Annotated in this window: 57 protein-coding genes and 8 tRNA genes (1 of these 65 running past the window's edge); 32 read left to right on the top strand and 33 right to left on the bottom strand. The window is 55.4% G+C overall.

Annotated features, from left to right (window positions below):
- The 5 genes from KJI95_RS09115 to KJI95_RS09095 form a co-directional block, all read right to left on the bottom strand.
- Positions 1-744, bottom strand: the 5' portion of a protein-coding gene (locus KJI95_RS09115) for a TRAP transporter large permease (RefSeq protein ID WP_214506885.1). 621 nt of this gene lie to the left of the window's left edge; only the first 744 of its 1,365 coding nucleotides appear in the window; its start codon is at positions 742-744; its stop codon lies off the left edge, out of view.
- Positions 744-1,250: a TRAP transporter small permease subunit gene (locus tag KJI95_RS09110; protein ID WP_214506884.1), complete on the bottom strand. Its 507-nt coding sequence runs from the start codon at positions 1,248-1,250 to the stop codon at positions 744-746. Before KJI95_RS09110 ends, KJI95_RS09115 begins: the two co-directional genes overlap by 1 nt.
- Before the next feature lie 254 nt (positions 1,251-1,504).
- On the bottom strand, positions 1,505-1,816 hold the full coding sequence (locus KJI95_RS09105) for a BolA family protein (RefSeq protein WP_214506883.1): 312 nt from the start codon (positions 1,814-1,816) through the stop codon (positions 1,505-1,507).
- 147 nt (positions 1,817-1,963) lie between these two features.
- Positions 1,964-2,497, bottom strand: coding sequence for a glycine cleavage system transcriptional repressor (locus KJI95_RS09100; RefSeq protein ID WP_214506882.1), 534 nt, complete (start codon positions 2,495-2,497; stop codon positions 1,964-1,966).
- Between the two features lie 116 nt (positions 2,498-2,613).
- Positions 2,614-3,303: an alpha-ketoglutarate-dependent dioxygenase AlkB family protein gene (locus KJI95_RS09095; RefSeq protein WP_214506881.1), complete on the bottom strand. Its 690-nt coding sequence runs from the start codon at positions 3,301-3,303 to the stop codon at positions 2,614-2,616.
- Positions 3,304-3,439: 136 nt separating this feature from the next.
- On the opposite strand from KJI95_RS09095, the gene KJI95_RS09090 reads away from it, so the two are divergent.
- Entirely contained in the window at positions 3,440-4,588 is a 1,149-nt protein-coding gene (locus KJI95_RS09090; RefSeq protein WP_214506880.1) for a methyltransferase, read from the top strand.
- A 92-nt stretch (positions 4,589-4,680) separates the two neighbouring features.
- Here KJI95_RS09090 and KJI95_RS09085 read toward each other — a convergent pair whose 3' ends face one another.
- The 4 genes from KJI95_RS09085 to KJI95_RS09070 form a co-directional block, all read right to left on the bottom strand.
- Positions 4,681-4,998: a hypothetical protein gene (locus KJI95_RS09085; protein ID WP_214506879.1), complete on the bottom strand. Its 318-nt coding sequence runs from the start codon at positions 4,996-4,998 to the stop codon at positions 4,681-4,683.
- Positions 4,999-5,168: 170 nt separating this feature from the next.
- The gene (gene grxB / locus KJI95_RS09080) at positions 5,169-5,819 is read right to left on the bottom strand and encodes a glutaredoxin 2 (protein WP_214506878.1); all 651 of its coding nucleotides are present in this window, start codon (positions 5,817-5,819) and stop codon (positions 5,169-5,171) included.
- Between the two features lie 61 nt (positions 5,820-5,880).
- Complete coding sequence (locus tag KJI95_RS09075) at positions 5,881-6,744, bottom strand: sterol desaturase family protein (RefSeq protein ID WP_214506877.1); 864 nt, start codon at positions 6,742-6,744, stop codon at positions 5,881-5,883.
- Positions 6,745-6,883: 139 nt separating this feature from the next.
- Positions 6,884-7,867 (bottom strand): DUF2804 domain-containing protein, encoded by a 984-nt coding sequence (locus KJI95_RS09070; protein ID WP_214507221.1) that lies wholly within the window; start codon positions 7,865-7,867, stop codon positions 6,884-6,886.
- A gap of 441 nt (positions 7,868-8,308) precedes the next feature.
- On the opposite strand from KJI95_RS09070, the gene KJI95_RS09065 reads away from it, so the two are divergent.
- The 4 genes from KJI95_RS09065 (at position 8,309) to KJI95_RS09050 (ending at position 11,533) form a co-directional block, all read left to right on the top strand.
- On the top strand, positions 8,309-8,869 hold the full coding sequence (locus KJI95_RS09065; protein WP_214506876.1) for a YajG family lipoprotein: 561 nt from the start codon (positions 8,309-8,311) through the stop codon (positions 8,867-8,869).
- A gap of 9 nt (positions 8,870-8,878) precedes the next feature.
- Complete coding sequence (locus KJI95_RS09060; RefSeq protein ID WP_214506875.1) at positions 8,879-9,466, top strand: peptidylprolyl isomerase; 588 nt, start codon at positions 8,879-8,881, stop codon at positions 9,464-9,466.
- Positions 9,467-9,533: 67 nt separating this feature from the next.
- Entirely contained in the window at positions 9,534-9,860 is a 327-nt protein-coding gene (locus KJI95_RS09055; RefSeq protein ID WP_214506874.1) for a hypothetical protein, read from the top strand.
- Positions 9,861-10,120: 260 nt separating this feature from the next.
- Positions 10,121-11,533 (top strand): AmpG family muropeptide MFS transporter, encoded by a 1,413-nt coding sequence (locus KJI95_RS09050; RefSeq protein ID WP_214506873.1) that lies wholly within the window; start codon positions 10,121-10,123, stop codon positions 11,531-11,533.
- A gap of 69 nt (positions 11,534-11,602) precedes the next feature.
- On the opposite strand, the gene KJI95_RS09045 is transcribed toward KJI95_RS09050, so the two are convergent.
- Positions 11,603-12,088, bottom strand: a complete 486-nt coding sequence (locus KJI95_RS09045; protein WP_214506872.1) for a YajQ family cyclic di-GMP-binding protein — start codon at positions 12,086-12,088, stop codon at positions 11,603-11,605.
- A gap of 334 nt (positions 12,089-12,422) precedes the next feature.
- Here KJI95_RS09045 and KJI95_RS09040 point away from each other — a divergent pair, with 334 nt between their 5' ends.
- Positions 12,423-12,785: a VanZ family protein gene (locus KJI95_RS09040; protein ID WP_214506871.1), complete on the top strand. Its 363-nt coding sequence runs from the start codon at positions 12,423-12,425 to the stop codon at positions 12,783-12,785.
- Positions 12,782-13,711, top strand: a complete 930-nt coding sequence (locus tag KJI95_RS09035; RefSeq protein ID WP_214506870.1) for a ketopantoate reductase family protein — start codon at positions 12,782-12,784, stop codon at positions 13,709-13,711. The genes KJI95_RS09040 and KJI95_RS09035 overlap by 4 nt, the downstream gene beginning before the upstream one ends.
- 70 nt (positions 13,712-13,781) lie before the next feature.
- On the opposite strand, the gene KJI95_RS09030 is transcribed toward KJI95_RS09035, so the two are convergent.
- The 8 genes from KJI95_RS09030 to hemA form a co-directional block, all read right to left on the bottom strand.
- Positions 13,782-14,660 (bottom strand): DMT family transporter, encoded by an 879-nt coding sequence (locus KJI95_RS09030; RefSeq protein ID WP_214506869.1) that lies wholly within the window; start codon positions 14,658-14,660, stop codon positions 13,782-13,784.
- 84 nt (positions 14,661-14,744) lie between these two features.
- Positions 14,745-15,593: a 3-deoxy-8-phosphooctulonate synthase gene (gene kdsA, locus KJI95_RS09025; protein ID WP_214507220.1), complete on the bottom strand. Its 849-nt coding sequence runs from the start codon at positions 15,591-15,593 to the stop codon at positions 14,745-14,747.
- 45 nt (positions 15,594-15,638) lie between these two features.
- Positions 15,639-16,877 (bottom strand): DUF819 family protein, encoded by a 1,239-nt coding sequence (locus tag KJI95_RS09020; protein ID WP_214506868.1) that lies wholly within the window; start codon positions 16,875-16,877, stop codon positions 15,639-15,641.
- 46 nt (positions 16,878-16,923) lie between these two features.
- Positions 16,924-17,712, bottom strand: coding sequence for a transglutaminase family protein (locus tag KJI95_RS09015; RefSeq protein WP_214506867.1), 789 nt, complete (start codon positions 17,710-17,712; stop codon positions 16,924-16,926).
- Positions 17,709-18,107, bottom strand: coding sequence for a SirB2 family protein (locus tag KJI95_RS09010; protein WP_214506866.1), 399 nt, complete (start codon positions 18,105-18,107; stop codon positions 17,709-17,711). The genes KJI95_RS09015 and KJI95_RS09010 overlap by 4 nt, the downstream gene beginning before the upstream one ends.
- Before the next feature lie 146 nt (positions 18,108-18,253).
- Positions 18,254-19,102 (bottom strand): peptide chain release factor N(5)-glutamine methyltransferase, encoded by an 849-nt coding sequence (prmC, locus tag KJI95_RS09005; protein ID WP_214506865.1) that lies wholly within the window; start codon positions 19,100-19,102, stop codon positions 18,254-18,256.
- 3 nt (positions 19,103-19,105) lie between these two features.
- The gene (gene prfA, locus KJI95_RS09000; protein WP_214506864.1) at positions 19,106-20,197 is read right to left on the bottom strand and encodes a peptide chain release factor 1; all 1,092 of its coding nucleotides are present in this window, start codon (positions 20,195-20,197) and stop codon (positions 19,106-19,108) included.
- A 16-nt stretch (positions 20,198-20,213) separates the two neighbouring features.
- Positions 20,214-21,464, bottom strand: a complete 1,251-nt coding sequence (gene hemA, locus KJI95_RS08995; protein ID WP_214506863.1) for a glutamyl-tRNA reductase — start codon at positions 21,462-21,464, stop codon at positions 20,214-20,216.
- A 229-nt stretch (positions 21,465-21,693) separates the two neighbouring features.
- Between hemA and lolB the strand changes: the two genes are divergently transcribed.
- From lolB to KJI95_RS08980, 3 genes are all read left to right on the top strand, one after another.
- Complete coding sequence (gene lolB / locus KJI95_RS08990) at positions 21,694-22,347, top strand: lipoprotein insertase outer membrane protein LolB (RefSeq protein ID WP_214506862.1); 654 nt, start codon at positions 21,694-21,696, stop codon at positions 22,345-22,347.
- The gene (gene ispE, locus KJI95_RS08985) at positions 22,344-23,192 is read left to right on the top strand and encodes a 4-(cytidine 5'-diphospho)-2-C-methyl-D-erythritol kinase (RefSeq protein WP_214506861.1); all 849 of its coding nucleotides are present in this window, start codon (positions 22,344-22,346) and stop codon (positions 23,190-23,192) included. Before lolB ends, ispE begins: the two co-directional genes overlap by 4 nt.
- Positions 23,193-23,271: 79 nt before the next feature.
- On the top strand, positions 23,272-24,219 hold the full coding sequence (locus KJI95_RS08980) for a ribose-phosphate pyrophosphokinase (RefSeq protein WP_214506860.1): 948 nt from the start codon (positions 23,272-23,274) through the stop codon (positions 24,217-24,219).
- A gap of 279 nt (positions 24,220-24,498) precedes the next feature.
- Here KJI95_RS08980 and KJI95_RS08975 read toward each other — a convergent pair whose 3' ends face one another.
- The 10 genes from KJI95_RS08975 to KJI95_RS08930 form a co-directional block, all read right to left on the bottom strand.
- On the bottom strand, positions 24,499-26,298 hold the full coding sequence (locus tag KJI95_RS08975; protein ID WP_214506859.1) for a putative bifunctional diguanylate cyclase/phosphodiesterase: 1,800 nt from the start codon (positions 26,296-26,298) through the stop codon (positions 24,499-24,501).
- Positions 26,299-26,398: 100 nt separating this feature from the next.
- Positions 26,399-26,473: transfer RNA gene (locus KJI95_RS08970), tRNA-Gln, on the bottom strand.
- Between the two features lie 42 nt (positions 26,474-26,515).
- A tRNA-Met gene (locus KJI95_RS08965) sits at positions 26,516-26,592 on the bottom strand.
- Between the two features lies 1 nt (position 26,593).
- Positions 26,594-26,668: transfer RNA gene (locus tag KJI95_RS08960), tRNA-Gln, on the bottom strand.
- 18 nt (positions 26,669-26,686) lie between these two features.
- Positions 26,687-26,761, bottom strand: a tRNA-Gln gene (locus KJI95_RS08955).
- A gap of 39 nt (positions 26,762-26,800) precedes the next feature.
- Positions 26,801-26,885, bottom strand: a tRNA-Leu gene (locus KJI95_RS08950).
- A 30-nt stretch (positions 26,886-26,915) separates the two neighbouring features.
- Positions 26,916-26,992 (bottom strand) — tRNA-Met (locus KJI95_RS08945).
- A 196-nt stretch (positions 26,993-27,188) separates the two neighbouring features.
- Positions 27,189-28,280, bottom strand: a complete 1,092-nt coding sequence (gene ychF, locus KJI95_RS08940; RefSeq protein WP_214506858.1) for a redox-regulated ATPase YchF — start codon at positions 28,278-28,280, stop codon at positions 27,189-27,191.
- 42 nt (positions 28,281-28,322) lie between these two features.
- Positions 28,323-28,910 carry an aminoacyl-tRNA hydrolase gene (gene pth, locus KJI95_RS08935; RefSeq protein ID WP_214506857.1) on the bottom strand — a complete coding sequence of 196 codons (588 nt, stop codon included), beginning with the start codon at positions 28,908-28,910 and terminating at the stop codon, positions 28,323-28,325.
- Positions 28,911-29,130: 220 nt separating this feature from the next.
- Entirely contained in the window at positions 29,131-30,312 is a 1,182-nt protein-coding gene (locus tag KJI95_RS08930) for an FAD-dependent oxidoreductase (protein ID WP_214507219.1), read from the bottom strand.
- Positions 30,313-30,505: 193 nt separating this feature from the next.
- On the opposite strand from KJI95_RS08930, the gene KJI95_RS08925 reads away from it, so the two are divergent.
- From KJI95_RS08925 to KJI95_RS08895, 7 genes are all read left to right on the top strand, one after another.
- Positions 30,506-30,790 carry a hypothetical protein gene (locus tag KJI95_RS08925; protein WP_214506856.1) on the top strand — a complete coding sequence of 95 codons (285 nt, stop codon included), beginning with the start codon at positions 30,506-30,508 and terminating at the stop codon, positions 30,788-30,790.
- A gap of 454 nt (positions 30,791-31,244) precedes the next feature.
- Positions 31,245-32,669: a tRNA (N6-isopentenyl adenosine(37)-C2)-methylthiotransferase MiaB gene (gene miaB / locus KJI95_RS08920; RefSeq protein WP_214506855.1), complete on the top strand. Its 1,425-nt coding sequence runs from the start codon at positions 31,245-31,247 to the stop codon at positions 32,667-32,669.
- A gap of 259 nt (positions 32,670-32,928) precedes the next feature.
- Positions 32,929-34,059, top strand: coding sequence for a PhoH family protein (locus KJI95_RS08915; RefSeq protein WP_250885739.1), 1,131 nt, complete (start codon positions 32,929-32,931; stop codon positions 34,057-34,059).
- Positions 34,049-34,510 (top strand): rRNA maturation RNase YbeY, encoded by a 462-nt coding sequence (ybeY, locus tag KJI95_RS08910; protein ID WP_214506854.1) that lies wholly within the window; start codon positions 34,049-34,051, stop codon positions 34,508-34,510. The genes KJI95_RS08915 and ybeY overlap by 11 nt, the downstream gene beginning before the upstream one ends.
- 27 nt (positions 34,511-34,537) lie before the next feature.
- Entirely contained in the window at positions 34,538-35,416 is an 879-nt protein-coding gene (gene corC / locus KJI95_RS08905) for a CNNM family magnesium/cobalt transport protein CorC (RefSeq protein ID WP_214506853.1), read from the top strand.
- A gap of 82 nt (positions 35,417-35,498) precedes the next feature.
- The gene (gene lnt / locus KJI95_RS08900) at positions 35,499-37,043 is read left to right on the top strand and encodes an apolipoprotein N-acyltransferase (protein WP_214506852.1); all 1,545 of its coding nucleotides are present in this window, start codon (positions 35,499-35,501) and stop codon (positions 37,041-37,043) included.
- Between the two features lie 147 nt (positions 37,044-37,190).
- Entirely contained in the window at positions 37,191-38,414 is a 1,224-nt protein-coding gene (locus KJI95_RS08895; RefSeq protein ID WP_214506851.1) for an EAL domain-containing response regulator, read from the top strand.
- A gap of 71 nt (positions 38,415-38,485) precedes the next feature.
- On the opposite strand, the gene KJI95_RS08890 is transcribed toward KJI95_RS08895, so the two are convergent.
- Positions 38,486-38,986, bottom strand: a complete 501-nt coding sequence (locus KJI95_RS08890; protein WP_214506850.1) for a zinc ribbon-containing protein — start codon at positions 38,984-38,986, stop codon at positions 38,486-38,488.
- Positions 38,987-39,105: 119 nt separating this feature from the next.
- On the opposite strand from KJI95_RS08890, the gene leuS reads away from it, so the two are divergent.
- From leuS to lipA, 14 genes are all read left to right on the top strand, one after another.
- Positions 39,106-41,685: a leucine--tRNA ligase gene (leuS, locus tag KJI95_RS08885; protein ID WP_214506849.1), complete on the top strand. Its 2,580-nt coding sequence runs from the start codon at positions 39,106-39,108 to the stop codon at positions 41,683-41,685.
- A gap of 235 nt (positions 41,686-41,920) precedes the next feature.
- Positions 41,921-42,415 carry an LPS-assembly lipoprotein LptE gene (locus tag KJI95_RS08880; RefSeq protein WP_214506848.1) on the top strand — a complete coding sequence of 165 codons (495 nt, stop codon included), beginning with the start codon at positions 41,921-41,923 and terminating at the stop codon, positions 42,413-42,415.
- Complete coding sequence (gene holA, locus KJI95_RS08875; RefSeq protein ID WP_214506847.1) at positions 42,415-43,443, top strand: DNA polymerase III subunit delta; 1,029 nt, start codon at positions 42,415-42,417, stop codon at positions 43,441-43,443. Before KJI95_RS08880 ends, holA begins: the two co-directional genes overlap by 1 nt.
- Complete coding sequence (gene nadD / locus KJI95_RS08870; RefSeq protein ID WP_214506846.1) at positions 43,444-44,325, top strand: nicotinate (nicotinamide) nucleotide adenylyltransferase; 882 nt, start codon at positions 43,444-43,446, stop codon at positions 44,323-44,325.
- A gap of 243 nt (positions 44,326-44,568) precedes the next feature.
- Complete coding sequence (gene rsfS, locus KJI95_RS08865; protein ID WP_214506845.1) at positions 44,569-44,895, top strand: ribosome silencing factor; 327 nt, start codon at positions 44,569-44,571, stop codon at positions 44,893-44,895.
- Positions 44,895-45,365, top strand: coding sequence for a 23S rRNA (pseudouridine(1915)-N(3))-methyltransferase RlmH (gene rlmH, locus KJI95_RS08860; protein WP_214506844.1), 471 nt, complete (start codon positions 44,895-44,897; stop codon positions 45,363-45,365). The genes rsfS and rlmH overlap by 1 nt, the downstream gene beginning before the upstream one ends.
- A gap of 36 nt (positions 45,366-45,401) precedes the next feature.
- A complete protein-coding gene (gene mrdA / locus KJI95_RS08855) occupies positions 45,402-47,258 on the top strand; it encodes a penicillin-binding protein 2 (RefSeq protein WP_214506843.1) in 1,857 nt (618 codons plus the stop codon).
- Positions 47,255-48,361, top strand: coding sequence for a rod shape-determining protein RodA (gene rodA / locus KJI95_RS08850; RefSeq protein WP_214506842.1), 1,107 nt, complete (start codon positions 47,255-47,257; stop codon positions 48,359-48,361). Before mrdA ends, rodA begins: the two co-directional genes overlap by 4 nt.
- Before the next feature lie 9 nt (positions 48,362-48,370).
- Positions 48,371-49,369 carry a lytic murein transglycosylase B gene (gene mltB, locus KJI95_RS08845; protein ID WP_214506841.1) on the top strand — a complete coding sequence of 333 codons (999 nt, stop codon included), beginning with the start codon at positions 48,371-48,373 and terminating at the stop codon, positions 49,367-49,369.
- Positions 49,356-50,198 carry a septal ring lytic transglycosylase RlpA family protein gene (locus KJI95_RS08840; RefSeq protein ID WP_349356719.1) on the top strand — a complete coding sequence of 281 codons (843 nt, stop codon included), beginning with the start codon at positions 49,356-49,358 and terminating at the stop codon, positions 50,196-50,198. The genes mltB and KJI95_RS08840 overlap by 14 nt, the downstream gene beginning before the upstream one ends.
- 131 nt (positions 50,199-50,329) lie before the next feature.
- Complete coding sequence (locus tag KJI95_RS08835; RefSeq protein ID WP_432653796.1) at positions 50,330-51,472, top strand: serine hydrolase; 1,143 nt, start codon at positions 50,330-50,332, stop codon at positions 51,470-51,472.
- A 126-nt stretch (positions 51,473-51,598) separates the two neighbouring features.
- On the top strand, positions 51,599-51,865 hold the full coding sequence (gene ybeD, locus KJI95_RS08830) for a DUF493 family protein YbeD (protein WP_214506839.1): 267 nt from the start codon (positions 51,599-51,601) through the stop codon (positions 51,863-51,865).
- A 96-nt stretch (positions 51,866-51,961) separates the two neighbouring features.
- The gene (lipB, locus tag KJI95_RS08825) at positions 51,962-52,612 is read left to right on the top strand and encodes a lipoyl(octanoyl) transferase LipB (RefSeq protein WP_214506838.1); all 651 of its coding nucleotides are present in this window, start codon (positions 51,962-51,964) and stop codon (positions 52,610-52,612) included.
- A gap of 1 nt (position 52,613) precedes the next feature.
- Positions 52,614-53,579: a lipoyl synthase gene (gene lipA, locus KJI95_RS08820; RefSeq protein WP_214506837.1), complete on the top strand. Its 966-nt coding sequence runs from the start codon at positions 52,614-52,616 to the stop codon at positions 53,577-53,579.
- Positions 53,580-53,775: 196 nt separating this feature from the next.
- Here the strand turns inward: lipA and rimI are convergent, their stop codons facing one another.
- Together rimI and KJI95_RS08810 are read right to left on the bottom strand one after the other, a co-directional pair.
- Positions 53,776-54,222, bottom strand: coding sequence for a ribosomal protein S18-alanine N-acetyltransferase (gene rimI, locus KJI95_RS08815; protein WP_214506836.1), 447 nt, complete (start codon positions 54,220-54,222; stop codon positions 53,776-53,778).
- Positions 54,222-54,668: a hypothetical protein gene (locus KJI95_RS08810; protein WP_214506835.1), complete on the bottom strand. Its 447-nt coding sequence runs from the start codon at positions 54,666-54,668 to the stop codon at positions 54,222-54,224. The genes rimI and KJI95_RS08810 overlap by 1 nt, the downstream gene beginning before the upstream one ends.
- Positions 54,669-54,804: 136 nt before the next feature.
- Here KJI95_RS08810 and KJI95_RS08805 point away from each other — a divergent pair, with 136 nt between their 5' ends.
- On the top strand, positions 54,805-55,272 hold the full coding sequence (locus KJI95_RS08805; protein ID WP_214506834.1) for a Dps family protein: 468 nt from the start codon (positions 54,805-54,807) through the stop codon (positions 55,270-55,272).
- 72 nt (positions 55,273-55,344) lie between these two features.
- On the opposite strand, the gene KJI95_RS08800 is transcribed toward KJI95_RS08805, so the two are convergent.
- Together KJI95_RS08800 and KJI95_RS08795 are read right to left on the bottom strand one after the other, a co-directional pair.
- Positions 55,345-55,421: transfer RNA gene (locus KJI95_RS08800), tRNA-Trp, on the bottom strand.
- Positions 55,422-56,357: 936 nt separating this feature from the next.
- Positions 56,358-56,434: transfer RNA gene (locus KJI95_RS08795), tRNA-Asp, on the bottom strand.
- Positions 56,435-56,438 lie beyond the last annotated feature (4 nt).

The following is a 56,438-nucleotide window of genomic DNA, read 5'->3' as shown; positions in this document are numbered from 1 at the left end:
AAGCACAAGCGGTGGCAACAGCGCCGACAACAACGCAGGCAAGGCAATCGGCGCCTCATCTTCCTGTAACACATCACCGAAATCTGCCGGAGTGCGCCACAGCCGGTACAGGGTGTAAAGCATATAAAGGGCAACCAACATCAGCCCCGGGATCAGGGCGCCGGCAAACAAATCGCCCACAGATACCGATTTGGGATTGAATACTCCCATGGACAACTGCGCCTGCTGATACGCGTTGGAAAGCACATCCCCAAGCAGCACCAGTGCAATGGAAGGCGGAATAATTTGCCCGAGGGTACCTGTAGCGCAAATGGCGCCGGCACTGAACTCCGGGCTATAGCCACGTTTAAGCAGAGTTGGCAGACTCATCAGCCCCATGGTCACCACAGTTGCGCCCACAATGCCGGTGGATGCAGCAAGCAACATGCCCACCAAAAACACGCTGAAAATCAACCCGCCGCGCAGCCTGCCAAAGAGCCCTGCCATCGCTCCGAGCAGCTGCTCGGCGATATGGGACTTTTCCAGCACCACGCCCATAAACACAAACAGCGGCACCGCCATCAGAATATCGTTATCAAGGATGCCGTAAATGCGGTTTGGCAGCAGCATAAAGAGGCTAAGGTCAAAAGCGCCAAAGGCACTGGCAATCAGCGCAAACAAAAAGGCCACGCCGCCAAGGGTCAGCGCAACCGGGTAGCCCAGCATCAGCACCAGACAAATCACTAAAAACAGCAGCAGTGCCATCAGCGGGCCTCCCTGCCCCACAGCGCTTTGCCGTGGCGGTAGAGTTCGGCTATTCCCTGCATCATCAAGGTGATGCAAAGCGCAAGCAGCAAGGATTTTTGAAGGTACACCAGCGCAAGTCCACCCGCTTCAGCCGAGCGTTCAACGATGCGCCACGACAGCAGCACGTAATTGAGGCAGTAAATAAAGAGGGCGATTGACAGCGGGAACAAAAAAATCAGGGTACCGATAAAATCCACCCAGTGGCGGCTGCGCTCAGAAAATTGCCGGTAGAACACATCGACCCGAACGTGAGCGTCGCGCTTAAGGGTATAACCTGCCGCCAGGGTAAACACGGCGCCGTGCAGGTAGAGTGCGGTTTCCTGCAGCGCAGTGGCGCCTATGCCAAAAGCATATCTCAGCACCACCACCGCCAGGGTCAAGAGCACCATTGCCAGGGTAAACCAGCCCACCAGCCGGCCAAGAAACTCCCCGGCTCCTTCGAGAATTTGAATTATTTTTGCCATAGTGCTGTTTTTGTTAAGGGTTTTAAAGTTGCTAGCGCAACCTATTGATAACAGAAAAAACACAAACTGAAAACCGGCAATTGGTTTGCTGACCTATGAAAAAACACCCGCAGCCAGTGCGGGTGTTGAATTGGATCTTTTATCGGGAAGGATTAATCATCAGCGCCCTGAGCCGTCGGGGATGAAGACTCAGGCTGCGGCTCCTTCAGTGCCCTTAAACGCGGCTGCTGTGCATTTAGCATTAATAAGCGGTTTCAGTGCTTGGAGCCGCCCATGCAGTTAGGCGAGTCAGGCACGGCGCCAAGCGCACTCCATTCCTCAGGGGTGTAGGTATGCATAGACAGCGCATGCACGCTACCGGCAAGTTCATCGGCCAGCAGCTGATTTACCGCGCGGTGACGACCTATCAGGCGCTGACCTTCAAAGGCGCGGCTTACCAGCACCAACTTGAAATGACTCTCGGAGCCTTTGGGCACATTGTGCATGTGGCTTTCGTTTATCACCTCTAGGTGCAACGGTGCCAGGGCTTCAGTAAGTTTGGCATGAATAATATCGGCGACAGTCATTATGATTCCCGGCAAAAAACGATTGAAAAGGTTTGAAAGACACACTGGCCATCAACACAGGCTGCTGGCAGTGGCGGCTTGCAGCGGCTGCAAGCCGTAATAAGGGCGAAGAGTACCGCCGGGCACAACAAAGATCAAACCCGCAGGCTACTGGGGGTGTACCCGGGCATTGGGTTCCACCGCCTCGAGCGCCGCGCTCAGGCTTGCCACATCCAGCTGCGGCGGCAACACCAGCGTCAGGTTGGCGTTAAATACGGTGCGGCCAAGACTTGCCACCTGCATCCGGTGACTTTCAAGCTGAGTGACCGACACCCCAAGGTTTGCCAGGGTTTCGTTAATATCACGGGTAAGCCCGGGTCTGTCGTTGCAATCGAGCGCCAGCTGCACAGTAACTACATCTGGGGCTGCACCTGCCACGGAATCGTGTCTCTCTTGCACAGCCTGCTGCACCGGCGCATACACAAACCCAAGCTCTGGAAACGCCTGTGCCAGTCGCTCGCGCAGCATCGCCTCGGCCGAATCCTCAATGCTGACTTTAAAGATGGCGGCAAACTGGCCATCAAGGCGGATAAGTTTGCTTGATAACCACTCGGCGCCGCACTCACGGCTAAGGCTTGCCAGTCTGCCGAGCACATCCGGTCCAAGCGGCCCCACTACGGTGGAAATAAACTGAATTTTCATACGCATCTCCGCTCAATCAAGCCCATCAAGTCACTTATAAAGTCACTTACCGACTTAACTGACTGTATCGCTGCAGCGCCTCTGGGTCTGTGGCACAAAGCACATAAACGCCAATCTCAGTCATCCGCAGGCCTGTGATAAAAAGGCAAGATGGCGCGAAAAGTAAAGCTGACCCGCTCATCAAGTGCGCGGCGTGATTTGGGAATGGCGTGTTGCCATAAGGATTGCATCGGCGGGTGCATCAGCAATAAATCCCCCGCTTGCAGCAGCAATCGGTATTTAAGCCCATCACGGTTTCGGCGAAACAGCATAGGCCGGCTCTGGCCAAGGCTAACGATAGCCACCATGGCATCACTGACAAGCTCAGGCTCGTCATCTGCATGAAACCCCATGGCATCGCTGCCATGGCGGTATCGATTAACAAGACAGCCGTTGAACTCCCGCCCGGGCGCAGGGCCAAGTTCCCGATTGAGCTGATTAAGCAGCCTTCCTGCGTAGTGCGGCCAGGGCATCGGTGCCATCAACAGCCCCGAGTAGCGGTACTCGCAGCCCGCATCGGCAAACCACACCTGCTGGCGCGGAATGGGGTGACTTTTGCCAAACACGGTCACGGCAGGAGAGCTGAACGGGTAAGATGCGCACTCACCAAGCAGCAATTGCTGCTGGCGCGAAGTCAGATAATGCCGAATATGGCTGATTGGCGGCCGGTCGGGATCGTCACTTTGCGGTGTGAAAACCAAGCGCTCAGACCTTGGCAAAGACGCTGAAACATCATCAAACAAGCCGAACTGGCACTCGGTTTTCATCAATATCCCGCCACCAAAAGATTGCCACAAGGCGCCAAGGCTAAGGGGCAATTACAGAGAAGTTTTGCCAAAACGTCGCACGCGACGCCGGATTTTGCGATAATCCCGCCCCCAACGTCAGAGATTACTGTGCCATATGACAAGCCGATTTTCAGCCGGTGCGGATGATAACCGCATTGAGCTAAGCCTTCATCGTTATCCCGATACCAGCGATGCCAACTTGCAGGCCTGGGATGCAGCCGACGAGCATCTGCTTAAACATCTTATGGAACAAGGCCTTGGTAACCACAGCCATATAGTGCTGGTGAACGACAGCTTTGGCGCCCTCACCTGCGCGCTGCGTGCGCTTTATCCAGCGCTTAAGCTCACCTTTGCCGCCGACAGCCGCACATCGCACCTTGGCTGCAAGGCCAATCTCGACGCCAACGCGCTGAATGCCGATAACATTGAATTTAAAGACTGCAGCAACCTCGCCTCAGTGGCCACCGGCGCGCTGGTGCTGATGAAGCTGCCAAAGAGCCTGACCTTCTTCGCCGACACCTTATGCCAGTTAAGCCAGGCAGAAGGCGAAACCCTGCTGATTGGCGCCAAAGCCAAAAACATCAACCAGTCGCTGCTGAGCCTGATTGGCAAACATTTCGGCAATGCCAGTGCCAGCCTTGCCTGGAAAAAGACCCGGGTGATCAGCGCCATCAGCGATGGCAAAGCGCGCAGCGCCATCAAGCCAATCCAGTGGCAAGTACCGGAGTTTCAGCTCAGCATCAGCAACTTAAGCAATGTGTTTGGCGCCGCCAAGCTGGACATTGGCGCGCGACTCATGCTCTCGCACCTGCCAGAGGGCAGCTTCAGTGAAGTGATTGATCTTGGCTGCGGTAACGGCGTGCTTGGCCTGCGAGCAGCCCAGATGTATCCCACAGCTCGGGTGCATTTTGTCGATGAATCGGCAATGGCAGTAGCAAGCGCCGCGCAAAACTGGCAGCAAAATGGCTTTGATGCCACCCGCGCTGACTTTCACTGGGATGATTGCCTAAGCCACCTGAGCGCAGACATCAGCGCCGATCTGATTTTGTGTAACCCGCCGTTTCATCAGGGCGAAGCCATTACCGACCATATTGCCTGGCAAATGTTCAACGACGCCAAACGACGCCTGCAATACGGCGGGCTGCTGCACGTGGTTGGCAATCGCCACCTTGGCTATCATGTTAAACTCAAGCGCCTGTTCGGCAACTGCCAAACCATTTCCAGCAATGGCAAATTTGTGATCCTGCAGGCGAAAAAGCAATAGGCTTTCCTTAGGAATATGGCAATAAAAAAGGGCGCTCTGCGCCCGTTTTTGTTTTGCGGTTTTGTTTGCGATTCTGTTTGCGACAGTTCAGCTCAGCTGCTTTTTTGAAACGACAGATTAAGTGACACCACATTGTCGAAGATTTCCTTTTCGTAGTCCTGGCGGATAAGCTCGCGCCAGGAGCGATCGTGCACCTTCACCATATAAAAATGTTCACGGGACGTGTCTGTTACAAACGCAATGCCATGCCGCATCAACTCGTAATGAATATCGTGGACAAAGCCCAGCGAAAACTGCTGCCGTCCGGTAAGGTTGTTGATATCTTCACGGGTTAGGCTGACACCGGGACCGACCGACTCGAAATGCCGATACAACCAATCCGCAAACTCTTTTGCACTGACAATTGCCATGTTAGCTCTCCTGCGAGGCTCCCCCGCCCCACCTTCCGTAATGGCGCGGAATCAGGCACCTGAATTAGGTGCCAAGGGTCCGACAGTACACAGCATAATGCAAGGCGCCGAGCCACACTATCGGGCGGAAGTTGAACCCTTGAGCTAATTTTAGCTCTAATTCTGGCTATTTAAATGGCAAGATCACCGAAAAGTCTTATACCGGTCAGCGCAGTCACCTCGGCAATGTAGCGCTCAAGCCTGGCGCCAAACTGCACCCCTTTGACGGCAGTGAGATTTCGAAGCGGCGGGTAGAGGAGAATGTCATCCAGCGAAAGTCGATTGCCCCGCTCCGACGGCAGCGGCACAAATTCCAGCGCCGCGAAGGTGGCGTTAAGGCCTGCAAGCCAGGTTGGAGTGGCCGCCATCGCCTCATCAAAGCTCATCCCGATGGCCGCGCTTTTTTTGTCTGTGTACCAGGCAATCGCCTCGGCTGAGCCGTATTCTTTGAGGCCCAGTTTCACGTTGCGAGGATGCAGCAGCCGCGCTGAAAAATACCCGGCCTCGTCAAGCCAGGCCTTAATAGCGCTTTCATGGCGAGGGGGTTCGAGCAAAGGGTTGCCGTCGAGCCCATCAAGATACGCCACGATATCAAGACTCTCGCCCATAAAGCTGCCATCCGGCTTTTGCAAAATGGGCACCATGTTGGCACCCACCATGCGAATGCGGCTGTCCACATCGTGGTTTTGCAACACCTCAAAGGGCACATCCAGCTTTTTATAGCCCACTATCATCATGGCGCGAACGCAGTAAGGACAATGTTCAAAAACAAAGAGTTTCATAAAGAATTCCTGACGACGGGAGACGCCCAAGCATACCCTCAGGCGCCCCGTAAACGAAATATCATTCGGCAGATTTTGTATTGCCGGGCGGCGCAAACAGCTGCCTGAAGCGCTCGGAAAATGTCAGCCCCGGCGCAAGTGCATCGGCAAACATGTCGCGCCACTCGCTAAAGGTGACAACAAACGGATTCATGCTGTTGACCGGCTTGGTAATGCCGTAGCGTACTGTTTCCTGCTCTTCAACATAGGTGCCAAACAGCCTGTCCCAGATGATGAGCACGCCGGCGTAATTTTTATCTATGTACTGGGGGTTGGAGCCATGGTGCACCCTGTGGTGGCTGGGAGTATTGAAAATCCACTCAAGCCAGCCAAGCTTACCCACCAGCTGGGTGTGGACAAAAAACTGAAATCCAAGGCTTGCCAGCACCGAAAACACGACCCAGGATGGCTCAAATCCCAGGATTACCAGCGGGATCCAGAATAGCCACATCCCGGCAAGCGGGTACATCATGCTTTGGCGAAACGCGGTAGAAAAATTCATGTTTTCAGAGCTGTGATGCGCCACGTGTGCTGCCCACATCCAGCGGCAGCGATGGCTAGCGCGGTGAAACCAGTAGTAGCAAAAATCCTGCGCCAAAAGCAGCAGCACAAAATTAAGCGCATTCATCTCGATATCAAACAAGCGCCAGCCAAAGAGCCACAGATAAAGCTTGGCGACCAAAAAACCTGTCATTAAATCAGCCAGTTGATGCATACCCGCCAGGCTTAGGTTACACACAAGCTCTGGCAGCCGGTAGCGCGCAGTGTCCGGCAATGCGCCGCGCCGGTTTGCCACCCGCCACTCCAGCAGCATGCAGATAAAAAACACCGGCGCCAGCGCAATCAGCAGAAGCTCCGGATGTTGGCTTAGTTGGTCAATACTCATTTACTGTCCCTGTTATTGTTGTTTTGTCGGATATTTTGCCCTGCTCCGCAGCGCAGCGTGGAATCGCTAGGGCTTGCTTGCATGGGCTGGCTTGCAGGCATGAACTGAGTCAGCCGCGTTAAATTTGCCACGTTGCAAACTACCACTTGGCAAAGTGATCCTCAGTCAGCCCCCACACCGCCTCAAGGCGCAATTGGCTGCCGTCAAGCTCGCGCACCCAGCCACTGAAATGGCCAAGATACTGGCGAAAATTACTCTTCAGCAACCAAAGGTTAAGTTTTTCGCTGCGACAGCCCCGTGGCGTAAAGGTTAAATCCAGTTCACCGCGCTCTGACCAAATCCGCCAGCTGCCGCCATTGGCAGCGCTGCGGTTAAAGTCAAAGTGCACCGGCCCCAAATGTCGGCGCACGCCATCAAGCCAGAGCACGTTTTCGCTGCTGCCGGTCTCATTGACGCCGGCCGCAAGATTCATCCCAAGCCGCCGCCCATCCACCATGGCGTTTATCGATGCCCAGCGCCAGCTGGTTTCCCGGCGCATAAATCCTGCCGAAAAATCGTATCCGGCCAGCGCCCTTGAAAGCGGCTGCGGCTCGTGATTGACGCAAAGCGTCCCTTTTACACTGAGGGCGTTGTGCTTTTGGGTGTAGGTCCAGCCGCTGTAACCCGTCGGCGAGCACATGGCCATCGGCAGCGACAGCGGCAAGGCTTCGAGCGTGATATCGGCCACCAGCGGCAGGCCATCGAGCAGCAGATTAAGCGCCACAGCCCAGCCACCATCATGGCGATGAATACGAACGCCAGCCATCTCGCTGGTCGCAGAAACGGGCGACGGCCCAAGGGCATAGCTGCCGGGCGGTCTTAACCAATGCGTTTCATGGAGCCGGTTGCGGCCCTTGTCGAAGACATAACAAAAGCCGCTGCCAAGGTAGCGGATGTCGGCAAGCGCTATGCCTATCAGATAAGCGGGAGTGTGGATGGCAATAAACTCAAACTGTTTGTAGCCAAAGTAGCGGTGAGGCCAGGAAGCGGGCTTATCCATGTCGGTGGTGGCGCTGAAGCTATCAAGCCCAAGCGATGCAACCGGGCCATCAAATTGGCCAAACAAGGGCTTGCCGCCAATCATCAGGCATTCGGGCGTGCCGAGGGTTTCAAGTGCCATCGCCGCATAGGGGCTCGTCACCGATTGGCCGGCGGCATGTGGCGCGCCCGCAGAATGAGAGCCCTGAGTTTGAGAGCCCTGAGTTTGAGAGCCCTCGGGTTGGGAACTCTGAGTCTGAGAGCCCGGAAACTGAGTGTTAGGTCTGTTGAAATCGGTCATCTTGTTATTTTTATCAGCTGCGGCTGCCTGCTTTTGGTTTTTTACTCTAACGTCAAATCGGCGGGGGTGAAAGAGCCGCTTGCAACCTTTTTATAACAGCAGCGCCTTACGCAAAGCCGCAGCGGAGCGTGGCATCGATGTTGATGAAAACAGAATAAAATGCGGTATCAGGCGAGCCGCCGCAGGCTGGCGATGAAGGCCAAATCTGGTATTCTGATGCGACTTTTGTTCCAAGCAGGAAAAACGATGAAAAAAACTCTGATAATGCTGAGCGCAATCGCGATGCTTGGCGGCTGTGCCGGTCGTCCTTCCAATTATCTGGTACTGAGCCCAGACACTCCGGCAGTATCGGCGAGCGCCCATGGCAGCCTGGCCCTGCGAACCGATGATGCCCGTAACAATCAAACTGCGGTGCTTATCACCACCAACGACGATGCCAAGAAAACCTACACCATGGGTGAGCCACCGGCCGAGGTGTTGGGCGAGGTGTTTCGTAAAGCGTTCAGCCGCGCCGGCTACGATTTGGACCCGGGTGCCAGCAACAGCCTCGAAATTAAAATCGAGCGCCTGCAGTCAAACATCAAAGAATCCATGCTCGGCTATGAAGCCAGCAACGAAATCGTTATCAGCACCTATGCCCGCAACCAGCAGCAGATTTTTACCAAGCGCTACAACATCCGCGGCACCATGAAGGGCCCGATGAGTCTGGATTTGGCCACGCTGGAGCTTGAGCTGAATAAGCTTTTAACCAAACTCGCCGGTGACATAGTCAACGACGGCGAATTACATCAATTTCTGTCGCGCTAAGGATTTGCCATGAAACGGATACTCTCTGCACTCTTGTTGCTTGTCGGCGCCCACGCCAGCGCCGCAGCCCCCGATATTCAGAAAGACAATCTCTACCCCAAGGTGGAAATGCAAACCAGCATGGGCACCATTGTGGTTGAGCTCGACCGCACCCGCGCCCCCATCACAGTAGATAACTTTTTGAACTACGTGGTGAAAGGCGAATACGACAACACGATTTTCCATCGGGTTATTGCCGGTTTTGTGGTGCAGGGCGGCGGTGTCGGCCCCAAAATGGATATGAAAAAAGACGGCAAGACCATAGTCAATGAGTCAGGCAATGGCCTGTCAAACGCCGTGGGCACCATCGCCATGGCGCGGGAAGGCGACCCGCACTCAGCCACCCGCCAGTTTTACTTTAACGTGGCCGACAACACCAAGCTCGACCCGTCGCCACGGCGCTGGGGCTATGCGGTATTTGGCAATATCGTAGAGGGGCTTGACGTGGTGCAGGCCATGTCAGAAGTGGCAACAGGCCACAACGCCACTCTCAATTGGCAGGACGTGCCAATGGCGCCCATCATACTCAAGACCGCAAAATTGTTGCCGGTAAAATAAACACTGTTTTTGAGCCGTTACTCAAAAGCTGGCTATACTGAAACGGTAACAACAAGGAGGCGAACCGATGACACCTTCGGATTTCATCGATACCAAAGCGCCCCAACTGGCTCAGTATGGAAGAGCATTTTTGAGTAACGAGCTCGATTATCGCGAAATCCAACTGTATTTGTGGGATACCCTGGAGGAGTGGCAACAGCTCCAGCCACAGGGTGAAGCGCAATCTGATACGGAAAAGGTTTTCTGGCACCTGATACACTGCTTTGATCGCTGGCCCGTTTGGGTTCTTCGCGGCAATCAGTTTCTGCGAAAGCAGCTGCACGATTGCTGTGACTTCCTGAGCATAGGCGGCGAGTTACCCGGCGGCTGTGTTGGTGTAAGGCCAGCGTCCTGAACCCGGCACCCCGTTAAGCCCCACCCCACTGGGTGGGGCTTTCTATTTAAAGCCCAGAATGACCAGCCTGTTATCAAAACATCGCCAAACCTTTCACAGCGACAGCCTGCTGTTTTCCGTTTTCCGTGAGCCTTCAATTGAGTCTCTCAAGGCGAGCGCGTCAACTATCGATGCATAAAGCAGCGCCTTGGCTGTACAGGCTTGACCCAGGCTCGGTGAACTGGGGTATGCTAGGGCACCCCCACTTCTTTGTGGCTTTTATGTCTTTTATTGCCAACGCCTTAAGTAAAACCTGGGATTTGCTCGCCGTGTACCGCCATCGCCGGGTACTGGTGATGTTGCTGCTGGGATTCTCCGCTGGTTTGCCGCTGATGCTGGTGTTTTCCACCCTATCCTTTTGGCTGCGTGAAGCGGGGGTCGACCGCGCCGCTATCGGCTATTTCAGCTGGATTGCCATTCTGTACGCATTCAAATGGCTCTGGTCACCCTTGGTGGACAGGATGCCGCTGCCGATTTTCTCCCGGCTGTTTGGCCGTCGCCGCGGCTGGATGCTGTTTGCCCAGTTACTGCTAATCGGCGCCATACTTGGGATGGCCGGCAGCGACCCAATGGAAAACCTCACTCACCTTGCGCTGTGCGCCCTGTTGGTGGCCTTTGCCTCGGCAACCCAGGATATCGTCATCGATGCGTTTCGGATTGATTCGGCGCCGGAAGAAATGCAGGCAGCCATGGCAGCCGCCTACCAGATTGGCTATCGCAGCGCCATGATAGTCTCGACCGCCGGTGCTTTGACTATCGCCGCCTGGGTCGCCCCCGAAAGCACAGGCTACAACCTCGCGGCCTGGCAGACGGCCTACAGCGTGATGGCCGGCCTGATGCTGATTGGCATTATCACCACCCTGTTTGCCAAAGAGCCCACCGTGGATGCAGGCAAGGCCAACGAAGATGAAGCGCTGATGCGCGAAAAGCTTAAAGCCCGCCACAGCCCGCGGGTGGCCGCCGCGCTGTCGTGGGTTTACAGCGCCGTGGTCGCACCCTTTATCGACTTTTTCAAACGCTACGGCAAAAGCGCGTTTCTTATTCTGGCGCTGATTTCATGCTACCGGATTTCCGACATAGTCATGGGCATCATGGCCAACGTGTTTTACGTGGACATGGGCTTTTCCAAGGAAGAAATCGCGTTTTTAAGTAAGGTTTACGGCCTTATTATGACCCTGGTGGGCGCGGCCTTTGGCGGGATTTTACTGGCGCGTTATGGCACCATGAAAATCCTGTTTTTGGGTGCGCTGCTGGTCGCTACCACCAATCTGCTGTTTGCCTGGCAGGCGATGGTCGGCTACGACATGACGCTTCTTACCGTCGCCATCTCGATTGATAACTTCAGCGGCGGCATTGCCACAGCGGCCTTTATCGCCTATCTCTCGGGGCTGACGAGCTCTGGCTACAGCGCCACCCAGTATGCGCTGCTCTCGTCCATCATGCTGCTGTTCCCCAAGTTTATCGCCGGCTTCTCCGGCGCCTGGGTCGATGCCTATGGTTATGTGAATTTCTTTGTCAGCGCGAGTTTAATCGGCCTGCCGGTGCTTATTCTGGTGTGGCTGGTCAACAAAACCGTGCCACATAAGCCCCTTTCGAGAGCCTCTGAGGAACAACCTCAGGAAGAGACACGCTGAGAGCCTGGCGCAAACAAAAAACGGCAGTCACTCGGTGACTGCCGTTTTCGTTTGGCGACAAGCCCTGGTTTAATCGCGGAAGTTATTGAACTGAAAGGGCTGACCAAGCTCGCTGGTACGCGCAAGCTGCATAATCGCCTGCAAATCGTCGCGCTTCTTGCCGGTCACCCGCACCGAATCGCCCTGAATTTGCGCCTGCACCTTCACCTTGCTGTCTTTAATCAGCTTCACCAGCTTTTTGGCCACGTCCTGCTCTATGCCCTGCTTGAACTTCACAGTTTGCGCAAAGGTTTTGCCGGTGTGCACCACCTTGGGATCCAGTTCCATGGCCTTGGCATCCACATTACGCTTGGCAAGCTGACCACGCAAAATGTCGACCATCTGACCACACTGGAAATCGGTTTCGGCGCGCAGTGTGACGACAAAATCTTTAAAATCCACGCTGTACTCAACGCCACGAAAATCAAAACGGGTGTCCATCTCACGGCGGGTGTTTTCGACGGCGTTTTTAAGCTCTACCGCATCCACTTCTGACACTATATCGAACGAAGGCATAGTGATTAAACCTTAGCTATTACTGACAGCTGAAACAAAATATGCCGTTAGTTTAACGGCTGCGGCAGCCAAGTTGAAGCCTCTACGCGATAACAGCCGCCAATCGGCACTATCACAGTAGGCAATATTACAGCAGGTGCTATCACAGCAGACAGTAGGCTCGCCGGCACCATGTCGCTGCATAGTTGCGTTAATGTCGGTGTACCGTCGGTGACACAGAGTTTTACAGCCGTGCTGATGACTTTGGCACAGCAATTCCCTATCATGGGCGCTTTGCAGCCCTATTACCTAACTTGGGCGTTGCGCCCCTGTGACCATCCTGTGTGGAACCCCTGTGATGAACCGGCAGTTGTTGTTCAAGATTTTTCTGCTTATTGCGCTGGTCGTCACCAGCTATCTGGTGTTTTCCAAGCCTAACTATCCCCAGACCATTCCCAACCTCGACAAGGTAGGACATTTCGGTTCTTTCTTTGGTCTGGCATGGCTGACCCAGCTTGCCTTCCGGCCGCGTTGGTACACCATGCTAGGCGCGCTGGCACTTTACGCCGGACTGATTGAGGTGGTGCAGTCACGCCTGCCCTACCGCTCAGCGTCATGGGGCGATATCGTTGCCGATCTCGCTGGCGTTGCTGGCTTTTTTATCACCTACTGGCTGTATCGCAAATATGTTCGCGCCGCGAGGCTTGAAGGCGTATGACCATCGCCATACTCGGCGCGGGTGCCGTCGGCCAGCTGATTGCTCATCAACTGGCAAGCACATCTGAGCGCGCCGATTGGCCAATGCTGCTTGGCAGAGATGCCAAGGCGCTCACCGCCGAGTTTTGTTTTACCCCACTCTCAACTCAAACGGTGGCTGAAGTGCAGCGCCGCCGCTTTGCCGAGGCGAAGCTGAATACCGTTGACCTCATTATCGTCACCGTCAAAGCCTATCAGGTAGAAGATGCGCTGCTGCCACTGCTGCCGATGCTTAACGCCGATTGCCATATTTTGCTGCTGCATAACGGCCTTGGCCCCCACGAAGCGATAGCACCTAAGCTCGCTGGCCGCGGCTTAAGTTTGGGTACCACTAGTCAGGGAGCGCTTCGCGTTGGCAGCCAGGGCGCGCTTCGCAATAGCCCGACAGAGCTTAAGCAAACCGGCACCGGCCTGACCCAGTTTGGTCATTTCAGTGGCCCGGCGCTGAGTGAGTCTCTGAAACAGCGCCTGCTTCAGGCCATCCCCGGCAGCGAGTGGGTGGACGATATTCTCACCGCCCTGTGGCAAAAACTCGCAGTTAATGCCTGCATTAATCCACTGACGGCCCGAGACCGTGTTGAGAATGGTGCGCTTGACTCACCTCAGTATCAAAGCACCATTGATGCTGTGATTGATGAGCTGCTGGCAATTGCCGCCAAAGAAGGGATACGGCTTGATAGAGCCGCACTTAAAGCGCGGGTGATGACGGTAATCAAGCTTACCGCGGCCAATCGCTCATCGATGCGCCAGGACGTGGAGCATGGCCGCAAGACCGAAATCGATGCCATTAATGGCTATCTGGTCAGGCTGGGTGAGCGCCATGGCATAGACACCCCAGCCAATCGCGCCCTGTTTGATGCCATCAAGGCTATTGAAGCCGCTGCGTAGCTAAAACCACTGAAGCCTGAAGCCAATTAAACGCCAAGCTGGCTCCAATGACCACCAAAACGACAACAGCTCATACGCTTGGCCACATCACCATCACCGCAGCAAGACCAATCAGCACCAGCGCGGCCATGTCTTTTACCTTTATGGACTGCTTAAGATAAATCGCCGACACCAGCATCATAAAAAAGATCTCCACCTGGCCTAAGGTTTTCACATAGGGCACGGCGGTGAGCGACATGGCCGAAAACCAACCGATGGAGCCTAAGCAACTGCTGACACTCACCGCAAGCGTAAGCTTTGGGCGGCGAAGCAGTGCATCGAGCTCACTGCGATTTTTAATAAGAAGATAGCCAAGCAGCAGAATGGTTTGCAGCACAATCACCAGCAGCAACACCCAGGCGGCGCGGTGAGGAAACGGCAGCATCAGGTTAAGGCTCGCTTCCCGCACCCAAAGAGAGGTGAGCGCAAAGGCGCTGCCACTGCCAAGTCCGAGCAGCACAGTTTTGAGCGACAAGCCGCCCACGCCGCCCTTGGTTGACAGCATAAACACCGCCACAGTGCCCAGCAGCACCCCGCCCCAGCCAAGCAAACTCAAACTGGTGCCGAAAAACAGCACGCCGAGAATAGCCGCCACCAGCGCCTCACTCTTGGCAAGACCAGCGCCCACCGCAAAGTTTTGCAGTTTGAACAGCCGCACCATGAGAGCTGTCGCGAGAATTTGCATCAGCGCCGCGCCGACAATAAAGCCCGCCGCCTTGAGATTGAAGCTTGGCAGCGGCGCATCCTGCCACAGGTACAGGCCCGCCAGATAAAGTGCCGCCAAAGGCCCGGCGTAGATAAAGCGCGCCAGCGTCACCCCGAGCACGCCCACATCGCGACTGAGCTCGCTTTGAAAGGCATTGCGCCAGGCCTGCATAAAAGCCGCCATCAGGGTGAACAAGACCCACATCGTTGTATGCTCCCGAAAACTCAGACAAAAACGCCCGGCACAGGCCGGGCGTTTGAGCATATCACAGGCAAAATGCCAAATGGCTTACTTGCTGGTGTCCAGTGCAGGAAAAGATTTCACCAGATCATCGACCGCCTTCATCTGCTTGAGGTAACCCTCGAGCTGATGCAGTGGCAGCGCGCACGGACCGTCGCACTTGGCGTTGTCCGGATCCGGATGCGCCTCAATAAAGAGACCGGCCAGACCCAGCGCCATGCCACTGCGGGCAAGCTCGGTCGCCTGAGCACGACGACCACCTGCACTGTCTTCACGGCCGCCCGGGCGCTGCAGCGCGTGGGTAGCATCGAAAATCACCGGATAACCGCTCTGCTTCATCTCGTCCATGCCGAGCATGTCCACTACCAGGTTGTTGTAACCAAAGCAGCTGCCGCGCTCACACAGGATGATGTTGTCGTTACCGGCCTCGTTGAATTTCTTCACGATATGGCGCATCTCGTGGGGTGCGAGAAACTGCGGCTTTTTCACGTTGATGATGGCGCCGGTCTTGGCCATGGCAATCACCAAATCGGTCTGGCGGGCGAGAAACGCCGGCAGCTGGATGATGTCCACCACCTCGGCCACCGGGGCACACTGATAAGTCTCGTGCACGTCGGTGATGAGCGGCAGTTTGAAGGTGTCTTTGATTTCCTGGAAAATCTTCAGGCCTTCTTCCATGCCCGGGCCACGGTAAGAGTTGATGGATGAGCGGTTGGCCTTGTCGAAAGAAGCCTTAAATACATAAGGAACGCCCAGCTTCTGGGTCACTTCGGCATAGGTCTCGGCAATTTTCATCGCCAGATCGCGCGACTCAAGCACGTTCATGCCGCCAAACAGCACAAAGGGTGCATCGTTGGCGATACGGATATCACCCAGGGTAATGGTTTTGGTACTCATCATTTCCTCTCCTGTGGGCCAGCCGTCGACAGGCAAGACCCGCTGTTAACCAACAATCTGCAGCAACTGGCCGCACAGCCACGCCATGTAGGTGCCAAGCACATAGCCAAACACCGCCAGCAGTACCCCAACCGGAGCCAGCGCCGGATGGAAGGCTGAGGCCACCACAGGCGCCGATGCCGCGCCGCCCACGTTGGCCTGGCTGCCCACCGCCATATAAAACAGCGGCGCTCTAATCAATTTGGCCACCAGCAGCATAAAGCCGCCGTGCACCACCATCCAGGTGATCCCCACCAGGAAGTAAATGGGCGTATCCATCACTTTAGATACGTCCATATGTAAACCTATGGTCGCCACCAGCACGTACAAAAATGCGGTCGCTACCTTGGAGGCACCGGCCGCCTCGAGATGACGGGCCGGACTGAAGGACATCGCCAGACCCAGGGTGGTTGCCAGCACCACCAGCCAGAAGAACTTGCTGGTCAGGCTGTACTGGGCGGTCCAGGGATAGTTGGCCTCAAACCAGGGTGCGAGAAAATCGGCCACCGCATGGGACAAACCTGTGACGCCAAAGCCCACCGCCACCAGCAGCATCAGATCGCGCAGGCTGGGATTACGGGAATTTTCGGCATGGTATTTCTCAACCTTGGCCTTGAGCGTCTCAATGGCCGTGGTGTCGGCACCGGTTTTGGCGTCGATTTCTTTATGACGGGACGCCATGTAAAGCAGCACCGCCATCCAGATGTTAGCCACAATCACATCCACGGTCACCATCACCGAGAAAATGTTGCCGCCTACTTCATAAATCTCTTTCATTGCCGCCTGGTTGGCACTGCCGCCAATCCAGCTGCCGGCGAGCGTGGTCATGCCGCGCCATACCGCATCCGGGCCCTGATTGGCGGTCAGCGACGGGTCAATGGCCGATACCACCAACAGCGCAATCGGCCCGCCAATCACAATACCCACGGTACCGGTCAAAAACATGATAACGGCCTTGGGTCCGAGCCCCATAATGGCCTTGATATCCACCGACAGAATCAGCAGCACCAGACAGGCCGGCAGTAAATAGCGAGAGGCAACCGGATACAGCTGTGACGTCTTGCCATCCACAATGCCAAAGGTATTGAGCAGTGACGGCAGGAAGTAGCACAGCAGCAAGGCTGGCACGAATTTATAAAACTTCTGCCATGCGGGATGGCCCTGGGTGTAAAACACAAAGCCCAGGATCATGGCCAGCAGGCCTAGCGCCGTGGCGTCGTTGGTGACCAAGGGTGCTGCGGTCATCTTTCTGTCCTCTCGATATTGTTATTATGGGGTGTAACGGGATAACTCAGTGCAGGGTCTCATGGTGCTGCGAAAGCTCCTTGAGCTGCATCTTGACCAGCTCAATCACAGGATCGTGCGGGCTTAGTTCGATAAACTGACGCAAATCCGCCTCTGCCTGACGGTTGGCGCCGAGTTGCTGGGCGATAAAGGCACGCTCACGGATGAGCAGGGTATCGTCCGGATGCCAGTCAATCAGCATATTGCAGCACTCCAGTGCCACATCAAATCGCTGAGCGACAATCGCACCGGCCTTAAGCTCCTGCAGCATGCGGCTGACCAGCGCCTTGACTGACACGGGTTTGACATAGGCGACTTTCATCGGCGCCGCATTGCCAAGCTCGCCGCGCACCAGGGCATGCACCCTTTTACGGTCGATAAACTCGCCGCTAAGCGGGTCAAGCAACAGCTTTTGCTTGCCTTGTTTCCAGCAAAGCAGGGTTTGGCCCGGCAGCAAAATCGGCTCCAGCGTCAAGTCCAGCTGTTTGGCGAGCAACATAATAACCGTAGCCAGCACTGTGCTGTTGCCCTGACGGTAAAGCAAACCATGGGCAAGACTTGCCGCTTCGAGGCTGAAATACTGCTCGCGGGGACTAAAACCGAGGTCGCGGTAAAACCAGCTCAGCATGGCATCGAGCCGCGCACGCTGATCCACCAGATAATGACTGAGCACACCACCGGCTATCTCATACCAGGCCCACTCAGCCTGCTCGCGGGACATGAGCCCCAGGTGCTCAATAATCGAAAGCGGCGTCTCGGGTACCGAGATGCCGCCCTGCAACGAAAAATCACTCATGATGCGAGGATAATCGCCTGTTTAAACATGGCAATTTTTGCCGCATACACGACCCAGGCGATGGCGCCGAGGAACGCAAACACGCGGAAGAAAATGTTGCGATTGGACTTCATCGCCATCACACCAAGCAGAATGTAAGCCACCACAGCGAGCACTTTCTCAGTGAGCCATGGGTCGACAAAAGGATACTGCTTGATGATAAAGGCCAGCGCCAGACCCGACAGCAACAGCAGGGTGTCGACAATGTGCGGCGCAATGCGCATCACTTTTTTGTCAAGCACAGCCGAGCCTTTGAGTTTGAGGATAAAACGCACGGTAAAAAACAGCACACTGACGGCAATCAGTGTCAGATGAAGATGCTTTACAACAGGATACAGGCTATTGATGGTTTCCATGACTGGCGAATGTCCCCGAAAATGAAAGGCGCTAGTGTAACTGAATCACAGCGCCGTTACCATGGCACGGCGCGCCAAAGCACGCCTTGAACTGCGGCCATTTTCGGGGAAATTGTCAGGGGGTGTAACGGGGCGGCAAACGCGGCCTAGCCGCGCCAGTAACCCAGGGTACAGCGCTCGTTAGAGCCAAAATCACGCACGGTCGCTACGCGCTGATAACCAAGACCATTTAAGGTCTCGCGCATCCGCAATGCCTGAGCATACCCGTGCTCAAGCAGCAGATAGCCGCCCGGCAGCAGATGCTCGCGGGCGTGCATGGCGATGTGATTGAGGTCAGCATAGCCCTCATCGGCGGCGGTAAGCGCGCTCAGTGGCTCAAAGCGCACATCGCCCATGCCAAGGTGTTCATCGGTCTCATCGATATAGGGCGGGTTTGACACTATCAGATGAAAATCAGTGTCTTTCACCGCACTGAACCAATCACTTTGCAGCACCTCAACCTGAGTAAACCCCAGATTATCGCGGTTGGCCTTGGCAAGGTTTACCGCATCCACCACCTTATCCAGCGCTGTGATACGCCAGTTTGGCCGCTCGCTTGCCAGCGCCAGCGCAATCGCGCCGGTGCCGGTACCCAAATCCAGCACATGGGCATTGTCCGGCAGTGGCAGATTAAGCGCGGTTTCCACCAGAATTTCGGTGTCCGGCCGTGGAATAAGGGTGGTTTCGTTCACCATAAAGCGCAGCGACCAAAACTCCCGCTCGCCGATGATGTGCGCTACCGGCACGCCACTGGCGCGCCTTGCAATCATCTGCTCAAAGCGTTTCCACTGCTCACTGGTCAGTTGCCGCTCGGGCCAGGTGTACAGAAAAGTGCGGTTTTTACCCAGGCTATGCTGCAGCAGGATTTCGGCATCGAGATTGGCCGATTCACTGCTGCCCGCCAGTGCGCTAAAGGCCCATTGCAGGGCCTCGCCGATAGTGGAATGTGCCGCCACTGCTTAGCCCTGCTCGTCCGCCAGCGCCGCCAACAGATCGGCCTGGTGTTCCTGCAAAATCGGGTCGATAAGCGCGTTCAAATCCCCTTCCATCACCTCGTTAAGGCGATAGAGCGTCAGGTTGATGCGATGGTCGCTCACCCGGCCCTGGGGGAAGTTGTAGGTACGAATGCGCTCGGAGCGATCGCCGCTACCTACCAGATTGCGGCGGGTCGTGGCTTCGGCGGCGCGGCGCTTTTCATCCTCGGCCGCCTGCAAGCGGGCAAGCAGCACCGACATGGCGCGGGCCTTGTTTTTGTGCTGCGAACGTTCGTCCTGACACTCCACCACCAGCCCAGTAGGCAAGTGGGTGATACGGATGGCCGAGTCGGTCTTGTTCACGTGCTGACCACCGGCGCCGGAGGAGCGGAAGGTATCGATACGAAGCTCGGATGGGTTGATTTCCACCGCTTCGGCTTCAGGCACTTCGTGCAGCACAGCCACAGTACAGGCCGAGGTATGTACCCGCCCCTGGGATTCGGTTTCAGGCACCCGCTGTACCCGGTGACCACCGGATTCAAACTTGAGTTTGCCGTACACGCCCTCGCCGCTGAAGCGGGCAATCACTTCTTTATAGCCGCCATGCTCGCCATCGTTGCAGCTGACGATTTCCACCTGCCAGCGCTGGGCCTCGGCAAAGCGGCTGTACATACGGAACAGATCGCCGGCGAAAATCGCCGCTTCGTCACCACCGGCGCCGGCGCGGATTTCCACGAAGGCGTTGGCATCGTCGTTGGGATCTTTGGGCAGCAGCAGAATTTGCAGTTCGCCCTCGAGACGCTCAAGCTCAGCCTTGGCGGATTTCATCTCGTCCTGGGCCATTTCGCGGATCTCGGGGTCGTCTTCTTCGAGCATTTCTTTGGCAGTTTCGAGGTCAGCCACAGCCTGCTGATAGGCCTTGAAGCCTTTGACCACGTCTTCCAGTTGGGCATATTCCTTGGACAGGGCGCGGAAGCGGTCCTGATCGGCAATCACGCCGGCGTCGCTAAGCAGCGCCAGCACTTCTTCGTTGCGCTCGAGCAAGCCTTCCAGCTTGCGGATGACGGATTCCTTCATGTGGGTCTCAAAAATCTCAGTGTTTATCCAGGCCGAGCGCGGTCCGAAGTTGCCCCAGTGTATTGAGGTCACCCTGACGGCTTGCCGCCGTGAGGGCCTGAGTAGGTGCGTGGATCAAGCGGTTGGTGAGTTTGTTGGCCAGCTCCAGAATAACCTGTTCGCTGTCCGCCCCCTGCGCCAGTTTGTTGAGGGCACGCTCTACCAATTCGTCTTTGACTGTCATGCTGGCAGTCCGGTATTCGCGGATACTGTCCACCGACTCCAGTGAGCGGATCCAATCCATAAACAGGAAAGATTGCTCCTGGGCTATCACCTCGGCTTGCTCGGCCGCCTCCTTGCGGGAGGCCATATTTTGTTCGACTATGCTCTGCAGGTCGTCCACCGTGTACAGGAAGGCATCGTCGAGTTCGCCGACTTCAGCTTCGATATCACGGGGAACAGCGATATCAACCAATAACATAGGTTGATGGCGCCGCTGCTTGAGAGCCTTTTCTACCATGCCCTTGCCAAGGATTGGCAGCGGGCTGGCGGTAGAGGATATCACGATATCGGCCTTGGGGAGATACTCTGGAATTTGCGACAGGGTAATGGCGGTGGCGCCAAACTCTTCGCACATGGCTTCGGCCCGCTCCACGGTGCGGTTTGCCACCACCATGGCGTTCACGCCATTTTCTTTTAAATGACGCGCCACCAGCTCAATGGTTTCACCGGCGCCAATCAGCAATACCTTGGTTGAGGCCAGTGACGAGAAGATATGTTTGGCCATGCTGACCGCTGCAAACGCCACAGACACAGCGGCGCTGCCGATTTCGGTCTCGGTGCGTACTTTTTTGGCCACAGAGAAGGTGCTCTGGAACAATCGGTCCAGGGTCAGCGCCACAGTGCCAGCTTCCTTCGCCTTGGCAAAAGACTGCTTAACCTGCCCCAAAATCTGCGGCTCGCCCAGCACCAAAGAATCAAGCCCCGAGGCCACGCGCATCAGATGGCGCACCGCCTCCTGGCCTTCATGATGATAGACACAGGGCATCAGCTCTTCATGGGACAGGCCGTGATAGCTCTCGAGCCAATGGATCACGTCCTCGGCTTTGGCGTTATTGCAATACAGCTCGGTACGGTTGCAGGTAGAAACGATCACAGCCTCGTTGGACGAGGTGTTACAGGCGAGGCTTCGCATCGCATCATGGATCTTGTCCGGGGAAAAGGCGACTTTCTCGCGCAGGTCGACCGTGGCCGTTTTATGGTTTATCCCGATTGCTACAAGGCTCATCTGACTCTTTCTGGATCCTGTGCGGCGCTTGAGTTATTGGCGCCATTCTACTGAATTGGGCTGACTAAAAACAGAATAGGCTTAACAAAACCGAACAAAGAACTCTGTCGTTATCCACTTTTTCCATCAATTGCCGGGTAAATGTGGCAAGCGGCGAAAAAGCAGCCAAGGCCATTGGTATAATTTTTGAAGCCCTCGTATCATAAGGACTTATTTAATTCAGTCATAGATGATTAACTTGCGCCGACTCACAAAATTCACTCTTGCCGCCCTGTTTGGCCTGTCGATGCTCAGTGGCTGTACCAGCACGCCCGCACCCACGCTTTATCCGGCCGTGGTGCAATCCGCCGCCGAAGCGAGCGCCTGGGAGCTTAAGGGTAAGCTGCTTATTCACAGCGGTGATGACAAGCTCACCGCCAATTTGTACTGGCTAAAATCGCCTGACTATCAGGAATTAAGACTCAGCAGCATGCTTGGCACCACAGTGCTGCTGCTTATCGAAACCCCCAAGGGCGCGACGCTGGAGCTTGATGGCAACAGCTATCAGGACAGCAGCGCCCAGGCACTGCTTGACGCCATGAGCACCTTCCCGCTGCCGCTTAAATCGCTGCCGCTCTGGATAACCGGCCAGACCATGGCAGATGACAGAGTTGAATGGGACTCAGAGGGCCGCCCGGCGCATATTTACAGTCACGATGGCCTGTGGCACATCCGCATCGCCAGTTGGCAGCAGCAAAGCGGCGCTCTGGTGCCCAAATTACTTGAGCTTATCCATCCCAAGGCGCGGCTTAAGCTGCAAACCCATCAATGGCAGGCGCTGACCAATACAGGCGCCAGCAAGTCCAGCAGCAATCTCGGCGCCACCACAGGAGTGCAGCCATGAGCGTCTCTCTCGCCTGGCCGGCACCGGCCAAACTGAACCTGTTTTTGCACGTTAACGGCCGCCGCGCCGATGGTTATCATGAGCTGCAGACCCTGTTTCAATTTATCGACCAATGCGACTGGCTCGATTTTCGGGTGACCGATTCACCCGCCCTGCTGCTGCATTCCAATCTGGGCAAACTTGTCCCCGACAGCGATAACTTAATTCTCAAAGCCGCAAAATCATTGCAGGCAGCCACAGGCTGCACCATGGGCGCAGAAATCTGGCTCGACAAGCGTTTACCTATGGGCGGCGGCCTTGGCGGCGGCTCTTCTGATGCGGCCACGACCCTGGTGGCGCTCAATGCCCTGTGGCAACTGGGGCTTACAAAATCGCAACTGATGGAAATTGGCTTGAAGCTTGGCGCTGATGTCCCTGTTTTTATTAACGGAATCGCGGCATTTGCCGAAGGCGTAGGCGAAAAATTCCAGCCTGTTGACGTACCTGAGCCCTGGTACCTGGTGCTGGTGCCGGACGCCCATGTTTCGACCGCTGAAGTGTTCCAGCACCCTGATTTACCACGAAATACTCCCAAACTCGATATGGCATCCCTTGGCAGTGAACACTGGTCCAACGATTGCCAGGCGCTGGTCTGTGCCAAATACCCTCAAGTTGCCAATGCGTTAAGCTGGCTGGTAGAATATGCGCCGTCCAGAATGACCGGAACCGGTGCATGCGTGTTCGGGGAGTTTGATTCGCAACAAGCCGCGCTGGATGCGCTGGCGCAAAAGCCAGCAGACACTCAGGGCTTTGTCGCGAAAGGACTGAATCGTTCGCCGTTGGAGTTGAGACTCGCTCAACTTTAACCATCGCCTGCGCTGCGCGTCAGGGAACGCACCGCAGCGACTACACTAAAATATCAAGCAAACGCCTGAGGTTCATACAGTGCCCGACATCAAGCTCTTTGCTGGGAATGCCACCCCCAGTCTCGCGAAAAAGATTGCCGACCGTTTATTTTGCAAACTGGGAGACGCTGAGGTAGGCCGTTTCAGTGACGGTGAAATCAGTGTCCAGATCAACGAAAATGTACGTGGTGCTGATGTCTTCATCATTCAATCCACCTGCGCGCCGACCAATGATAACCTGATGGAACTCATTGTAATGGTGGATGCACTGCGCCGCGCCTCAGCCGGCCGTATCACCGCCGTTATTCCTTACTTTGGTTATGCCCGTCAGGATCGCCGCGTGCGTTCTGCCCGTGTGCCTATCACTGCCAAAGTGGTTGCCGACTTCCTCTCCAGCGTAGGTGTTGACCGCGTTCTGACCTGTGATCTGCACGCCGAGCAGATCCAGGGCTTCTTCGACGTGCCGGTAGACAACGTATTCGGAAGCCCCGTGCTGCTCGAAGACATGCTGGCCAAGAAGCTGGATAACCCGGTTGTGGTATCGCCAGACATCGGAGGTGTAGTTCGTGCCCGCGCCGTAGCCAAGCTGCTGAATGATTCCGATCTCGCCATCATCGACAAGCGTCGCCCACAGGCCAACGTGGCTCAGGTAATGCACATCATCGGTGATGTGGAAGGCCGTGATTGCATCATAGTTGACGACATGATTGATACCGGCGGTACCCTGTGCAAAGCAGCCGAAGCGCTGAAACAGCACGGCGCCAACCGCGTATTCGCCTACGCCACTCACCCGGTATTCTCTGGCAAAGCCGCCGAGAACATCCGTAACTCGGTGATTGACGAAGTGATCGTGACCGACACTGTGCCTTTGTCTGAAGAAATGACCCAGGTAGATAAAGTGACTCAGCTGACCATGTCAGCCCTGCTCGCCGAAGCCATTCGCCGCGTGAGCAACGAAGAGTCTATTTCTGCCATGTTCCAGCACTGATATTTGCGGTACTGATGATTGCCGCTTAGATAGTTAGTCTGCCGGCCCATACCGGCATCTAAGCTGGTATCCAAGCTGGCATCCAAGCTGGCATCCAAGCTGGCACCCAAATAGAAAACGCACCCACGAGGTGCGTTTTTTGTTGGCGCTTTTTGTTGGATTTAAACTGACCTAATATGATGCCACCCAAGCTGCTCAAGGCCCAAAACTGCCTGCTGCACTGGGCTATCCGCCGCGCACGGCTGCTTCCATAGAAGGCATCCGCGCTTACGCAAACTGCTATGCCTTCACTTGCAGGCTTTTATCCAGCAATGCCTCGATTTTCGATGCCGCCACCGGGCGGGAAAAGAGATACCCCTGATAGCGATCCACGCCTTCTGCTTCAAGCACCTTACGCTGCTCCTCGGTTTCAACCCCTTCAGCCACAGTTACCATGCCCAGATTAGCGGCCAGCTGCACTATGGTGCGGATGATAAGCCGGTCGGGGCGTGATTCAAGGCAGCGATCCACAAAGGATTTATCCACCTTGAGTGTATCCACCGGCAACCTTGCCAGATACGCAAGCGATGAATAAGCAACACCAAAGTCATCCAGCGCCAGCCTGAGCCCTCGGGACTTAAGCGCCTTAAGCATGGTGATGTACTCTTCAGGCGATGCCATCACCGCAGTTTCGGTCAGCTCAAGCTCAAGCCAGCCCGGCTCTATGCCTGAAATTGCAATGGCATCGTCCACCAGCGCGAGCAAATCGTCACGCTGAACCTGTACCATGGAGATATTGACCGACAGGAAAAAACCCGGGTAGCGCTGCTGCCAGCGCTTTAGCTGGGCACAGGCTTCAAACATCACCCAGCGGCCTATCTCTACTATCGAGCCGTTGGCTTCGGCAAGGGGAATAAACTGCGCCGGAGACACCAGCCCAAGCACGTCACTGCGCCAGCGCAGCAGCGCCTCAACGCCTTTGATTTCGCCGGATTGAAGGCAAACCTTGGGTTGATACTCCAGGAAAAACTCTTTGCCCTCAATGGCAGACTGGAGGTGACGCTCGATTTCATAACCCCGGATAGCATCCTGATGCAAACCATCATCGAAAAAGGCGATGCCATTACCGAGCTGCCTTTTGGCAGAATACAGCGCCAGATCCGCATGGCGGCACAGTGACTCAGGATCGATACAATCCCAGGGCACTATGGCAATCCCAAGCGATGCTTTGATATTCAGTAAATGATTGAAAATGCGATAAGGCTGCTCGAGCGCTTCCTGCAGGATTTCCGCCTCGGTGCGGGCCTCGCCCGCCATGCCAGACGCAGAAAGCTCAAGCAGCAGCGCAAATTCATCGCCGCCAATCCGAAAGGCGCGGGTGGCGTGGTTTTCGGCCCTCGACAGGCGCTGTGCCAGCTCCCTGAGCAGCTGATCGCCGCCGCTGTGCCCATACTGATCGTTAATTCGCTTAAACCCATCCACATCGAGCATGATTAACGCAAATCCGGCCAAATCTTTGGATTTATGGCGGGAAAACAGCGTTGTCATTTGCTCACGGAATGCCTTGCGATTCCCTAATTGGGTTAAGTCATCGGTTCGGCTTAGAGCCGAAAAGTGATCTATCTGCGCTTTACTCTTGGCATGAAAGTAGCTCATCACGCAGGCAAAACTGCCGATGGTCAAAAGCTCCATCGCGTCTTCAAACCACTGTTCAACCGTGCTTAAGCCGGTAGCCGGCAGATACGTCAGCAGCAGCAGCGGCGCCACCGCCAATGGCCACAGGCTGCTTGGAAACAGCATCACAAACTGCAGCGGCACCAGCAAAAAGGCTTCTTCTATCAGCTCCATATCGAGCGGAAAGCTTAAACAGATAAAGAGCAGCAGCACCAGAGCGCCAAGGGTACTGAAAAGCCTGGTTAAGTCTTTGCTGAACCAGGCGATGGACATCAGCAGCCCATACAGCAGGCACAGCAACTGAATATGGATCTCGGTGTATTCAACAAAAATAGCCGCGGTGACAACGATCACCATGGTGAAAAAAATCAGGGAAAAGACTAACCGCCGTGAAGCCAAGCCCTTGAGCTGACTAACAATCGTCATACAAGTTGCCGTAGGTTGTATCAATAACCTTATACTAACTGTTGATTTCACTTTGACAAGCAAAACAAAAAGGCCCGTCCAGTGGACGGGCCTTCTTATATGGCTGGGGTGCTAGGATTCGAACCTAGGTATGCCGGGATCAAAACCCGGTGCCTTACCGCTTGGCGACACCCCAAACTGGGTTAAAAAAATCCGTAATCCGGACTTTTTCAGAATATGGTAGCTACGGCGGGACTTGAACCTGCGACCCCAGCATTATGAGTGCTGTGCTCTAACCAACTGAGCTACGTAGCCATGGCTGGGGTGCTAGGATTCGAACCTAGGTATGCCGGGATCAAAACCCGGTGCCTTACCGCTTGGCGACACCCCAATTTTTTGAGGAAGGAGATGGCTGGGGTGCTAGGATTCGAACCTAGGTATGCCGGGATCAAAACCCGGTGCCTTACCGCTTGGCGACACCCCAACAGCACTTACTTCTCCGACTAAGCGAAAGCTTAGTTCATGGTACGGGAGGAGAGACTTGAACTCTCACACCTTGCGGCACCAGAACCTAAATCTGGCGTGTCTACCAATTTCACCACTCCCGCTCGCATCTCAATTTTACATCCTGAGAAAGATGGTAGCTATGGCGGGACTTGAACCTGCGACCCCAGCATTATGAGTGCTGTGCTCTAACCAGCTGAGCTACATAGCCACTACAATTTCCTACACCTCTTGGCGAGGAACGGGGCGTATTATGCTGATTCACCGAAGACAGGTCAACAGCTTTTTTAGCACAATTCCGCCGTTTCGCGCCGTTCGCCTAATCCTTCATCAAAGCGGGCAACGGATAAACAAAATTTGCCGTTGCCCGTGAGTCCAATGACTTAGGGAAGGTGCGAATACGTCCCTTAGACGTTGAACAGGAAGTGCATTACATCGCCGTCTTTAACGATGTATGTTTTACCTTCAACGCGCATCTTACCGGCTTCCTTAGCACCCTGCTCGCCCTTGAAGGCGATAAAGTCGTCAAAGGAAATCACCTGGGCACGGATAAAGCCGCGCTCAAAGTCGGTGTGGATTTTACCGGCGGCCTGCGGAGCACTGGCGCCTACTGGCACAGTCCAGGCGCGCACTTCTTTAACGCCGGCGGTGAAGTAGGTTTGCAGGTTCAAAAGCTCGTAACCGGCGCGGATAACGCGATCCAGACCCGGCTCGGTCAGGCCCATATCGGCCATAAACTCGTCACGGTCTTCGGCTTCCATCTCGGCCAGCTCTGACTCGATGGCGGCGCACACTGGCACTACCACGGCGTTTTCTTTGGCGGCAATCGCACGCACCGCATCCAGATGCGGGTTGTTCTCAAAACCGTCTTCAGACACGTTGGCGATGTACATGGTGGGCTTCAGGGTCAGCAGGTTCAGGTAACCCACGGCGGCCAGCTCCTCCTTGGACAGTTCCATGGAGCGCAGCATCTTGCCTTCGTCCAGCACAGGGCGCATTTTTTCCAGCACGTCCACTTCAAACTTGGCGTCTTTGTCGCCGCCCTTGGCGCGTTTTTGCTGACGCACGATGGCGCGCTCAACGCTGTCAAGGTCAGCCAGCGCCAGCTCAGTGTTGATGACTTCAATGTCACCGGCCGGGTCAACGCGGTTGGCCACGTGAACGATGTTGTCGTTCTCGAAGCAGCGCACTACGTGGCCTATAGCCTCGGTTTCACGGATGTTGGCGAGGAACTTGTTACCCAGACCTTCACCTTTGGAGGCGCCGGCAACCAGACCGGCGATGTCCACAAACTCCATGGAGGTTGGGATCACGCGCTCTGGGTTGACGATAGCCGCCAGTTGGTCCAGACGCGGGTCTGGCATCGGCACCACACCTGTGTTTGGCTCAATGGTACAAAACGGAAAGTTTGCCGCTTCGATACCAGCCTTGGTCAGTGCGTTGAACAGCGTTGATTTACCAACGTTGGGCAGACCAACGATCCCGCATTTAAAACCCATAACATTAACCCTTTTAACATGGGGCCACGCCCCAGAATGAAATTACTCGGCCTTGAAGCTGTGCAACCTGTGCATCGCTTTGGTCATATCTTCTTTAAACAGGACTTCGGTACTGCGCACCGCCTCATCAATGGCGGCGTTGATCCGGCTCTGTTCGGTCGCGGGGGCTTTACCCAGCACATAACCGCTGACCTTGTTCTTGTCGCCCGGATGGCCAATGCCAATCCGCAGACGATAGAAATTCTTGTTGTTACCCATCTTGTCGATGATGTCTTTAAGGCCATTGTGGCCGCCATGACCGCCGCCCTGCTTGAACTTGGCAACCCCGGGCTCCATGTCGAGCTCATCGTGAGCCACCAGAATTTGTTCGGGCTCGATGCGGAAAAAATTCGCCAGCGCCGCCACGGATTTGCCGCTCAAATTCATAAAGGTGGATGGAATGAGCAAACGCACATCCTTGCCACACAGCAGCGCCCGCGCCTGCAAGCCAAAATACTTGGGATCCGGCGTCAGGCTGACATTGGCGATGCGGGCGAGCTCCTCAACATACCAGGCTCCGGCGTTATGGCGGGTCTGGGCGTATTCGGCGCCGGGATTGGCAAGGCCAACAATCAGTTTAATATCGCTCATGGAAAACAGCACTCTCGTCCCGTGCCGGCGCGCCGATTGCGCCCTGGCACAGCGCCAACAGGCGCGAAGGTGGTAAAAAACGGCGCATTTTAACACCCATTTAGGCGCTGCAACAAATAAAAGGGCAACTATATCTGACCGCGCAGCGTTGATGCGCCAAAAAAGTCAAAGGCGCCCTCAGGCGCCTTTGTCACAGGAGTGAGATTCAACGCTACCTGCGCTATTTAAGCCCCATGGCGTACTTGAGCACCTCGCGCTTGATAAAACCGCCCTGATTGGCAAGTTTCAGCGCGGCGTTGCGAATAAGCTTAAGCGGCAGCAAGTCGTTACTGAAGGCCGCGTAAAACGCATCCATGGTGGTCATCATCAGCTGATTGTCTTTCCAGCGCCTGTCCTGATAACGCTTAAGCACACGGCCGTCATACCAACACTCGCCGCCGCTTAAGGCGCGGGTGATTTCTTCAAGCAGTACGGTCACATCTTTAAAACCAAGATTCACGCCCTGCCCCGCCAGCGGATTGATGGTGTGGGCCGCATCACCAACCAGCACCAGATTGGGCTCAAAATACCGCTGTGCATGGCGGCGGGTAAGTTTAAAGTGGCCCTTACTCAGCACCTCAAAGCGGCCATCAAGCCTTGATGGGAAATTGGCGCGAATGGCCTCGGCAAGCTCGCCATTATTAAGCTTGGCAAGGCGATTGATGGTATGGACATCGTCATACCACACCAGCGAGGCATGTTTTCCCGGCAGCGGCAACAGCGAGCGCGGACCCTCGGGGGTAAATTGCTGCCAGGTGACATCCTGCTCGTCGCACTCGGTGGCGATATTAATCAGCATGGCCGACTGGGCGTAATCCCAGCCTGTTACACCAATATTGGCAAAACTGCGCACCATGGAGTTGGCACCATCGGCCCCTACCAAGAGCCGCGTATGGAGCACTTCACCACTGTCCAGCATCACCCTGATGCCGTCGGTATCGACACTTCGCTCAAAACCGCTGACCGCCGCCGGCGCCTTGATGGTCACCTTTGGCAGAGCCTTCAGCGCATCCCACAGCGCCAGCTGCACTATGCGGTTTTCAACTATGTGACCAAGATGCGACGCGCCGATTTGCCTGGCGTGAAACTCAGTAATGCAGCCGTCCATCTCCCAGGTTTCAAGCCCAAGATAGGTGACTGCGCGGCGCGCCATTACCCCTTGCCAGGCATTGAGGCTTGCCAGTAACTTTTCGCTCGCCACACTGAGCGCCGACACCCGCACGTCGAGTGGCTGCGCCATGTCAAACTCAGCAGGTGTCTGGCTTTCAATCACAGTAACCGAAAGCCCTTTATCGGCAAGCCCTGCCGCCAGCGCCGCACCGACCATGCCGCCGCCAATCACCACCACATCCTGTTCAATCATTGCCGTCAAAAACCCGCTTCCTCTTATCGATTAATGCGTGTGCGCAAATAAAGTTTGTCCATGTGTTTCTCCAGCGCCATATAGCCATACCTGCTTACAAATCGCAGCAGATTGACACAGGGGGCAGGACTAAACTTGAGAAGTGAAAAATACCTGCATGCCCGTTGACGAGACCAGTTTAATGAGGTGAACGATGAAAGCTCTACTCCTGACCACCGCGCTATTAAGTGTTGGCGCAGCCGCAGCCCCCATGGAAGTCATCACTGTAATCTACAGAACTCCGGTGGATTATGCCTTATATCAACAAAAGGCGGAAATTCATGGTTATTTCCAGGCAGAGCTGAACGCCGCCATCCGTGACGATGCCCGCAGCCAGATAGACAACATGCGCTCCGACTTCGGTGACACCAAGCCTTTGGCCGCCGTCACCCTGCAAAGGCAGTCGCTCGCCATTGAAAGCATAAGCGCGCCTAACTGACAGACCTGCAAACCTGAAAGCCAAATTAATGCTCCAAGCCGGCAGCTGAGTGCGCCAGCAGCGCTGGCCTCATGTTGATATAACTCGTGTCGATGCAACTCATGTTGAAGCAACTCATGTTGATGCAACTCATGTTGATGCAAGATGAGCAGCTATCGTAAAAGGCCGTAGCCGGAAATGGCTTTAGCCACAAATGGCTTTGGTTGGAAATGGCTCTGGTTGGAAAAGGCAAAGCAAGCCAACCAAAAGCACTGCCAAGCAAGTGCTTAGGGCAGCGACACAGCGCCCAATCCCTTGCCAATAAAGCCCTTGAAGAAATCAGGGGCTTGTTTATTTGTACGCACCACGCCCAAAAAATACCCCGATAATTCGCCCATCGCCCTAGCCACAGGGGGTATCAATGGGTAAAATGTCGCGCTATTTTTTAATGTGGTTCCAAGAGCGACGCAAACTGATGAGTAAAAAACTCCATATCAAAACCTGGGGCTGTCAGATGAATGAGTATGACTCATCCAAGATGGCTGATTTGCTGGGTGAATATCAGGGCTACACCTTGACCGAAGAGGCCGAGGAGGCAGACATTCTGCTGCTCAACACCTGCTCCATCCGCGAAAAAGCGCAGGAGAAGGTGTTCCATCAGTTGGGTCGCTGGAAAACCCTGAAAGACAAGAATCCCGATCTTATTATCGGCGTGGGCGGCTGCGTGGCCTCCCAGGAAGGCAAGGCCATCAAAGACCGCGCCCAGTGCGTGGACATCATCTTTGGTCCGCAGACCCTGCATCGCCTGCCGGAAATGATTGAACAGATCCGCGCCGGCGAAAAAGCGGTGATTGACGTGTCCTTCCCGGAAATCGAGAAGTTTGACCGTCTGCCCGAGCCGCGCGCCGAAGGCCCGACTGCCTTTGTCTCCATCATGGAAGGCTGCAGCAAATACTGCTCGTTCTGCGTGGTGCCTTACACCCGCGGCGAAGAAGTGAGCCGCCCGATGGACGACGTTATCCTCGAAATCGCTCAGCTCGCCGATCAGGGCGTGCGTGAAGTAAACCTGCTGGGTCAGAACGTTAACGCCTACCGCGGCGCCAAGCATGATGGTGAAATCTGCACCTTTGCCGAACTGCTGCGTTACGTGGCCGCCATTGACGGTATCGACCGCCTGCGCTTCACCACCAGCCACCCGATTGAATTTACTCAGGATATCATCGATGTATACGAAGATACCCCTGAGCTTGTGAGCTTCCTGCACCTGCCGGTGCAGTCGGGCTCCGACCGCATTCTCACCGCCATGAAGCGCGGCCATATGGCGATTGAATATAAGTCCATCATCCGTCGTCTGCGTAAGGCCCGGCCGGACATTCAAATCAGCTCCGACTTTATCGTGGGCTTCCCCGGCGAAACCGCCGAGGACTTCCAGGACACCATGAAGCTGATTGAAGATGTGAACTTCGATATGAGCTTCAGCTTTATCTACAGTGCCCGCCCGGGTACTCCGGCCGCCGATCTGCCGGATGACGTGGATATGGAAGAGAAAAAGCAGCGTCTGGCTGACTTGCAGGACCTTATCAACCAGCAGGCCATGCGCTACAGCCGTCAGATGATGGGCACAGTGCAGCGCATTCTGGTAGAAGGCCCGTCGGTTAAAAACCCGATGGAACTGCGCGGCCGCACCGAAAACAACCGGGTGGTGAACTTCGAAGGCCTGCACAAGCACATCGGCACCTTCGTGGATGTGGAGATTGTGGACGTGTTCCCCAACTCACTGCGCGGCAAGTTTATCCGCGGTGAAGATGAGATGGATCTGCGCCGCAGCCTGCGCCCCGAGGATATTCTCGCCAAGCATCAGAAGTCAGACGACTTGGGCGTGACCAAGTTCCAGCCCTGATACAGTGGCTCGGTTTTTTGAGCATAAACAAAGGCGACATCTGTCGCCTTTGTTGTTTACAGCGCCTTTGTTGGCTACAGCCCATTAGTCATTTACAACACCCGGGCCGCCCCGCAACTGCGCAAGCTTTCGCCGAAGCGGCAGCGGCGGTTTTGCATCCCATGGGCGAAACACAGTATATTCTAGCAATATCACCGGGCACGGCAGCCAGCAAGGCGCCCCCTGCCCGTTCAATGGATGAATAGCGCCGGAGACTTGATTGGCCAGCAAACTTACCACCATGAACCTGTATCTGGAGCCCGCAGAAAGCCGCCGTCTGGCATCCCTCTGTGGCCCCTTCGATGACAACATCAAGCAGCTTGAGCGCCGCATCGGTGTTGAAATCAGCTACCGCAACAACCACTTCCAGATTGTCGGCGCGCCGCGTAACTGCCTGACCGCCAACAATCTGCTCAAATCCCTGTACGTCGAAACCGCGCCGGTAAAAGGCCGCACGCCGGATCTTGAGCCGGACAAGGTGCATATCGCCATTCAGGAAGCCATTGCGCTTGAAGCCGAAGATGGCCATGAAGAGCACAAAGAGCACTTTATCAAGACCCGCCGCGGCGTGATTAAGCCCCGTAACCCCAACCAGAGCCAGTACGTGGTCAACATAGTGCGCCACGACATCACCTTTGGTATTGGCCCGGCCGGTACGGGTAAAACCTATCTCGCAGTCGCCGCCGCCGTGGATGCGCTGGAGCGCCAGGAAATCCGCCGCATTCTGCTGACCCGCCCGGCGGTGGAAGCCGGTGAAAAGTTAGGTTTCTTGCCCGGGGATTTGAGTCAGAAAGTAGACCCGTATCTGCGCCCGCTGTACGACGCCCTGTTCGAAATGCTCGGCTTTGAAAAGGTAGAGCGACTGATTGAACGCAGCGTGATTGAAATCGCGCCGCTCGCTTACATGCGTGGCCGAACCCTTAATGACGCCTTTATTATTCTCGATGAAAGCCAGAACACCACGGTCGAGCAGATGAAGATGTTCCTCACTCGCATCGGTTTTAACTCCAAGGCGGTGATCACCGGCGACATTACCCAGATTGACCTGCCCAAGCATCAAAAATCCGGCCTGCGCCACGCCATCGAGGTGCTCGGCGATGTGGATGAAATCAGCTTTAACTTCTTCCAGTCCAAGGACGTGGTGCGCCATCCGGTGGTGGCCCGCATCGTTGAAGCCTACGAAGAGTGGGAGTCAAAATCCCAGGCAGCTCAAGGCCGGCGCGACAGTCACTACCGTCTTGCAGGCGAAGCGCCAGCGGCTCAGGAAGTCAGCGATAACGCCAGTGCCTCCAGTTCGGACACTACTGCTACTGCCGATGAAGCGGCTCAAAGAGAACCCCATGACGCCTGATATTATGCTCGATTTACAAATCGCCGCCGAGGGTCACGAGCTGCCCTCGGAGCAAGAGTTTGTCAGCTGGGTGCGCGCCGCCCTTGGCAACACCATGGCCGAAGCCGAGCTGACTATCCGCATTGTGGACAGCAGCGAGAGCCAGCAGCTTAACCGCGACTACCGCGGCAAAGACAAACCCACCAACGTGCTGTCGTTTCCCTTTGAGGCACCTCCCGGGATTGAACTGCCGCTGCTGGGAGATCTTGTCATTTGCGCCTCGGTCGTTGAAAATGAGGCGCTTGAGCAGCACAAGCCGTTGATGGCCCACTGGGCTCACATGGTTGTACATGGTTGCCTGCATCTGCTAGGTTATGACCATATTGATGATGCCGAGGCCGACGAAATGGAGTCATTGGAGACTGTCATTTTGCACGACCTTGGTTACCCTGACCCCTATAAGGAGCAATAACCGGTTCTTCTGAGCCGTGAAAGCACTATGAGTGACGACATACCCCCGAGTAGCAACGCCCAAAAGAAAGGCTGGTTTGAACGCGTAAGCCAGTTATTCCAGGGCGAACCTCAAAATCGTGACGATCTGGTGGAAGTGATCCACGATGCCGAACAACGCGACCTGATCACAGAAGATACCCGGGAGATGATCCAGGGTGTGCTCGAAGTCTCGGACCTGCGGGTTCGCGACATCATGATCCCCCGCGCCCAGATCGTGGCCGTCAAAATCGACAGCAGCGTGGAAGACTTGCTCTCCACCGTGATTGGCTCAGCCCACTCCCGCTTCCCCGTGGTTAACGAAGACAAAGACCACATCGAAGGCATTTTGCTGGCCAAGGATCTGCTCAAGTACGGTTTTAACAACAGCGATGAACCCTTCTCGCTGGAAAGAGTCATCCGCCCCGCCGTGGTTGTCCCGGAAAGTAAACGGGTGGATGTGCTGCTCAAAGAATTCCGCTCCCAGCGCTACCACATGGCAATTGTCGTCGATGAATACGGCGGCGTGTCGGGTTTGGTGACCATCGAGGACATCCTCGAAGAAATCGTCGGTGAAATCGAAGACGAATTCGACCACGAAACCTTGGAAGATACCGAAATCCGCAAGGTCAACAACACCGTGTATATGGTGAAGGCGCTGACCGCCATCGAAGACTTCAACGAAGAATTCGGCACCGACTTCTCCGATGAGGAATTTGATACCGTTGGCGGCCTGGTGGCCCACGCCTTTGGTCACCTGCCCGAACGTAACGAGCAAATCATGATTGGTGGCATCGAGTTTAAGGTCATCAGTGCCGACACCCGTCGCCTTATTCAGCTCAGGGTTAAATTCCCCGATGCCGATGAGCCGCTGACCGTCGAAAGCTGATCTGCCAAGGCTTGAACCACCAGCACAAGGCGCGCCGCAAAGCGCGCCTTTTTCACTGACTAATCTGATAAACGAGCCCGAATTGGACTGGATAAACACCCTTGCCAGCAAAACCTGGCTGAGACTCTCGCTGGTATTTACCGCCGGTGCCGCTACCGCGCTGGCTTTCGCCCCCTATGAAATCTGGCCTGTGTATCCACTTGCCATCGCCGTAACCCTGCTGCTTGGGCAAGCTCTCGCGCCCCGCGCTGCCTTCCTGCACTGGTTTGCGTTTGGTTTCGGTGCCTTTGTGGTTGGCATCAGCTGGGTGCATGTGAGTATCGACCGTTTCGGCGGTTTGCCGCTGCCGGTGTCACTCTCGCTGATGGGGCTGCTGGCACTGTATCTTGCGCTTTATCCGGCGCTGGCGGGTCTGCTGTTTGCCAAACTCAAAAGTGGCTGCGATAAGTTCAATTGGCTGGCGCTGTTTCCGGCGCTGTGGATAGCCACTGAATGGGCCCGTGGCTGGGTTATGACCGGCTTCCCCTGGCTGTGGGCAGGATACAGCCAGACCGAAGGACCGCTGTTGCCACTAGCGTCTGTCATTGGGGTGCAGGGTCTGGGTTTTGCCATTGTGATGCTCGCCGGCGCCCTGGCGCTGCTGTTGCAAAAGCGCTGGCAGCCTCTGGCCGTTATTGTGCCAGCGCTGGCGCTGTCGGTGTTCAGTGCATCGCATTTCAGCCCCATCAGCCGCAGCGGCGAAAACGTCAAAGTGCTGCTGGTGCAGGGCAACATTCCCCAAAGCATGAAGTGGGCCGAGGAGCAGCTGTGGCCAACTCTGCTTAAATACATGGATTTAACCCGACCGCACCTCGACGCCGACATAGTAATTTGGCCGGAGGCCGCCATTCCCGGCCCTATGCTGCGCCAGGACATCGCCGACTTTTTGGGTAATGCCAATCAGGTGGCCAACCTTAACCACAGCGCCATCATCACCGGCATTCCAACCTTTGATGGCCATAACTGGTTTAACTCGCTCATTGTGCTTGGCAATCACAATGCCAAAGAGCAGCCCGCCCCCGACAGTTTTGGCAATGGTGTAAACGAATTTAAAAAGCACCACCTGCTGCCCATCGGTGAGTTTGTTCCCTTTGAAACCCTGCTGCGACCACTGGCGCCCTTTTTCAATCTGCCGATGTCATCCTTCAGCCGCGGTGATTATCGCCAGCCAAACCTCAATGCCGTGGGATATCAGCTGGCGCCGGCCATCTGCTACGAGATTGCCTTTCCGGAGCAGCTTCGCGCCAACCTGACCGACGACACCGACATGCTGCTGACAGTGTCCAACGATGCCTGGTTTGGTGAGTCAAACGGCCCGTTGCAGCACATGGAAATAGCCCGGATGCGCGCGGTGGAACTTGGCCGCCCGCTGCTGCGTGGCACCAACAACGGCGTCACTGCTGTGGTGGATGAGTTCGGTGACTTTACCGCCATCGCACCGCAGTTTGAAACCGCCGTGCTGCGCGCCGACGTGGCACTGACCCAAGGCACCACATTGTTTGCGCGTTTCGGCCACTGGCCTGTGTATCTCGTTTGTTTACTGGCGCTGCTCGGCGCACTGGTACTGAGGCGCCGCAAGCCTGCCTGAGGCGCCGCCCCAAGAAAAAGGAGCCCTGCTCCGAAAATTTTCAGACAAAAGCTGCTTCCTCCGGGCAGCTTTTTTACTGCCCGGCTTGGCGTTTTCCCTCACAGTTTCTAGGCTTAAAGCATGTCTGGGCCGCGGGAGAGCCCCTATATGTTTACGGACAAACACATACTGATAATCGATGACTCAGAGGCCATCTTAATGGTGGTCAAAACCATGCTGAGTCGCATGGGGTTTGAACGCCTCACCACCATGACATCAGCGCAAAAGGCGCTGCAGCTGGTGAGCCGGGCGCCGGACGATATCTATATGGTGTTGACTGACCTACGGATGCCCGGTTTCGATGGATTGGATGTGCTGCGCAGGCTTGGTGAAATCAAATTCGCCGGCGCCGTGGCCATTATTTCTGAAATGGATAAACGCATTATCAATCTCGCGGCAGACATCGCCAAAAACCACCAGCTGCACCTGATTGGCTGTATCAGCAAACCCATTCAGCAGGATGATTTGGCAGCGCTGGTGCAAAAGGCCGGTGAAATGCTTAGCCAGAAGTGGGATGAAAGCAGCCTGCTAAGTGAAGAGACAATATTGCAGGCGCTGGAAAACAACTGGGTGGTGCCCTATTTTCAGCCAAAAGTGAATTTCACCACCATGCGGGTGGAGAGTGTCGAAGCACTGGCGCGCATTGTATTACCGGGTGAAGTAAACGCCGTGCGGCCATGCCGCTTTTTGCCGACAGTGATGAAAGCCGGGCTGATTGACAGCCTGACAGGCCGCATCCTCGATGTCGCGGCGAAGGAATTTTCCACCATCAAAGGGATGCTCGGAGACGATGTCAAACTCGGCCTTAACTTAAGCCCGGATGAACTTGAAAACCTGTCGCTTGCCGGCATCATTGAAGCGGTTTGGCAGCAACATGGCCATCGAAACAGTGAACTTATCCTTGAACTGACCGAAGAAGAAGCCATTCAGAATAACCGCCAGCTTGAATGCCTGAACCGGCTTCGCCTCAAAGACTTTGGTCTGTCGCTGGATGATTTCGGCACCGGCTTTACCAATATCAATCAGCTCAGAAACCTGCCCTACACCGAGGTCAAAATCGACCGTTCTCTCATCATCAATATCCATCGCGACAGCTTTTGTCAGGCCATAGTCACCAGCCTCGCTGACATTGCCTCACAGCTTAATATAACTTTGGTGGCAGAAGGGATTGAGCATATCAGCGAGCTTAACTTTCTGGTTCAGAAATACCCGAATCTGGTGTTGCAGGGATATCTCATCAGTATGCCAAGACCGACAGCAACCCTGGCGGCCTGGTATCGCAGCTGGCAGCGCCAGTTTGGCGCCACCAGCGATTCGATGCCACAGGATTAACGCATTGGTGGCGAAGCTGCCGCTAAACTGACCCAACGCCAATATAGACGGCAGTGCTTCGGCGTTGCCGGCTAAGGCGCCAGCGCCTCGCGGATAAACTCATCGTTATCACACTCGGGACAATCGGGAATGGTCGAGGCAAACTCGATATCCATCCCATGGCCGCAACTGGTGCACACCATACGCCCCTGGCTGACAATCTCGCCGCTCTGATAATAGCCGTGGTGCTTGAAGTCCTGCGCCAGCTCATGCCACTCGAGCTGACTGCGGTCGGTGATTTCCGCGAGCCAATGCCAGAGGGTATTCTCAAGCGCGATAAAGCTTGGGCTGTGGCTAATCGAATCCTGATTGCGCTCCTGTAAAAAAGTGCCGATGTCGCGCTTTAAAAATTCCAGCGCCAACGCAAGCTCCTCATCGTCGGCCTCGGCCTTCAAGCGGCCAAAGGCTTCACCCGAAGTCATCAGCCGATACAGATTTTTGGCGTTCAAATCCGGGTTCGCCTCAAAGTGAGTCGCCAAGTCCTTTACCAAATCCTGATACAGCGCCAGTAAAACCGTGCTTCTGCCCGTCATTGTTATTACTCCTTAAAGGGAACCTTTTTAATGAACCGCTTCTGGTTTATTCTATGCAGATCCCGCAGCGCAGACCAAGCGCGTGATCAAACAAACAGGCGGCAATGCCGGAAAAATTGATGCAAGAGCAATATATCCACTCGGAAATTGAGGCTGAGGTACAAAAGTACTGGGCCGACAACAAGACCTTTGAAGTGACTGAAGATCCTTCCAAAGAGAAGTTCTACTGCCTTTCCATGTTCCCCTACCCGTCAGGCCGGCTGCACATGGGCCACGTGCGTAACTACACCATAGGTGATGTGGTTGCCCGCTTCCAGCGCCTGCAGGGTAAAAACGTGCTTCAGCCAATTGGCTGGGACGCCTTCGGTCTGCCCGCCGAAAACGCGGCCATCAAAAATGCTACCGCCCCGGCGCCCTGGACCTACGAAAACATCGATTACATGAAAAACCAGCTGAAAATGCTGGGTTTTGGCTACGACTGGAGCCGTGAAATCGCCACCTGTACCCCGGAATACTATCGTTGGGAACAGTGGTTCTTCACCAAGCTGTATGAAAAGGGTCTGGTCTACAAAAAGACCTCCGCCGTGAACTGGTGCCCGAACGACCAGACGGTTCTGGCCAACGAGCAGGTGCAGGACGGCTGCTGCTGGCGCTGCGACACCCCGGTTGAGCAAAAAGAAATTCCGCAGTGGTTTATCAAAATCACCGCCTACGCCGAAGAGCTGCTGAATGACATCGATAACCTCGATGGCTGGCCTGAGCAGGTCAAAACCATGCAGCGTAACTGGATTGGCCGCTCTGAAGGCGTCGAGATGACCTTCAAGGTCAAAGGCTCTGACGACAGCTTCGACATCTACACCACCCGCCCCGATACAGTGATGGGCGTGACCTACGTGGCGATTGCTGCCGGTCACCCGCTGGCTGAAAAAGCCGCCCTGACCAATGCCGACGTGGCTGCCTTCGTGGAAGACTGCAAGCAAAGCGGCACTTCTGAGGCCGAGCTTGCCACCATGGAGAAGCGCGGCGTGGCCACCGGCCTTTACGCCATTCACCCGCTGACCGGCGAAGAAGTACCGGTATGGGTCGCTAACTTCGTGCTGATGAACTACGGCACCGGCGCGGTGATGTCCGTTCCTGCTCACGACCAGCGCGACTACGAGTTTGCCAAAAAGTACGGTCTGGCGCTCAAGGCGGTTATCAAACCTGCCGATGGCGAAGTGGACATCAGCGAAGCGGCGTACACCGAAAAAGGCGTACTGTTTAACTCCGGTGCCTTCGACGGTCTGGACTTTGAAGCGGCCTTCAACGCCATTGCCAAGCAACTTGCCGATGAAGGCAAAGGCAAGCGTCAGGTCAACTTCCGCCTGCGTGACTGGGGCGTGAGCCGTCAGCGTTACTGGGGCGCACCAATTCCTATGGTGACTCTGGCCGATGGCACTGTAATGCCAACGCCGGAAGACCAGCTGCCGGTCATTCTGCCGGAAGACGTGGTGATGGATGGCGTACAAAGCCCCATCAAGGCCGACAAAGAGTGGGCCAAGACCCAGGTAAACGGTCAGGACGCGCTGCGTGAAACCGACACCTTCGACACCTTTATGGAGTCGTCCTGGTACTATGCCCGCTACTGTTCGCCAAAAGCCAATGAGATGCTCGATCCGGCCAAAGCCAACTACTGGCTGCCAGTGGATCAGTACATCGGTGGTATCGAACACGCCTGTATGCACCTGCTGTACTTCCGCTTTTTCCACAAGCTCTTGCGTGATGCTGGCCTGGTGAACTCAAACGAGCCTGCCAAGCGCCTGCTGACCCAGGGCATGGTGCTTGCCGACGCTTTCTACTACAACAACGAGAAAGGCGCCCGCGTATGGGTATCGCCCCTCGATGTGACTGTGCTTGAGAAAGACGACAAGGGCCGCATCACCAAGGCCGTGGACAACGAAGGCCATGAGCTGGTGTACACTGGCATGAGCAAGATGTCCAAGTCCAAAAACAACGGCATCGACCCGCAGGTGATGGTTGAGAAATACGGCGCCGACACTGTGCGTCTGTTTATGATGTTCGCCTCACCACCAGAGCTCACCCTCGAGTGGCAGGAGTCCGGCGTTGAAGGCGCGCTGCGCTTTATCAAGCGTCTGTGGAAACTCGCCGCCGAGTACAGCGCCGCCCCGGCCACTGCGCCGCTGGACGTTGCGTCACTCAGCGCCGAGCAAAAGACACTGCGCCGCGAGCTGCACAAGACCATCGCCAAAGTGAGCGATGACATCGGTCGCCGTCAGATGTTCAACACCGCCGTTGCCGCCGTGATGGAGCTGATGAACCACCTGCAAAAGGCGCCGCTTGAGAGCGAGCAGGACAAGGCCCTTATTCAGGAAGCCCTGTCAGCCGTGGTGCGTCTCTTGTACCCCATCATCCCGCACGTGTGTTTCCACCTGTGGAAAGAACTTGGCAACACCAGCGCCATCGAAGACGCCGGTTGGCCGGTTACCGATGAAGCGGCGCTGGTTGAAGACAGCAAAACCGTGGTGGTACAGGTTAACGGTAAAGTGCGCGCCAAGCTCACCGTCCCTGCGGCCGCTACCCAGGCCGAAGTGGAAGCCATGGGCATGGCAGAAGATGCGGTTATCAAATACACCGACGGTTTGACCGTGCGTAAAGTAATTTACGTGCCGGGCAAACTGCTCAGCATCGTTGCCAACTGAGCCTGAGCCTGCGACACTGTCGCAGGTTTGAGGCACCAGACGAAAAACCCGCCTCGGCGGGTTTTTCTGCTTCACTCGCAAGGATTTTATCTTTGGCCAAGCCAGGTTTGGCCAAGGGATTGTAGGCCGGCGCCGGTTCACCTTTGGGGTTAACGGGCAAAGCTCACACCCAGCGCAGCCATGCAGGCGCTTGGTGCCATGTCCGGCAGGTTTCTTAAATAAAGGGCATCCCGTAATGGTTAGAATGTTTATCAGCGCCTGTTTGAGCCTGATGTTACTCGTCAATGTCTCCGGCTGCGGTTTTCGTCTGCAGGGCAGTTACAAAATTCCCGCCGAGCTCCAGACCCTGAGCGTGGACAGCGCCGATGAATACAGCGAGCTGACGCGGATGGTGAAAGACCGGCTGTTGCTGTCTGGCATCAATGTGGTCGAGGCCCGCGCCGATGCGCCGTCGCTGCGACTTATCCGCGACACATTGGAGCGCACTACCCTGTCGCTCTACCCCACAGGCAACGTGGCCGAATATGAGCTGATTTACCATGTCGATTTTGCCGTAGCGCTGCCGGACGCCGAAGCCCAACCATTCGCCGTTGAAATTCGCCGCGACTATCTGGACGACCCCCGCACCGCACTCGCCAAGAGCCGCGAAATGGAACTGCTCCTAAGAGAGATGCGCCAGCAGGCGGCAGACAATATCATTCAAACCCTTGCCGCCACCGAGAAGCGCTGATGCGGGTCTATCCGGAGCAGCTTGGTCGTCATCTCTCGCCACTGGCCCAGTGCTACAGCCTGATGGGCGACGAACCCTGGCTGATTGAAAACGCCCGCAGCCAGCTTTTGGAGGCCGCCAGGCAGCAGGGGTTTATGGAGCGGGTCAGTTTCGAGCAGGACAGCGGCTTTGCCTGGGCGGATTTACGCAATGAATGGCAGGCCATGAGCCTGTTTGCCAGTCGGCGCATTATTGAACTCACCCTGCCCCAGGGCAAACCCGGCGCCGATGGCTCGGCTATGCTGACCGAGCTTATGGCCCAGCCCAATCCGGATTTGCTGCTGATTGTGCGCGGCCCCAAGCTTGCGTCGGAGCAGACCAACAGCAAGTGGTTCAAGGCGCTCGATAATGCCGGCATCTATCTACCCTGCAACACCCCGGAAGGGGCGCAGTTTTCCCGTTGGCTCGATGGCCGCATTTCGGCTCATCGGCTGCTGCTCGAGCCAGACGCCAAGGCCATGCTGGCAAGCCTCTATGAAGGTAACCTGCTTGCCGCCGAGCAGGCGCTGGCACTGTTGTCACTGCTGACGGCGGGCAGACGGGTCGGCGGCGCCGAGCTTGCGCAGTATTTTGAAGATCAGTCGCGCTTTAATGTGTTTCAGCTCGCCGATGCGCTGCTAGCCAATCAGCAGGAGCGCATCGCCCATATGCTGGCGCAATTAAAGGCTGAAGGCACGGCGCTGCCCATAGTGCTGTGGGCGGTGTTCCGTGAGCTCAGCAGCCTGCTTTCGCTCAAGTCAGCGCAGGAGCGGCGCGAGTCGATGGCGCCGCTCTGGTCAAAACTGCGGATTTGGGACAAGCGCAAGCCGCTGTACGAAAACGCCCTGCGCCGCCTGACGCTGGCCCAGATTGAAGCCATGCTGGCACTCTCGTCCACCATCGAACTTAAACTTAAACAGGCTGGCGAAGAAGACTGGACTCTGCTCACCCACCTTTGCCTGCTGTTTGACCCGCGCGCCCATCAGCAGCTGGTGCAACTGGAGTCGTAAGTGACAGCATCGCCGCGTAGCAGCCTCAAGCAACCTCTCGAGCAGCCAAACGAGCTGAAACAAAACAACGAGTTGCAACAAAATGAGCTGCATCAAAACGAGCCGCATCAAGCTGAGCCGAAAGAGATTGGGCCGCCCGTGCGTCATACTCTGCTGCTTGGCGGCACCTTCGACCCGCCGCATCAGGGCCATATTGCGCCGCTGCTGACGCTGCTCAGGCAGTGGCCCTTCGATGACTGCTGGCTGATGCCAAACCGCATTCCGCCCCACAAACCCGGCCCGCACGCCAGCAATGCGGATCGTCTGGCGATGCTGCAAAGCCTGTGTGCGCTGCATCCCGCGCTCAGTGTGTGCGAGCTTGAACTTGAGCGCGATGAGCCAAGTTATACCGTTGCAACCCTCACCCAGCTTGGGGAACTTTATCCTGAGCGCAGGTTCTACTTTGTGATGGGCATGGATTCATTTTTGAATCTGCCGCTCTGGTATAAGTGGCAGTCGCTGTTTTCCCTGTGTCATATCCTGCTCTGTGCCCGCCCGGGCTACCGGCTTGAGCCAGAGCATCCCATGGCAAAGGTACTGAAGGAGCGTGCTTATCCGGCAATCGCTTTGCAGGAAAACACTAATCAAAAGTGCACTGAGCAAACTAGCACTGAGCAGACTAGCACTGAGCAGACTAGCGCCGCGCAGAATGAAGACCGTCAGGCGTCAAATACCGCGAAGCTGCCCGATGCGCCCTGTGGCCGCATCATAGTGGCCGACATAGACGAGCTTGATGTGTCATCGAGCGCCATCCGCGAGGCGCTGATGCAGGGTCGCGCCATGCCGGATGAGGTGCCTGAGGCTGTCGGGCGCATTATCCGTGAGCGCGGCCTATATCGTTAAGCTCAGGGCTTTATCGTTTAGCTCAGGGCTTTATCGTTTAGCTCAGGGCTGTGTCGCTAAGCTCAGGGCTGTATCGTTAAGCTCAGGGCTGTATCGTTAAGCTCGGGCAGCTATTGCTAAGCTTGGGCCGCTATTGTTAAGGCTTAATCGTTAAGCTTAGTTAAGACACCCATACGGGCGGTGTATTCATACTGTGCGTGCTGCTATACTGGCGCGCCATTTTTAGCCCAAGAGGTATTTTGCGTGCACAGCACTGAACTGAAGCAATTTGTGGTCGACAAGGTTGAGGATATCAAGGCCCGTGATCTGGTGGTTCTGGACGTGAGCCAACATTCCGACATCACTGATTACATGGTGATTTGTTCAGGTACATCCAAGACCCACGTTCGCGCCATCGCCGAGCGGCTCTTGAGCGAAGCCCGCAAAGCCAATATCAACATCCTCGGCGCCGAAGGCCGTGACGCCAGTGAATGGGTGCTGGTGGATTTGGGTGGTGTCATTCTGCACGTCATGCAGGAGCAGACCCGTGATTTCTATCAGCTCGAAAAGCTCTGGCAAGAACACGCCTGATGAAACTGCAATTAATCGCCGTTGGCACCAAGATGCCTGACTGGGTCACCCGCGGATTTGAAGAATATCAGCGCCGTTTTCCGCGGGATATGCCGCTGGAGCTGATAGAGATCCCGGCTGGCAAGCGCGGTAAAAATGCGGATATCGCCCGTATTCTGCAAAAGGAAGGCGAGCAGATGCTGGCCGCCATTCCCAAAGGTAATCATATTGTTACCCTGGATCTTCCCGGTAAAAACTGGACCACGCCCGAGCTTGCAGGCGCGCTTGAGAAATGGCAACTTGATGGCCGCGATGTGAGCCTGCTGATTGGCGGGCCTGAGGGCCTGGCACCGGCATGCAAACAGGCCGCAAGCCAAAGCTGGTGTTTATCGGCGCTGACCCTGCCCCATCCGCTGGTACGGGTTGTGGTGGCCGAGAGCCTGTACCGCGCCTGGAGCATCAATAATAACCACCCTTATCACAGGGAATAACCGCGCCACACAGGTCGCGAGCACCGGAGAGATTGAGTGACACCGAAGAAACGGGTGACCATACACGATCACGCCCTTGAAGCCGGCATTTTCAGGCGCAGGGCGATCTTCACCTTTTTGTGCGTTGTAGCTCTCTTTGGTGTGCTTCTGACCAACCTGTATCACCTGCAGGTGACTTCCCACGCCGATTACACCACCCGCGCCGATGACAACCGGATCCGGGTCACCCCTGTAGCGCCAAGCCGCGGACTGATTTTCGACCGAAACGGCGTGCTGCTTGCGGAAAACCAGCCGATTTTCTCCCTCGAATTGACCCCGGAAAAGGTCAAGGATGTGCCCGGCACCCTTAAACAGCTGGCCGAAATTCTGCCTATCAGCGCCGAGGAGCAGGAAGACTTTCTCGAAGCGCTCAAGTTTCATCGCCGCTTCAAACCCTTAACGGTGAAAAACAACCTCAACGAAGACGAAGTGGCGCTGTTCAGCGTTAACCAGCATCGCTTCCCGGGGGTACGGATTGAAGCGGGTTTGAAGCGTTTTTACCCCCACGGCGAGCTGCTGACCCACGTGCTGGGTTTTGTTGGCAAAATCAACGCCAAGGACCGCACCGCGCTGGAGAAAGCCGACCGCTGGAGCGACTACGCCGCCAGTAAAGACATCGGCAAACAGGGCGTTGAAAAATATTACGAAAACCTGCTGCACGGCAAACCGGGGCACCTCGAAGAAGAGGTGAACAACCGCGGCCGCACCATCCGCACCCTGCGCACTGTGCCGCCGGAGCCCGGGCAAGACTTATACCTGACCCTCGACATCAATCTGCAGCGAAAAGCCATGGAGCTGTTGTCTGGCCGGCGCGGCACTATCGTCGCCATGGACCCGCGCGATGGTGGCATTCTGGCGCTGGTATCCAGCCCCTCTTACGATCCGAATTTGTTTGTACAGGGGATCAGCTCCAAAAATTACAGTGACTTGCTGAACGACAAGTCACGGCCACTTATCAACCGCGCCACCCAGGGCCTGTATTCACCGGCCTCCACCATCAAGCCGCTGATGGCGCTGCTGGGCCTTGAAGAGCAGGTGATCTCTGAGCGCACCCGCATTTTCGATCCGGGCTACTGGCAGATGCCAGGCGTAGAGCGCAAATGGCGCGACTGGAAAAAATGGGGCCACGGCTATGTGGACGTGTACAGCGCCATCGTTGAGTCCTGCGATATCTTCTTTTACGACATGGTCAGCAAGATGGGCATCGACAAGGTCGCGGCCTTTATGACCCAGTTTGGCTTTGGCGACAGCACAGGCGTGGACATCTTCGAAGAGGCCGCCGGCATCATGCCGTCATCCGACTGGAAGCGCATTCGCCACAATCAGCCCTGGTATCCGGGCGACACTATTTCTGTGGGTATCGGTCAGGGTTACTGGACCGCAAGCCCGCTGCAGCTGGCGCACTCAACCGCAGTGCTTGCCAACCGCGGTAAACGTTTTGTGCCGCATTTGCTGAAGGCTATGAAAGATAAGAGCGCCAAAATCGAGCGCCCGCCCGAACAATTACCACCGATTGAGCTTAAAAACCCGCGTAACTGGGAAATCATCAACGAAGCCATGCGCCAGACCGCGCATAAGTCGCGCTTCACCGACGCAAGTTACACCGCCGCGATGAAAACCGGTACCGCCCAGGTATTCTCTGTGGCCCAGGACGCCAAATACGACCACGACAAAGTGGCCGAGCACCTGCGGGATAACGCCCTAATCGTCGCTTACGCCCCCTTTGAAGAGCCACGCATTGTGCTCTCAGTGGTACTCGAAAACGCCGGCTGGGGCGGCGCGAACGCAGGTCCGGTCGCCCGGGCCATGTTGGATGAATTTATGCTGCACGAGCAGTGGAAGGCTCAGCCATGAATACAGATCACGTCCGTAAAACCATCTGGCAGCGGCTGCACATAGACCTGCCACTGCTGCTTGGCCTGCTGACCATCATGGGTTTTGGCCTGTTCGTGATTTGGTCGGCCTCAGGGGAAGACTTAGGAATGTTCGAGCGTCAGCTGGTGCGCCTCGTGCTTTCGCTTGGGATCATGCTGTTTATGGCGCAAATCAATCCCGATATGCTGCGCCGCTGGGCACTGCCGATTTACATCGCGGGCGTAATCCTGTTGGTTCTGGTCGACCTGTTTGGTGAAGTCAATAAAGGCGCCCAGCGCTGGCTGAACCTCGGCTTTATGGAGTTTCAGCCGTCTGAGCTGATTAAGCTTGCGTTTCCTATTACCATGGCCTGGTTTATCAGCCGCAACCCGCTGCCGCCCAAAAAGCGCCACCTTGCATCAGCAGCGATAATCATGCTTATTCCCACCCTGTTAATTGCCAGCCAACCTGATTTGGGGACATCCATTCTGGTGGCAGCATCAGGCATTTTCGCTCTGTTTTTATCCGGGATGAGCTGGTACATAGTGCTGGGTCTGCTGGCGGCAGTGTTATCCTTCTTGCCGGTGTTGTGGTATTTCCTGATGCACGACTATCAGCGCCGTCGGGTACTGACGCTGCTTGACCCCGAGCAGGACCCGCTTGGCGCCGGTTATCACATTATCCAATCCAAAATCGCCATCGGCTCCGGCGGCATGGACGGCAAAGGCTGGCTGCATGGCACCCAGTCGCAGCTTGAGTTTTTGCCCGAGCGCCACACTGACTTTATCTTTGCCGTGATTGGTGAAGAGTTTGGCATGATAGGCGCCATTGTGCTGCTGGCCATGTATCTGTATGTCATTGGCCGCGGTTTGGTGATTGCTTCCCGCGCCCAGACCAACTTTGCAAGGCTGCTGGCTGGCTCCATCACCCTGACCTTTTTCGTGTACGTGTTTGTGAACATCGGCATGGTCAGCGGCATTTTGCCCGTGGTGGGCGTGCCTTTGCCGCTCATCAGTTACGGTGGCACATCCATGCTGACATTGATGACAGGTTTTGGCATTCTTATGAGTATTCAAACACACAGAAGATTTATCGACCGATAGGGACAGCCGATGCGATTTGCCCCCGGCCTGGCAGTGATGTCCGGCCTGCTTGCCTTAACCCTGACAGCAGCTGCGGCCAAGCCGCCCGCCACTGCCGACATCGCCAAAGCAAGTTTCCTCGCCCGTCAGGGCGCCCTGGGGTACAGCGAATCGCAGATAAACGCCTTTCTCGCCAAAGCCAGTTACAACCCGGCGGTACTGGATGCCATCAGCCGCCCCTTTGAATCCCAGCCCTGGTTTGAATACCGCCAACGCTTTTTGACACCCGAGCGCCTAAACGCCGGCCTCGCCTTTTGGCGCCGGCATGCCGATGTGATTGCGCGGGCATCCGCCACCTTTGGCGTGGAGCCGCAAATCATAGTCGCCATCATCGGCATCGAAACCCATTACGGTAAAACCCAGGGCAAGTATCTGGTGCGTGACGCCCTCTACACCCTTGGGTTTCATTATCCGCAGCGCGCGGGCTTTTTCTTGAAAGAACTTGGTGAGCTGCAGCAACTGGAAAAAGAGCAGCAACTGAACCTTGATACCCTCTATGGCTCCTACGCGGGCGCCATGGGCCTTTGCCAGTTTATGCCGTCCAGTTATCGCTATTACGCGGTGGATTTTGACGGCGACGGCAAACGGGATTTACTTGGCAGCACAGATGATGCCATCGCCAGCATCGCCAATTACTTTCATCAGCACGGCTGGCAGGCCAATGCCCCAGTGGTGCGGCAACTGGATTATCACGGCAGCGGTACACCAACCAAGCCAATGTGGCAGGGCGAGCCATTGTCATCAAGCGCTGGCGATATCCTCGGCGAGGAATTCGGCCTTGCCGATGAGCGCGATCTCGACATCAGCCAGCCGGCACTTTTACTGCAACTGGACGGTGAAAAATCGAGCCAATATTGGCTCGGGCTTAAGAATTTCTTCGTGATCACCCGCTATAATCGCAGCCCACTTTATGCCATGGCCGCCTTCGAATTCAGCGAGCAATTAAAATATGCCCATGCCAAACGTTAATACCGCACTGCTGCTTACATTGCTGTCGATGCTGACGCTGCTCTACGGCTGTTCATCCAGCCCCGATAGTGCCTCCGGCGGCTCTGCTGCGGGCTCAGGTAAAAAAGACCGGTATCATCAAAAAGATGATGCCTACCCTGAAAATGCTCCCGATGTCAGCAAAATTCCCGACGCGGTGCCAAGGTATGAGCCTTACAGCCGCAAAGGCAACCGCCCTTACACTGTGCTTGGTCGCTCCTATGATGTGATGGCAAGTGCGGCCAATTTTCGCGAATCCGGCACCGCCTCCTGGTACGGCACCAAGTTTCACGGCTATCACACCTCCAATGGCGAGGTGTATGACATGTACACCATGACAGCTGCCCATAAAACCCTGCCGCTGCCAAGCTTTGTACGGGTACGCAATATCGATAACAACAAAGAAGTTATCGTCCGGGTTAACGATCGTGGCCCGTTTCACGATGGTCGCATTATCGATTTATCCTACGCCGCTGCGTATCGGCTCGACATGCTTAAAACCGGCACAGCACGGGTGGTGATTGAATCGATTTACTTCCCGACCCCGCCGTCGGATGCGGTGGTCAGCGCTCAGGACCCGAACAATTACTTCATTCAGGTGGCGGCCTCGGCTGATAAATCACGCCTTACCCACATGGGTAAAAAGCTTGCCAAGGAATATCAGCTCAGCTACCGGCTGCAGCCCCATGGCGATCTGTACCGCCTGCAACTTGGCCCACTCGGCCACGAGGGCATAGCCAGTAAGCTGCTTCAAAAAATGCGCCAGCAGGGATATCCTGCCGGTTATTTAGTCACCGAGCCAAAATCTTGAAGATGAAGGAACCTTAACTGCAATTGATTGTCAATTAATGTTACACTCGGCGGCTCGATACCGTTTCCAAAACCTCAACAGAAAACGTGTAGTTAATGATGAAAGCATTTAAACGTACCACGCCAAAATCGATGTTGCTCCTGGCCATCGTCTCTGCCAGCTCTTTTGCCGCACCACCGACCGTTGTACCTGACGCTCCGACAGTGGCTGCCAAAGCCTTTGTGCTGATGGATTACCATACCGGCCAAATTATTGCTGAAAACGCGGCTTACGAGCAGCTTAACCCAGCCAGTCTGACCAAAATGATGACCAGTTATGTGATTGGTCATGAGATGAAGGTTGGCAACATCAGCCCCAATGATGATGTGGTGATCACCAAGAGTGCCTGGTCAAAAAACTTCCCTGACTCATCCAAGATGTTCATTGAAGTGGGTAAAACCGTTAAGGCCTCTGATCTGAACCGCGGCATTATCATCCAGTCAGGTAACGATGCCTGCGTTGCCATGGCCGAACACATTGCCGGCACCGAAGATGCGTTTGTCGACATGATGAACTCCTGGGCCAAGCAGCTCGGTATGACCGACAGCTACTTTGAAAACAGCCACGGTCTGGACTCTGAAAACCACAAAACCACGGCCTATGACATGGCGATTCTTGGTGCCGCGCTTATCCGTGACGTACCAGACGAATATGCCATCTACTCCGAGAAGGAATTTACCTTCAACGGTATCAAGCAATACAACCGCAACGGCCTCCTGTGGGATAACAGCATGGCGGTTGACGGCATTAAAACCGGCCACACCTCAGGCGCGGGTTACAACCTGGTTGCGTCAGCCACCCAGGACAATATGCGTCTGATTTCTGTGGTAATGGGCGCCTCAAGCGAGGCCTCACGTAAAGCAGAAAGCAAGAAGCTGCTGTCTTACGGTTTCCGTTTCTTCGAAACTGTGGTGCCTTACAAGGCCGGCGACAGCTTCACCAACCAAAAGATTTGGTACGGCGATCGTGACAGCGTGGATTTGGGCGTAGCCACCGATACCCCGCTCACCATACGTCGCGGCAAAGGCAAAGATCTGCAGGCCAACTTCGAGCTGACCAAGCCACTCGAAGCGCCGCTGGCCAAGGGCGAAGTGGTTGGCCGCGTGTTCTTCCAGCTCGATGGCAAAGACATAGCTCAGTACCCTCTGGTAACCCTGCAGGAAGTGAACGAAGGCAGCTGGTTCTCCAAGATTGTGGACTACTTCAAGCAGTTGTTTGCCAGCTGGTTTAGCTAAGCCTTTAAAATTCAAACAATGCCACCTTCGGGTGGCATTTTTTTCGCCCCGCCCCCTTGATTGGGCTATAATCGGCGCCATATTTCAGCCTCAAGCCATTTTTGAGCCTTTTTGAGAACGACGATTATGCTAAACACCACCTTTGACCAGTATCTCGAATTTCCTTGTGCCTTCCCGTTCAAGGTAGTGGGCGATGCCAGCGACACCCTGGCCGACCGCGTGGTCGCCGTGGTTCAGCGCCATGCACCGGGCGATTACCGCCCAACCACCAAGGCATCGAGCAAGGGCACCTATGTGTCGGTCACCATCCGCGTGACTGTCACCAGCAAAGAGCACATCGAAACCCTGTACAGCGAGCTTGCCGCCATCGACGGCGTTCGCCGGGTACTCTAATCGCGCCGTCACGCTGCCAAAGCGTGATCTGTGTTACATTTCGGCATCTGCGGCGTATAATGCCGCCAAGCCGAATCAATGGGGGAGACGTTGCCCTTGCAAGCCAAGACACTGCATATCAGACACCTGGGTAACCAGGATTATGAAACCGTCTGGCACGCCATGCAGCACTACACCGACAACCGTGATGAACACAGCCCGGATCAACTGTGGCTGGTTGAGCATCCACCGGTATTTACTCAGGGGCAGGCAGGCAAAGCCGAGCACATTCTGGCACCGGGTGATATTCCGGTGATTCAGGTGGACCGCGGCGGCCAGGTGACTTACCACGGCCCCGGACAGTTGGTCGCCTATCCGCTTTTGGATATCAAACGCAGTAAAATCGGTGTGCGGCAGCTCGTTACCCACATAGAGCAGAGCATTGTTGATATGCTCAAAGGCTACGGCATCAATGCCTACGCCAAGGCCGATGCACCCGGCGTTTATGTGGATGAACGTAAAGTGGCGTCACTGGGCCTGCGTATTCGCCGCGGCTGCTCGTTTCATGGCCTCGCGCTCAACGTCGATATGGACATCTCCCCTTTCCAGCGTATCAACCCCTGCGGTTACGCCGGACTTGAAATGGTTCAATGCAAGACCCTCGGCGGCCCCCAAACCGTCGAAGAAGCCGCAGACAAGCTGACGCAAAGCTTTTGCAAGCTGCTGGGCTACGAACACCTGGTACACCACCAAGGATTAGCAGAATAATATGAACAGACCCGAAAGATTGCAGCCGGGCGTCAAACTGCGTGATGCAGATAAAGTCGCCCGAATTCCGGTAAAAATCATGCCCTCCGAGCGCGATACCATGCTCAGAAAGCCTGACTGGCTCAGGGTAAAACTGCCGGCATCGAACCAAAGGATCATGGAGATCAAACAGGCTTTGCGCAGCAATGGTCTGCATTCGGTCTGTGAAGAGGCTTCATGCCCCAACCTGGCCGAGTGCTTTAACCACGGCACGGCCACGTTTATGATCCTTGGCGCTATCTGTACCCGTCGCTGCCCATTCTGCGATGTGGCCCACGGCCGCCCACTCAAGCCCGATCCGGAAGAGCCGGTGAAACTGGCCAAAACCATCCGCGATATGAAGCTTAAGTACGTGGTGATCACCTCGGTTGATCGCGACGATCTGCGAGATGGCGGTGCCCAGCACTTTGCCGACTGTATCCGCGAAATCCGTGCCCTCAATCCCCATATCCAGATTGAAACCCTGGTACCGGACTTCCGTGGACGCATCGATGTGGCACTGGATATCCTGAGCACCAATCCACCGGATGTGTTCAACCACAACCTGGAAACCGCACCGGCGCACTACCGCAAAGCGCGCCCGGGCGCCAACTACCAGTGGTCACTGGACTTGCTTAAGCGCTTTAAAGAGCGTCACCCTCATATTCCGACCAAATCCGGTCTGATGATGGGTCTGGGTGAGACCAATGAAGAAATCATTCAGGTGCTGAAAGACCTGCGTGAGCACAACGTGAACATGCTGACATTGGGTCAATACCTGCAGCCATCCAAGTTCCACCTGCCGGTGGAGCGTTATGTGAGCCCGCAGGAATTTGATGAGCTCAAAGCCATCGCCGAAGAACTGGGCTTCAGCCACGCCGCCTGCGGCCCACTGGTGCGCTCAAGCTACCATGCCGATCTTCAGGCCCAAGGCAAAGAAGTAAAATAAGGAAGTAAAATAACGACGTGAATTGAAATCACACTTTGCTTCACCCAATAAAAAAACGGCACTCAGGTGCCGTTTTCTATTGCTAAGTTTTCGCTGCTCGGCCAAAGAAAGCACGAGCTTTTCAGGGTCGGTATGCAGCTTAAGCCCATGTATTCAGGTTAAGACAGTAAATCGAGTTCAAGACTGTAAACGGAGGTTAAGACAGCCGCAAGTCCATCAGCAGCGCATCCTCACGGCCCGCTCCGCCTTCAAGCGGATAATAATTGGGTCGCCGCCCGGCCTCAGTAAATCCAAGCTTGCGATAAAGCCCAATGGCAGCCACGTTCGATGCACGCACCTCAAGCATCAGAACTGACGCGCCACTATCCCTTGCTTCGCCGATAAGGTGATCCATCAGCCTCACGCCAAGCCCACGCCCCTGCATCTCAGGTTTGATACAGATATCAAACAGCGTCGCCTCATCGACGATTTGCTGCACAATCGCAAATCCCACAAGCTCACCATCAAGCTTAAGCCCCAAAACCCGATACAGCGGGCCAAAACAATCTTTGAGCATGCCCTCCGTCATGGGATGGGAATGCGCCTGGGCTTCAATCTGCGCCATCAAAGGCGTATCGACAGGGGTAAGGGTTACCAACTCCATTACAGCACTCCTGACGCAACAATGGCTTGCCAGAGCGCCTTTTTGGCAGCGCCGGATCCAAGCTCACCCAAGGGATAGACATGCTCGCTACGTATATCGTCAGCGGGCTGCATGCCTGAGTGGCTGGCATCAAAGCCTTGCGCAGCGCGGGTAAGATGCAACTGGCCGCCCTGCAGCGAGCCATACACTCCTGTACACAAAGGGTGGCGAAGCAGGCACTCAAGCGATGCCAGCAATGCCGGCTGCAAAGCTTCGCTGCCAGCGCGACTCTTCACAATAGCATCCGTACCAGTCGAGCTATCAACTGAAGCATTAATCGTTTTATCAATCGAAACATAAATCGAAGCATCAATCGACGAGCCGGAATTGGCCGTCGCTGGTAACGCCGCGCCACGCTGCTGCCAGCGACTAATTCCCATCACGTCCAGATAAGCGGATTTTTCCATAAGCTTTTCCAATTCGTTTGTCCGAACAGTTCAATCTAATCTTTGCGCTGCAAAAACAATTTCTAATCGACTAAATTGAATTAAACAGTTGCATACAGACAACTAAATCGATTACGAGCCGAACAGGAGAAACAAGATGATCAACAACGGTATCGATCCCAAGGCGCGCCTTGGCATAGCCACAAGACTTTATAAATTACTGGCCGACAGTTACGGTTTGTACCTCAAAACCCACAGTTTTCACTGGAACGTTACCGGGCCGATGTTTGCCAGCCTGCACCTGTTATTTGAGCAGCAGTATACCGAACTGGGCACCGCTGTCGACAGCATTGCCGAGCGCGTACGTACCCTTGGGCAAAAAGCCCTGGGTTCCTATTCCGCCTTTGCCGCCGTCACCGACATCAAAGAAGACAGCGGCAGACTGAATACCGAAGCCATGATCAGGGCGCTCATCGACGATCAGGAAATTGTGATCCGCAGTGCCCGGGCACTCATTCCGCTGGCATCAGAAGCCTGTGATGAAGCCACAGTCGACCTGCTGACTCAAAGGGTCAGTATTCATGAGAAGAATGCCTGGATGTTAAGGAGCCTGCTTGAAGAGTAATGCCGCAGTAATCAAGGCGTCAGGTACAAAAAGACGAAAGGCCGTTCATTTCTGAACGGCCTTTCTGGTATGTGGCAGGGGTGGCAGGACTCGAACCCGCAACCATCGGTTTTGGAGACCGCTGTTCTACCAATTGGAACTACACCCCTGTTGACGGAGGGCATTATGCTAAAACCCCCTCTAAAGGTAAAGCTATTTTTTAAAGAAAACCGATTGGTTGCGGATTTTTCAGCCATCAATGTCAGTTATTGAGCAAGCCAGGATAAATGCAGCTTGTATCAACCTGATATCGCGATATTTGGCTCTCATACATACCGGCTGCAACAAGGCGGAGGCTCCGTCATCAAAGCTCAGTTTGCAGCATCAATGGTCCTAAAGACATTGAGCCTGCAACACGAGAAGCATTAAAACACCTTCCCCAAAACTACGCCGAAAAACAAAGAGCCTGAGAAACATTGCAATCAAGAGCCTTCGCAACCGAAAAACAATGCAACTGAGAACATAGCCTAAGCCCTGGTTATGCTCACAGCTCAAACTAACCAAACGAGGCTATGCAGCCCTTCAGCAAAGTGTTAAGCCAGACCTAAGTTGCAATGGCCAGCTGCACACCACAAAGAAAGCATCACCGTTAACAGCCTCTAACGCGCTTCACTGAGCCCACACAGAGGAGCAGTGCTCTGCCTTTCCCGAGACACTCAATCTTCCAACGCATTCAGGATCAGTGGCCTAACTGAGCCATTAAAGAAGCACGTTGTTAGGCGTAGCAGGCGCGGCTTATAGTGCGCTCCACCTTCAGGAAAGTTGAACACAAAAGCCCGCCAATGCCAGCAAGGCTTCATTTATAAGTTGGCGGGGATATGGCACATCGATGTGCATAAACGAGGGGCTAGAATGCCGAGCAGGCCTGTTAAGCAAGGGCACTGTTGGACGAGAGCGATGGTCCGGCCCACGGCCAGCTCCCCCGCCGGCGTGACAGGCCGGCTTGCTCTAATAAAAAGCGAACCAACTGAATTAGCACTTCTTTGGCCGGAGTTGGCATAACGAAAAAAGCCTCTGCATTGCTGCAGAGGCTTTTGTCTTTATGTTGGCGGAGCGGACGGGACTCGAACCCGCGACCCCCGGCGTGACAGGCCGGTATTCTAACCAACTGAACTACCGCTCCTTTG

The organism is Shewanella jiangmenensis, assembly GCF_018596335.1.
Classification (GTDB): Bacteria; Pseudomonadota; Gammaproteobacteria; order Enterobacterales; family Shewanellaceae; genus Shewanella; species Shewanella jiangmenensis.
Note: the sequence above shows the minus strand (reverse complement) of the source record. Positions and strands in the feature narration are given on the sequence as shown.

Bases quoted from the DNA above. Each gene is read 5' to 3' on its own strand.
- KJI95_RS09110 (WP_214506884.1), bottom strand. From the start codon at position 1,250: ATGGCAAAAATAATTCAAATTCTCGAAGGAGCCGGGGAGTTTCTTGGC.
- KJI95_RS09105 (WP_214506883.1), bottom strand. From the start codon at position 1,816: ATGACTGTCGCCGATATTATTCATGCCAAACTTACTGAAGCCCTGGCA.
- KJI95_RS09100 (WP_214506882.1), bottom strand. From the start codon at position 2,497: ATGAAAATTCAGTTTATTTCCACCGTAGTGGGGCCGCTTGGACCGGAT.
- KJI95_RS09095 (WP_214506881.1), bottom strand. From the start codon at position 3,303: ATGAAAACCGAGTGCCAGTTCGGCTTGTTTGATGATGTTTCAGCGTCT.
- KJI95_RS09090 (WP_214506880.1), top strand. From the start codon at position 3,440: ATGACAAGCCGATTTTCAGCCGGTGCGGATGATAACCGCATTGAGCTA.
- KJI95_RS09085 (WP_214506879.1), bottom strand. From the start codon at position 4,998: ATGGCAATTGTCAGTGCAAAAGAGTTTGCGGATTGGTTGTATCGGCAT.
- grxB (WP_214506878.1), bottom strand. From the start codon at position 5,819: ATGAAACTCTTTGTTTTTGAACATTGTCCTTACTGCGTTCGCGCCATG.
- KJI95_RS09075 (WP_214506877.1), bottom strand. From the start codon at position 6,744: ATGAGTATTGACCAACTAAGCCAACATCCGGAGCTTCTGCTGATTGCG.
- KJI95_RS09070 (WP_214507221.1), bottom strand. From the start codon at position 7,867: ATGATTGGCGGCAAGCCCTTGTTTGGCCAATTTGATGGCCCGGTTGCA.
- KJI95_RS09065 (WP_214506876.1), top strand. From the start codon at position 8,309: ATGAAAAAAACTCTGATAATGCTGAGCGCAATCGCGATGCTTGGCGGC.
- KJI95_RS09060 (WP_214506875.1), top strand. From the start codon at position 8,879: ATGAAACGGATACTCTCTGCACTCTTGTTGCTTGTCGGCGCCCACGCC.
- KJI95_RS09055 (WP_214506874.1), top strand. From the start codon at position 9,534: ATGACACCTTCGGATTTCATCGATACCAAAGCGCCCCAACTGGCTCAG.
- KJI95_RS09050 (WP_214506873.1), top strand. From the start codon at position 10,121: ATGTCTTTTATTGCCAACGCCTTAAGTAAAACCTGGGATTTGCTCGCC.
- KJI95_RS09045 (WP_214506872.1), bottom strand. From the start codon at position 12,088: ATGCCTTCGTTCGATATAGTGTCAGAAGTGGATGCGGTAGAGCTTAAA.
- KJI95_RS09035 (WP_214506870.1), top strand. From the start codon at position 12,782: ATGACCATCGCCATACTCGGCGCGGGTGCCGTCGGCCAGCTGATTGCT.
- KJI95_RS09030 (WP_214506869.1), bottom strand. From the start codon at position 14,660: ATGTGGGTCTTGTTCACCCTGATGGCGGCTTTTATGCAGGCCTGGCGC.
- kdsA (WP_214507220.1), bottom strand. From the start codon at position 15,593: ATGAGTACCAAAACCATTACCCTGGGTGATATCCGTATCGCCAACGAT.
- KJI95_RS09020 (WP_214506868.1), bottom strand. From the start codon at position 16,877: ATGACCGCAGCACCCTTGGTCACCAACGACGCCACGGCGCTAGGCCTG.
- KJI95_RS09015 (WP_214506867.1), bottom strand. From the start codon at position 17,712: ATGAGTGATTTTTCGTTGCAGGGCGGCATCTCGGTACCCGAGACGCCG.
- KJI95_RS09010 (WP_214506866.1), bottom strand. From the start codon at position 18,107: ATGGAAACCATCAATAGCCTGTATCCTGTTGTAAAGCATCTTCATCTG.
- prfA (WP_214506864.1), bottom strand. From the start codon at position 20,197: ATGAAGGAATCCGTCATCCGCAAGCTGGAAGGCTTGCTCGAGCGCAAC.
- hemA (WP_214506863.1), bottom strand. From the start codon at position 21,464: ATGAGCCTTGTAGCAATCGGGATAAACCATAAAACGGCCACGGTCGAC.
- lolB (WP_214506862.1), top strand. From the start codon at position 21,694: ATGATTAACTTGCGCCGACTCACAAAATTCACTCTTGCCGCCCTGTTT.
- ispE (WP_214506861.1), top strand. From the start codon at position 22,344: ATGAGCGTCTCTCTCGCCTGGCCGGCACCGGCCAAACTGAACCTGTTT.
- KJI95_RS08975 (WP_214506859.1), bottom strand. From the start codon at position 26,298: ATGACGATTGTTAGTCAGCTCAAGGGCTTGGCTTCACGGCGGTTAGTC.
- ychF (WP_214506858.1), bottom strand. From the start codon at position 28,280: ATGGGTTTTAAATGCGGGATCGTTGGTCTGCCCAACGTTGGTAAATCA.
- pth (WP_214506857.1), bottom strand. From the start codon at position 28,910: ATGAGCGATATTAAACTGATTGTTGGCCTTGCCAATCCCGGCGCCGAA.
- KJI95_RS08930 (WP_214507219.1), bottom strand. From the start codon at position 30,312: ATGATTGAACAGGATGTGGTGGTGATTGGCGGCGGCATGGTCGGTGCG.
- KJI95_RS08925 (WP_214506856.1), top strand. From the start codon at position 30,506: ATGAAAGCTCTACTCCTGACCACCGCGCTATTAAGTGTTGGCGCAGCC.
- miaB (WP_214506855.1), top strand. From the start codon at position 31,245: ATGAGTAAAAAACTCCATATCAAAACCTGGGGCTGTCAGATGAATGAG.
- ybeY (WP_214506854.1), top strand. From the start codon at position 34,049: ATGACGCCTGATATTATGCTCGATTTACAAATCGCCGCCGAGGGTCAC.
- corC (WP_214506853.1), top strand. From the start codon at position 34,538: ATGAGTGACGACATACCCCCGAGTAGCAACGCCCAAAAGAAAGGCTGG.
- KJI95_RS08895 (WP_214506851.1), top strand. From the start codon at position 37,191: ATGTTTACGGACAAACACATACTGATAATCGATGACTCAGAGGCCATC.
- KJI95_RS08890 (WP_214506850.1), bottom strand. From the start codon at position 38,986: ATGACGGGCAGAAGCACGGTTTTACTGGCGCTGTATCAGGATTTGGTA.
- leuS (WP_214506849.1), top strand. From the start codon at position 39,106: ATGCAAGAGCAATATATCCACTCGGAAATTGAGGCTGAGGTACAAAAG.
- KJI95_RS08880 (WP_214506848.1), top strand. From the start codon at position 41,921: ATGGTTAGAATGTTTATCAGCGCCTGTTTGAGCCTGATGTTACTCGTC.
- holA (WP_214506847.1), top strand. From the start codon at position 42,415: ATGCGGGTCTATCCGGAGCAGCTTGGTCGTCATCTCTCGCCACTGGCC.
- rlmH (WP_214506844.1), top strand. From the start codon at position 44,895: ATGAAACTGCAATTAATCGCCGTTGGCACCAAGATGCCTGACTGGGTC.
- rodA (WP_214506842.1), top strand. From the start codon at position 47,255: ATGAATACAGATCACGTCCGTAAAACCATCTGGCAGCGGCTGCACATA.
- mltB (WP_214506841.1), top strand. From the start codon at position 48,371: ATGCGATTTGCCCCCGGCCTGGCAGTGATGTCCGGCCTGCTTGCCTTA.
- KJI95_RS08840 (WP_349356719.1), top strand. From the start codon at position 49,356: ATGCCAAACGTTAATACCGCACTGCTGCTTACATTGCTGTCGATGCTG.
- KJI95_RS08835 (WP_432653796.1), top strand. From the start codon at position 50,330: ATGTTGCTCCTGGCCATCGTCTCTGCCAGCTCTTTTGCCGCACCACCG.
- ybeD (WP_214506839.1), top strand. From the start codon at position 51,599: ATGCTAAACACCACCTTTGACCAGTATCTCGAATTTCCTTGTGCCTTC.
- lipA (WP_214506837.1), top strand. From the start codon at position 52,614: ATGAACAGACCCGAAAGATTGCAGCCGGGCGTCAAACTGCGTGATGCA.
- rimI (WP_214506836.1), bottom strand. From the start codon at position 54,222: ATGGAGTTGGTAACCCTTACCCCTGTCGATACGCCTTTGATGGCGCAG.
- KJI95_RS08810 (WP_214506835.1), bottom strand. From the start codon at position 54,668: ATGGAAAAATCCGCTTATCTGGACGTGATGGGAATTAGTCGCTGGCAG.
- KJI95_RS08805 (WP_214506834.1), top strand. From the start codon at position 54,805: ATGATCAACAACGGTATCGATCCCAAGGCGCGCCTTGGCATAGCCACA.